The sequence below is a fragment of the Pseudomonas protegens CHA0 genome (assembly GCF_000397205.1).
In the GTDB taxonomy this organism is placed as follows: Bacteria; Pseudomonadota; Gammaproteobacteria; order Pseudomonadales; family Pseudomonadaceae; genus Aquipseudomonas; species Aquipseudomonas protegens.
In genome coordinates this window covers 2385353-2443023 of sequence record NC_021237.1, presented here as the reverse complement: position 1 = coordinate 2443023, position 57671 = coordinate 2385353, and the positions used below count along the sequence as shown (strand labels likewise).

24 protein-coding genes (2 of these 24 running past the window's edge) are annotated in these 57671 nt (G+C 66.9%); 10 read left to right on the top strand and 14 right to left on the bottom strand.

Features of this window, described 5'->3' with window-relative positions; genetic code table 11:
- The 6 genes from PFLCHA0_RS11005 to PFLCHA0_RS10980 all read left to right on the top strand — a co-directional run.
- Positions 1-281 carry the 3' portion of a VOC family protein gene (locus PFLCHA0_RS11005; RefSeq protein ID WP_041117105.1) on the top strand. Its footprint begins 133 nt before the window's first position, so only the last 281 of its 414 coding nucleotides appear in the window; its start codon lies off the left edge, out of view; the stop codon is at positions 279-281.
- Positions 282-813: 532 nt separating this feature from the next.
- Positions 814-2028, top strand: coding sequence for a hypothetical protein (locus PFLCHA0_RS11000; protein WP_015634939.1), 1215 nt, complete (start codon positions 814-816; stop codon positions 2026-2028).
- A gap of 39 nt (positions 2029-2067) precedes the next feature.
- On the top strand, positions 2068-3006 hold the full coding sequence (locus PFLCHA0_RS10995) for a glycosyltransferase family 2 protein (protein WP_197731928.1): 939 nt from the start codon (positions 2068-2070) through the stop codon (positions 3004-3006).
- A 57-nt stretch (positions 3007-3063) separates the two neighbouring features.
- Entirely contained in the window at positions 3064-3474 is a 411-nt protein-coding gene (locus PFLCHA0_RS10990) for a GtrA family protein (protein ID WP_051167105.1), read from the top strand.
- Positions 3475-3522: 48 nt separating this feature from the next.
- Positions 3523-4248, top strand: a complete 726-nt coding sequence (locus PFLCHA0_RS10985) for a GNAT family N-acetyltransferase (protein WP_041117100.1) — start codon at positions 3523-3525, stop codon at positions 4246-4248.
- Positions 4249-4584: 336 nt separating this feature from the next.
- A complete protein-coding gene (locus tag PFLCHA0_RS10980) occupies positions 4585-5373 on the top strand; it encodes a helix-turn-helix transcriptional regulator (RefSeq protein WP_041752100.1) in 789 nt (262 codons plus the stop codon).
- Positions 5374-5433: 60 nt separating this feature from the next.
- Here the strand turns inward: PFLCHA0_RS10980 and PFLCHA0_RS10975 are convergent, their stop codons facing one another.
- The 5 genes from PFLCHA0_RS10975 to ofaA form a co-directional block, all read right to left on the bottom strand.
- Complete coding sequence (locus PFLCHA0_RS10975; RefSeq protein WP_011060450.1) at positions 5434-7392, bottom strand: MacB family efflux pump subunit; 1959 nt, start codon at positions 7390-7392, stop codon at positions 5434-5436.
- A 2-nt stretch (positions 7393-7394) separates the two neighbouring features.
- Complete coding sequence (gene macA / locus PFLCHA0_RS10970) at positions 7395-8546, bottom strand: macrolide transporter subunit MacA (RefSeq protein WP_011060449.1); 1152 nt, start codon at positions 8544-8546, stop codon at positions 7395-7397.
- Positions 8547-8696: 150 nt separating this feature from the next.
- Positions 8697-23402, bottom strand: coding sequence for an orfamide A non-ribosomal peptide synthetase OfaC (gene ofaC / locus PFLCHA0_RS10965; protein ID WP_015634935.1), 14706 nt, complete (start codon positions 23400-23402; stop codon positions 8697-8699).
- Complete coding sequence (gene ofaB / locus PFLCHA0_RS10960; protein WP_015634934.1) at positions 23399-36502, bottom strand: orfamide A non-ribosomal peptide synthetase OfaB; 13104 nt, start codon at positions 36500-36502, stop codon at positions 23399-23401. The genes ofaC and ofaB overlap by 4 nt, the downstream gene beginning before the upstream one ends.
- Positions 36503-36819: 317 nt before the next feature.
- Positions 36820-43185: an orfamide A non-ribosomal peptide synthetase OfaA gene (gene ofaA / locus PFLCHA0_RS10955; protein WP_015634933.1), complete on the bottom strand. Its 6366-nt coding sequence runs from the start codon at positions 43183-43185 to the stop codon at positions 36820-36822.
- 595 nt (positions 43186-43780) lie between these two features.
- Between ofaA and PFLCHA0_RS10950 the strand changes: the two genes are divergently transcribed.
- Both PFLCHA0_RS10950 and PFLCHA0_RS10945 read left to right on the top strand, forming a co-directional pair.
- Positions 43781-44581, top strand: coding sequence for a helix-turn-helix transcriptional regulator (locus PFLCHA0_RS10950; RefSeq protein WP_011060444.1), 801 nt, complete (start codon positions 43781-43783; stop codon positions 44579-44581).
- Between the two features lie 59 nt (positions 44582-44640).
- A complete protein-coding gene (locus tag PFLCHA0_RS10945; protein ID WP_015634931.1) occupies positions 44641-46071 on the top strand; it encodes an efflux transporter outer membrane subunit in 1431 nt (476 codons plus the stop codon).
- Between the two features lie 352 nt (positions 46072-46423).
- Here PFLCHA0_RS10945 and aepX read toward each other — a convergent pair whose 3' ends face one another.
- The 4 genes from aepX to PFLCHA0_RS10925 all read right to left on the bottom strand — a co-directional run bounded on the left by aepX (position 46424) and on the right by PFLCHA0_RS10925 (position 51004).
- Positions 46424-47314 carry a phosphoenolpyruvate mutase gene (gene aepX / locus PFLCHA0_RS10940; RefSeq protein ID WP_011060442.1) on the bottom strand — a complete coding sequence of 297 codons (891 nt, stop codon included), beginning with the start codon at positions 47312-47314 and terminating at the stop codon, positions 46424-46426.
- Between the two features lie 42 nt (positions 47315-47356).
- Positions 47357-48742: a class II fumarate hydratase gene (gene fumC / locus PFLCHA0_RS10935; protein ID WP_011060441.1), complete on the bottom strand. Its 1386-nt coding sequence runs from the start codon at positions 48740-48742 to the stop codon at positions 47357-47359.
- 81 nt (positions 48743-48823) lie between these two features.
- Positions 48824-49654 carry a hypothetical protein gene (locus PFLCHA0_RS10930; protein WP_015634930.1) on the bottom strand — a complete coding sequence of 277 codons (831 nt, stop codon included), beginning with the start codon at positions 49652-49654 and terminating at the stop codon, positions 48824-48826.
- 120 nt (positions 49655-49774) lie between these two features.
- Positions 49775-51004, bottom strand: a complete 1230-nt coding sequence (locus PFLCHA0_RS10925; protein ID WP_015634929.1) for a pyridoxal phosphate-dependent aminotransferase — start codon at positions 51002-51004, stop codon at positions 49775-49777.
- Between the two features lie 166 nt (positions 51005-51170).
- Here PFLCHA0_RS10925 and PFLCHA0_RS10920 point away from each other — a divergent pair, with 166 nt between their 5' ends.
- Positions 51171-52106, top strand: a complete 936-nt coding sequence (locus PFLCHA0_RS10920) for a LysR substrate-binding domain-containing protein (RefSeq protein ID WP_011060438.1) — start codon at positions 51171-51173, stop codon at positions 52104-52106.
- A 71-nt stretch (positions 52107-52177) separates the two neighbouring features.
- On the opposite strand, the gene PFLCHA0_RS10915 is transcribed toward PFLCHA0_RS10920, so the two are convergent.
- The 3 genes from PFLCHA0_RS10915 to PFLCHA0_RS10905 form a co-directional block, all read right to left on the bottom strand.
- Complete coding sequence (locus PFLCHA0_RS10915) at positions 52178-53413, bottom strand: MFS transporter (RefSeq protein ID WP_011060437.1); 1236 nt, start codon at positions 53411-53413, stop codon at positions 52178-52180.
- A 102-nt stretch (positions 53414-53515) separates the two neighbouring features.
- Positions 53516-54340, bottom strand: coding sequence for a hypothetical protein (locus tag PFLCHA0_RS10910; RefSeq protein WP_011060436.1), 825 nt, complete (start codon positions 54338-54340; stop codon positions 53516-53518).
- Positions 54341-54342: 2 nt separating this feature from the next.
- Entirely contained in the window at positions 54343-55569 is a 1227-nt protein-coding gene (locus PFLCHA0_RS10905) for an MFS transporter (RefSeq protein ID WP_011060435.1), read from the bottom strand.
- Positions 55570-55664: 95 nt separating this feature from the next.
- On the opposite strand from PFLCHA0_RS10905, the gene PFLCHA0_RS10900 reads away from it, so the two are divergent.
- Positions 55665-56582: a LysR family transcriptional regulator gene (locus tag PFLCHA0_RS10900; RefSeq protein WP_011060434.1), complete on the top strand. Its 918-nt coding sequence runs from the start codon at positions 55665-55667 to the stop codon at positions 56580-56582.
- Here the strand turns inward: PFLCHA0_RS10900 and PFLCHA0_RS10895 are convergent, their stop codons facing one another.
- Positions 56583-57281: a pentapeptide repeat-containing protein gene (locus PFLCHA0_RS10895; RefSeq protein ID WP_015634928.1), complete on the bottom strand. Its 699-nt coding sequence runs from the start codon at positions 57279-57281 to the stop codon at positions 56583-56585.
- A gap of 100 nt (positions 57282-57381) precedes the next feature.
- Positions 57382-57671 carry the 3' portion of a hypothetical protein gene (locus PFLCHA0_RS10890; RefSeq protein WP_228102256.1) on the bottom strand. The gene runs 631 nt beyond the window's last position, so only the last 290 of its 921 coding nucleotides appear in the window; its start codon lies off the right edge, out of view; the stop codon is at positions 57382-57384.

Here is a 57671-nt window from a genome sequence, read left to right as displayed (position 1 = left end):
CCGACTGTCACGAACGCATCATGCACACCCGCCTGAGCGTCGGCGACCAGGTGCTGATGGGCTCGGACACCACCCCTGAGCTGCCCTACCTGGGCATCCACGGCTGTTCGATCTCGCTGAACATCGACAACGCCGCCGAAGCCGAACGGGTATTCGCCGCCCTGGCCGAACAGGGCAACGTGCAGATGCCCCTGGAAGCCACCTTCTGGGCCGAGCGCTTCGGCATGCTGGTGGACCGCTTTGGTGTGCCATGGATGGTCAATTGCGAGAAGCGCCAGTAACCCTGGCCCACCTGACTACCAACATTGCCCTCCTCCAGGAAGTTCTGGGTGGCTTCCCGGGGAGGTCAATCCGTTGCGGAGGTAGCAGCCAAACCAATTGTCGGAAGCGGATATTCCTGCGACCAATGAGGACGAAGACCAGATCAGTTTGCTGTTTCGCTCCGAAAACAGCACTCGTGGGCCAACAATAGAGGACTCCCTAGAGGGACTGAGGGTATACTCGCCGCCAAATTTACCTCTCGCCCCTTAGCTTGACGGGGACTTGGGCCTATAAGGTCCGGCAGCAGGACGATGCTCTTGAACCTAAAACAGAAAGTAAAACAGGAACAGATTCTGAACACGAAAATCAAAACATCATCGTCGTCAATAAACCATTGACTCAGTGCGACCCAGAATTACTTTATCACTTAAACATATGCAAAAAACATAGACCAACCCAAAGACCAACTCATTCCGGCAAGATTAAATAGAACACCAAAACCACTCCAAGAATAGATTCCTGTAAAAACCAGAATAAAATAGGCGAGAGCGAATGACAGACGACAACATAAGCGAAACATATCCAGCACCAGATAAAAACCGCCAACACCACACTCGCGCCTACTTCATACTACTTGCATTTACTTTCATCACCTTCACCCCCCTTATATATAAGCTCTCAACAATTGGCGGCGACTATGTTGCACACCTGAAATGGGCGAGCGACATGGAAGATAACGGCACTCTCATGCTGCCGCACCCGCTATACCATCTACTCACGATCCTCACTAAAAATATTCTAAGTGTCAATTACGCCATAGCCTCCACCATCATCATAGTTTCCGCCATTTACCTGCTGGCGATCTTAAACTATAAAGTCCTCAGCCGGTACACCTCAGCTAAAACAGCCACGCTTGTGTCAGTATGTTTACTAGTGGCCAGCCCCCTCCAGATCCTTGCGGTATTTGACCATCATTTCTATTTTGGCTATGTGGGGCTTACGATTTATCATAGTCCAACAATGCTCCTGCTCAAGCCACTAGCCCTCATCGCTTTTTGCTACACATTAAAATCTTTCACCGAAACCTCAGGCAACACACTCTCAAGAGGCACGCTACTGGCAATTTCAATTTTTTTCTGCGGAATATCAAAGCCAAATTTCCTTATTATCATTTTGCCAGCACTGATTTTATTTCTCATCGCAACCCAGCAACTGAAAAGCAGCCTGAAAAGCGCATATATTTACTGGGCTTTTTTCCTGCCGACAGTATTCGTGCTCAGTCTTCAGTTTCTGCACACCTACTTCTACCAAAGCCTTTCAATAGAAACCGCAAATGAGGAAAGCCACGTTTTATTTCTTCCTTTTGAAAGCATGGCCCACTACTCAAAATACTTATTCATCAAGCTGATTCTATCTATCGCATTCCCACTTCTTGTACTCTGCTACTACCCTAAAGAGTTCATCAAAGACAAGGCACTGCTTCTCGCATCGCTCTGTCTCTTGATGGGGTTAATTTTGACTTACTTCTTTTCTGAAAGTGGCTACCGGATGTATGCCGGAAATTTTTGGTGGAGCGGTCAGATTGGCCTATACTTGACTTTCCTTTTCTCTGCAGCATTCCTGCTAAAAAACAAAGAAGCTTTTACAACAACAATAAGCAACGTAAAAAAATATAAACGTTGCGTCATCTTGTTTTTCGCACACACTGCATTCGGAGCACTCTACTACTTCCTAGAGCTCTGTTTTCGCTATCAAAAATTCTGGTAAATCCCGAACTCCCCTTTAAACCTATAAATGATAAGCACAGTGGAAAATCCAAAAGAAAAACCTCACATTTCTGTCGTCGTACCTGTTTACAAGGCTGAAAATTCGCTGATGGAGCTTTATGCGCGATTGAAAACATCGCTGGAAGAGATCACACCAAATTTTGAAATCCTGTTGATTGAGGACTGCGGCGGCGATCGCTCCTGGGATTTAATAAAACAGTTGGCAAAGGTCGATCCAAGAGTGCGGGGAATTCAGCTAAGCCGGAACTTCGGCCAGCATTACGGCATCACTGCGGGTCTCGATAGTTCCCGAGGAGATTGGGTTGTGGTCATGGACTGCGACCTACAGGATCGTCCTGAAGAAATTCCCCGGTTATATGCCAAGGCACAGGAAGGGTACGACATTGTCCTGGCTCTACGAGGTTTAAGAAAAGACTCTGCAATAAAGCGCCTAGGCTCGTGGTTTTTTTACAAGACGTTCAGTTATCTTGCCGACTTTGAGTATGACGGGAATAGCGGTAACTTTCGAATAATTTCCCGCCAAGTTACTGACAATCTGTGCCAAATGCGTGAACAGTTGCGTTTTTTTGGCGCCTTGGTCCACTGGATGGGCTTTACCAGCACCGGCATTGATGTCGAGCACTGCGAACGTGGCCACGGCAAAAGCACTTACACTTTCTCCAAACTTTGGAGTCTGGCCATGGATACCATTATCGCCTATTCGGACAAACCACTTAGGCTTGCAGTAAAGCTCGGCTTTACAATGGCCTCACTTTCATTCATCTATGGTATCTACCTTATGATCACCACCTACTTTCATGGCACGGTAGTACAAGGTTGGACCAGCCTCATGGTATCTATTTTCTTCATTGGCGGAATTGTCATCTCCATTCAGGGCGTAGTCGGCATATATATAGGCAAGACATTCGACGAGACTAAAAAGCGTCCGCTTTATATCGTCGGACGAAAAACCTTCTAGTCTGAATACTGGCAGTTCCACTACCCCTTCAACTCCAAAGCCAAATAGAATGCCATAGTGAACACTATCCCTACCCATACCATCATTCAGCTGATTCGCTACGGAATTATTGGCGTAACCAGCAATGCCTTGGCTTACGCTGGTTACTTACTGATCGTGTATGCCGGTTGCGGAGAAAAATTGTCTATGACGCTTATGTATCTGGCAGGAGCCACCTACAGCTATTCTGTCAACTACCGTTGGACTTTCAAAAAAAGCGGGCGAGCTGGCGCACCATTTCGCTACATACAAATGCATGTATCAGGCTATGTGATAAACCTGATATTACTGTATGTATTTTTCGACCAACTCCACTACCCACATGAAATAGTCCAAGCATCGGCCATAATATTATTAGCGGCGTACAGTTTTCTCGCATGCAAGTACTACGTGTTCAGGGAAAACCCTGTCACCCCCTTAAACTCTTAATACTTATCTCTTTGTAAAACAGCAATTAACTTAAACATCGAGAGAGCAATGGATATAGAAAAGCTTGAGTGGGACACCGATTTTTTTCAGACCCCAGTCTATCGAATCAGCAACCCCACACTTTCGAAGGCCCATCTGCAAGAGCAGTTAAGCAAGGCGCTAAAACTAGGTGCCAGCTTAGTTTACTGGCAATCAGAAAAAGAGCTGAGTGAGCTGGACTCACTCCCCATGAAAGGCAGTCTAGTAGATCTTAAGGCTACGTTCATCACCAACCTCGCCACCACCAAGGGCAAGAGATATTCGTCACTGGTGGAAACCTACCATCCATCAATGAAAGTTGAAGAGTTGATCGACCTCGCTGTTCAAAGCGGCGAGTACTCAAGGTTTTCAGTTGACCCTAATATCGACCTGGAAAAATTCCATGAGCTCTACAGCATCTGGGCCAGAAGGTCAGCAGCCAAGGAAATCGCTCTCGAGGTATTTGTGATACGCAGTAACACTAAAATAGTGGCGATGTTGACCGCCGGCACAAAGAACGGCATTGCAGACATAGGGCTACTCGCCGTTGATTCATCAGTTCGCGGACAAGGACATGGTCAAACGCTGGTCAGACACGCTCAACAATGGTTCCAGGACCGAGGTTTCAAGCAATGTCAGGTTGTTACCCAAAAGAACAACCTGTCCGCATGTGGGCTTTACCAGAAATGCGAATTTCAGATTCAGAAGATCGAACCTTTTTATCACTTCTGGAAAAAACCCAGTACTAGCGCCTGAGAATGTGATGAGCAGAACACTATCAGCCTCATTGGCCCAGCTAGGACCAGAGGAATGAGACCATCGATGTATTGTGGTCCAGACCGATTTCAAGCTGCTCCCCCTCTACAGCGATTGATGGTGCGATCCTTCTTTAACCAGCCCCTCAAAAAAGCAAAGTCGATGCTTGAAAAATCGACTATTTGACCATTTTCACCAAACGACCAACAAAACCTTGTACTAGGATACGAGGCGACCCTTTGTCGCCCAGAGCAAACAGGAGGTAAATCAACCCTGACCCAAACTCGTTGCTATAAGGCAGCCCCCCTCCACACCTTCACATTCATGGATGAAATGATGAACTCACAAATACTGTTTCCACACATTGGTAAGGTCATCGCCAGCACCGGCAGCCGCAACTTTCCGCGCATGCTGCACGACCTGATACTCACCCAGCTGGCTGTGGACGCCACCCATATCACCCAACTGCGGGCCGACCCGGAACAGGCCGTCGGCAGAACCGGCAACACCCTGATGCAGACCCGCCACCCTCTGTACAGCGATGCCCATGCCAGCAATGACCCGCTGCTGCTCACCGGCTTTCCCGAACAACCCGGCGAACCGGCCCCGGGCCCGTCGCTGCAACGCCAGCGCGGCCACGCGGACCCGGCACAACTGCACCTGACCGGGCGCAAGGACTCCTACCACTACGTGCTCTCGGTGTACCGCAGCAGCCAGGACCAGAGCTTTTCCCCCCAGGAACGCCTGCTGCTGGAGGACATCTCGCCGTTGCTGCTGCCCATGGTGGAAAAACACATCAGCGCCCTGCAGCCCCGGGGCGATGCCGCCGAGCAGGACAGTGCCGCCATCGAGGGCCTGGCAAGCCTGCGCCTGCGCTTTGCCGCGCGCCTGGAACAGTCCGGGCTGCGCCTGTCCAACCGCGAGCTGGAGGTCTGTGTCGGGCTGCTGGCCGGGCGCACCGCGCCGCAGCTGGCCGAGCAGCTCAAGCTCAAGGTCAATACCGTCGAAAGCTACTTGAAGCGCGCCGCCATCAAGCTCGGCATCAGTGGCCGGCACTCGCTGCTGCGCTGGATGTACTCGCCCGAGGAACAAGCGCCGCACAGCAGCGAAACCCCGACGGCCTGATCCGGCCTTGGCCCTGTAACCCCCGCCGGCCCCAGCGCCGGCGGTTCGGTCTACGGCCTGTCAATCCCGGGCCAGGGCTTCGATGGGATCCAGGCGCGCGGCGTTGCGCGCCGGAACGAAGCCGAAGACGATGCCGATCAGGGTCGAACAGGCGAACGCGGTAATGATCGACCCCATGGAAAACACCATCTCCCACTCCTTGATGAACAGGGTGAACAGGTAGCCGATGGCGAACGACAGGCTGATGCCGATGGCCCCGCCGATCAGGCAGACCATCACCGCCTCCACCAGGAACTGCTGGCGGATATCCGACTGCCGGGCCCCCACCGCCATGCGGATGCCGATCTCCCGGGTCCGCTCGGTGACCGACACCAGCATGATGTTCATCACCCCGATTCCCCCCACCACCAGGGAAATCACCGCGATCAGCGACAGCAGCAGGGCCAGGGAGCGGCTGGTGCGCTGCACCGTCTGCATGATGCTGTCGAGGTTGTTGGTGAAGAAATCCTTGGTGCCGTGGCGCTGCTCCATCAGCTTCTTCACATGCTCCTCCACCACTTTGCTCGGCTGGCCGTCCTTGATCCGCACGCTGATGCTGTCCAGGTGGCGCTGGCCGAGCACCCGCCCGGCGGCGGTCTCGTAGGGCAGCCAGACGTTCAGCAGGTTGCTGGCGGCGAACATGTTCTTGTTCTCCCGGGTCACGCCGATCACCGTGCACGGCAGGTTGCCCACCAGGATCACCTGCCCCAGCGGGTCGACATCCGGGCCGAACAGGCGGTTGCGGGTGTTGTGGTCGATCACCACCACCTGGGCCTGGCGCCGCGCGTCGTTCTCGCTGAAGGAAATGCCGCTGGCCAGCTTGATGTCGCGAACCTGGAAGTACAGGTGGCTGACGCCGTTGACCGTGGCGTTGAGATCGATGTTGCCGTAGCGCAGCAACAGGCTGCGGCCGACCATGGGCGTGGCACTGTCGACGTAGTACAGCTGGTTCAGGGCCGTCACGTCGGCGGGCATCAGGGTCTGGATCGCCGCCGCCCGGCTGTCGCCGAAACTGGCCCCGGGGAAGATGTCGATGGTGTTGCTGCCAATGGCCTGGATGTCCTTGAGCACGTAGCGCTTGGCGCCCTCGCCGATGGCCACGATGGACACCACCGAGGTGATGCCGATGACGATCCCGAGCATGGTCAGCAGGGTGCGCATGCGGTGCGAGACCAGCGCCACCCAGGCCATCACGAAGGCCTCCTTGAACAGCCCCAGGCTGGCCACCAGGCGCCGCGCACCGGCGGGCCGCACGCTGACCGGTGGCTCGCTCGGCGCCTCGTCCGCCGGGCGCGGGTTGGCCCGGTCGCTGACGATCTCGCCGTCGCGCACTTCGATGATGCGCTGGGCGTTGGCCGCCACCTTGGGGTCGTGGGTGACGATGATCACCGTGTGCCCCAGGCCGTGCAGTTCCTGGAGGATGTTCATCACCTCCTTGCCGCTGGCGGTGTCCAGGGCACCGGTGGGTTCGTCGGCGAGTATCACTTCGCCGCCGTTCATCAGCGCCCGGGCGATGCTCACTCGCTGCTGCTGGCCGCCGGAGAGCTGGCTGGGCCGGTGGCCCAGGTGCCCGGACAAACCCAGGCGCGCCAGCAGTTCCCGGGCCCGGCCATGGCGCCTGACTTGCGGGGTACCGGCGTAGATCGCCGGCATCTCGACGTTGTGCATGGCGCTCAGGTGCGGCAGCAAGTGGTAGCGCTGGAAGATGAAGCCGAAGTAGTCGCGGCGCAGTTCCGCCAGGGCCTGGTCGTCGAGGTCGCGGGTTTCCCGGCCGTTGACCTTGTAGCTGCCGGCGGTGGCGTAGTCCAGGCAGCCGAGGATGTTCATCAGGGTCGACTTGCCCGACCCCGAGGCCCCGGTGATCGCCACCATTTCCCCGGCCTGGATGCTCAGGTCGATGTGCTTGAGGGCCAGGAACTCCCGATCCCCGGCGGTGAAGCTGCGGCTGATGCCGGTGAGGTGCAGCAGGGGCTCGCTCATGCTCAGGCCCCTGCCGTGCCGGGCAGCGGATCACCGATCACCACCCGGTCACCCTCCGCCAGGCCGTCCTTGATCTGCACCTTGACGTTGTTGTTGATCCCGGTGCTGACGTTGCGCGCCTGGGCATGGCCCTTGGCGTCCAGCACCCGCACCGCGAAGCTGCCGTCGGCATTGCGCGGGCCCAGGGCCGCCACCGGTACCATCAGCACGTCCTTGGCGGTATCCAGCACGATGCGCACCTGGGCAGTCATGGAAATGCGCAGCCGATGGTCCGGGTTGGGCACGTCGAACAGCGCGTTGTAGAACACCGCGGTGTTCTGCTTGGGGGTGCCGGCGGTCTGGGTTTCGAGAAAGTTCTGCGGCGCCGGCTCAGTGCCCCGCAGTTTGGCGTAGTAGCGTTTTTCCGCCTCGCCGAGGATAGTGAAGTACACCTGTTGGCCGGGGGCGATATGGATCACATCGGCCTCCGAAACCTGGGCCTTGACGGTCATGGTGTCCAGGTCCGCCAGTTTGAGCAGCACCGGCGCCAGCTGGTTGGCGATCACCGTCTGGCCTTCCTGGGTCACCACCCCCACCACATCGCCATCGATCGGCGCGACGATGCGGGTGTAGGCCAGGTTGACCTTGGCGGTGTCGATCTGGATGTGCGCGCTCTTGATCTGCGCGTCCAGGGACAGCAGGTTGGCCCGCTGCACCTCGTAGTTGGATTCGGCGGTCTCGTAATCCTGCTGGGAAATCGAGGCGTCGGACTGCAAGTCACGGTAGCGCTCGTAGATGGCCTTGGTTTCCTTGAGCTGGGCCGCAGTGGCGCGGCGCTTGGCCTGCAGGTTCTCCTCGTCCACCTGGGCCTGGCGCAGGGTGTTCTGCAGCACCAGCGGGTCGATTTCCGCCAGCCACTGGCCCTTTTTCACCTTGTCCCCGACCTTGACCTTGAGCGACTTCAACTGCCCGGAGACCTGGGCCCCGACATCCACCTGCTTGATGCCTTCGAGCAGGCCCGAGGCCAGGACCGCGTTCTCGATATCCCCCCGTTCGACCTTGGCGGTCAGGTACTGCGGCGGCTCCGCCGGCGCCTGCACCGTATAGAAAATCAACCCGGCCACAACCACCAGCAACAGCCCCATACCGATTTTGCGAAACTTCGACTTTTCCATAGATGACCACAAGTCCGTTGAGGGCGGGCTGCACCGGCCAGCGGCGAGCCCCCTTACAGAACACCGTGCTGCCGTAGTGAGCGGTGTTCCAGATGAATGAAACCGGGTGTCCAGGCGCCGGCAGGGCCAGCGCCTGTGTTGCCCCGCGCCCTATGACATGACCTCCCCCTGGGGCAGCGCCAGGCCGTCATGCCACCAGGCCGCCAGGTGGTAGACGTTGGGCGCCTTGAGCAGGCTGAAGTGGTTGCCCGGGCCGTACCACACCTGCAGGTGCGCAGCCTGCCGGCGCCAGCCCTGGACCATCCCCTGCTGCTCCCGGCGGTTGCCGGCGGCGTCCAGGCTCGGGTCATCCGCCAGCACCAGGCGCACCTTGCCCTGGTACGGGCGCCGAGGCTGGTAGCGGGTGCGCAGGGCGCTGGCGAAGGTTCGCGCCGGGCCGTGCATGGCCCGCGGGTCGGCGCGCGGGGACAACAGCCCGACCCGTACCATGCCGGCATGCAGCAGGTGCATCTGCATGCCGTCGTCCTCGGCGGCGAAGCGCTCGGGGTCGATGCCCATGTCCTGGCCTGCAGCCAGTTGCATGGATTCGATCAAGCGCCACAGCGCCGCGGTGGTGGTATAGGGCCGCCCTAGCGCGCCATTGCCTCCGGGGGCCTCACTGTCGATCAGGGTCAGCGACACCACTTCGCGACCGGCGGCCTGCAGGGCCCCGGCCATCTCGAATGCCACCCAGCCGCCGAAGGAATGGCCGATCAGGTGCAGCGGCCCGTCGGGGTACTCGGCGGTGATGGCCTCCAGGTAATGCCGGGCTGCCACTTCGACCTGGCCATGGGGCACCCCGCAGCCGTCCAGGCCCCGGGCCTGCAGGCCGAGGATCGGCCATTCGGCCCCCAGGGCCTCGCTCAGGCCGATAAAGCCGGTGATGCTGTCACCGGCCCCGGGCACGCAGAAGATCGGCGTGTGCCCGGGGCGCCCGCTCTGGATCCGCAGCAAGGGCTGGTGCGGCGCAGCGCTCACCGCGCCCTTGGCCCTGGCCGCCGCCAGGGCCTGGCCCAGGGCGTGCCCCAGGGCCTGGATATGCGGCGCCTTCATCATGCTCAGGTGGTCCCCGGGTACGCTGATGCAGTGCAGTTCGCCCGCCGGCAGGATCTCGCCCCAGCCCAGGGTCGGGCTGCGCCGGGACAGCTCGGTGGGCCGTTCGGCGGCGCAGAACAGATGCACCGGCATGCCCAGGGGATGGACCCGGTAATGGGCCAGGGCATGGCCGTGGGCGACCTCGCGGTCCAGGTAATGGCCGAGCGCTTGCGGCGGCGCCGTGGCCAGTTGCTCGAACAGCAGCCCCTGGTCGCGGCAGCGTTGCAGCAGGTCGGCAAAGTCCAGTGGCTCCAGCAGCGCCTCCAGTTGTTCCAGGTGCGCCAGGGGCTGCACCCCGGCCGCGCCCTGGGCGCTCCAGTAGGCGCGGCACTGCAACAGCAGGTGGCGCTTGTGCGCGTGCTCGCCAGACCAGCGAGCCTTGCCCTGGTCGGTCAGGCGCGGCACGTAGCTGTCGATCAGGCCGAGGAACTCCACCTCCTGGTCCAGGCCCAGCAACTGCTGGGCGATCTCATAGGCCAGGACCCCACCGAAGGACCAGCCGGCCAGGCGATATGGCCCCTGCGGCTGGGCCTTGCGCATCACGTCAACCAAGCGTGTGGCCAGGCATTCCAGGGTGCGCAACTGCGGCTCGCCGACCGCCACGCCGGGCAGGCCGTAGATCGGGAAATCGCCTTCCAGGTGCTGGCCCAGGGCCGGGAAATACACGTCCAGCCCGGTGAACTCATGGACCAGGAACAGCGCCGGGCCACTGCCGCCGGTGCGCACCGGGATCAGCTCGGTGGAGCGCGGCGCGGCCGTGCGCTCGCTCAACAGGCGCGCCATGGCCGCCACCGTGGCGTGCTGGAACAGCTCCGCCAGGGTCACGTCGAACGCCGCCTGTTGCAGGCGGTTGAGCAACTGGATGGCCGAGAGCGAATGCCCGCCCTGTTCGAAGAAGTGGTCGTGGCGCCCTACTTGCTCGAGCTTCAGCACCGCCGCCCAATGCCCGGCCAGGGCCTGCTCCAGCGCGCCCTGGGGCGCGGCATAGGCCTGGGCGAGCTGGGCCGCGCTGCCGGGCGCCGGCAGCGCACGGCGGTCCAGCTTGCCGTTGCGGGTCAGGGGCAAGGCCTGCAAGTGCACATAGGCCAGGGGCACCATGTAGTCCGGCAACTGCTGTTGCAGGTGGCTGCGCAGTTGCTCGGCGTCCGGCGCCGGGGTGTGCTCGTGCAGGGTGTAGTAGGCCACCAGGCGCTTGTCCCCGGGGCTGTCTTCACGCACCACGACCACGCCGTCCCGCAGGCCGGGGAAGCGGGCCAACTGCGCCTGGATTTCCCCGGGTTCGATGCGCAGGCCGCGGATCTTCACTTGCTCGTCATTGCGCCCGATGCATTCCAGAAGACCATTTTCCAGCCAGCGGCCCAGGTCGCCGGTGCGGTACATCAGGGCCGGCGCAGCGGTGCCCTGGGTTTGCTGGTGAAACGGGTCGATGAGGAACTTCTGCGCCGACAGGTCCGGACGGTTGAGGTAGCCCAGGGCCACGCCATCACCCCCGATGTACAGCTCCCCCACCACCCCCACCGGCAGCGGCTGGCCCAGGGCATCGAGCACGTACACCCGGGTGTTGGACAGCGGCCGGCCAATGGGCACGCTGTCGGCATCCGCCGCCAGCTCACCGGGCTCATGGGTCACGGCAAAGGTGGTGGTCTCGGTGGGCCCGTAGCCGTTGACCAGGCGCAAGTGCGGCAGCTCGGCCTGGATCCGCCGGAAGGCCGTGGCATCCGCCCGTTCGCCGCCACAGAGCAGCATGCGCAGCCCCTTGAAGGCCTGGGGAACCAGTTGCACGTACTGGTTGAACAGGCTGGTGGTGAGGAACAGCAGGCTGACCCCGGTGCGTTCCAGCAGCGAGCCGAAGGCGTGCGGGTCCAGCAATGTCGCGTGGTCCACCACCACGACCCGGCCACCGTTGAGCAGCGGCCCCCAGACCTCCAGGGTGCTGGCGTCGAAGGCCGGGTTGGAGGCGAAGGCCACCCGGTCCTCGGGGTTGAAATCGGCATAGCCGTTGTTGATCACCAGCCGGGTGATGGCCCGGTGCGGCACCCGCACGCCCTTGGGCGCTCCAGTGGAACCGGAGGTGTACATGACGTAGGCCACCGCCTCGGACGACAGCGCCAGGTTCGGGTTGTGCCCGGCCAGCCGGTCGAAGCGCAGGCGGTCCAGGTCGACCCGTTGCACCGCGGCTTCCAGCACCCGCTCGCTGTGGCTGAGCAGCACCGGCGCCCCGCTGTCGGCCAGCATGAACCCCAGGCGCTCGGCCGGGGCATTGACGTCCAGCGGTACATAGGCGGCGCCGCACTTGCTCACCGCCAGTTGGCTCACCAGCAGGTCCAGGGAGCGCGGCAGCAGCAGCGCCACGTGATCCCCAGGCTGCACCCCCAGTTGCAGCAGATGCTGGGCCAGCTGGTTGGCCCGGGTGTTGAGCTGGATGTAGCTGAGCTGTTCGGCGCCCTGCACCGCCGCCACCTGCTGCGGCCGGGCCAGCACCTGCTCCTCGAAACACTGGTGCAGGGCCTGCTCGCGCGGGTAGTCGCGCACCGTGTCGTTGAAGCCCTCCAGTACCTGTCGGCGCTCGGCCTGCGGCAGCACCGGCACCTGGCCGATGGCCTGTTCCGGTTGCTGCTCCAGGGCCAGCAGCAGCTGTTCCAGGGTGCCGTGCAGGTAGTCGCAGATGCGCCGGGCATCGATCCCGGCGGCCACGGCGGTGAGCATGAAGCCGTCCCCCAGGTCGTCGATGCTCAGGGTCAGCGGGTAGTTGCTGCGCTCCTGGGCATTGAGCAACTGCATGCCCTCCCAGGCACTGCCGGCCTGCCCCGCCTGGTTTGCCGCCGGGGCACTGTGGCGGTAGTTGAGCAGGCTGCTGAACAACGGTGTACCCGGCTCCACCCCACTGCAACGCTGGACCAGGGCCAGCGGCGCCTGTTCGTGGCCAAGCAGCTGCGCCAGCCGCTCATGGGTGGCCAGCAGGGCCTCGCGCACCGGCAACTCGCCCAGATCGACCCGCAGCGGCAAGGTGTTGATGAACACTCCCAGGGCCCGCTCGGCGCCCTCGCCGCCCTGCATCCGCCCCAGCAGCACGGTGCCGAACACTACCTGCTGCTGCCCCGCCAGGCTGCCCAGCACCCGGCCCCAGGCCAGGTGCATCAGGCTTGCGGCACTGACCCCCAGTTGCCGCGCCTGCAAGCGCAGGCGCCGGCTCAGCAGGCGGTCCAGGGGCTGGCGCGCTTCGCTGAGTTCGGCGCTGCCTCCCGGTACTTCCTGCAGGCCCAGCGGCAGGGTCGGCTGGTCGATATCGCCGAGCATCTGGCGGAAGAACGCCTCATGCTCGGCCTCGCCGATGCCCAGGCGCGCCTGGGCCACGTAGTTGCGGTACGGCACCGCTTCCCCCAGGCGCTGCTGCTGGCCCAGGAGGAAGGCTTGCAGTTCGTGCTGCAGCACCTCCAGGGCCACGTGGTCCATCACCAGGTGATGGAACAGCAGCAGGGCCACCACTCGCTGGTTCACCGGGTCGGCGGCATGCACCAGGCGCAGCAGCGGCGCCTGGGCGATGTCCAGGCGGTAGCGACGGCTGTCGAAGCGCGCCTGCAACTGGCCCAGCACCTCGCCGTCGCCAGGCTCCAGGGCGATCTCTTCGCAGCACAGCGGCGCCTGGCGCCAGACCACTTGCAGCGGCTGCGCCAGGCCTTCCCAGAGCACCGCGCTGCGCAGGATGTCATTGCGTTCGATCACCCCCTGCAAGGCCTGGGCGAAGGCCTGCAGGCGCTCGGTGCTGGCAAAGGCGAACTGCGCCTGCAACACGTAGGGGTCACCCGCTCCAGCCGCCAGATGGTGGAACAGGATGCCGGCCTGCAACGGCGCCAGCGGGTAGATGTCCTGCACATTGGCGGTACCGCCGGGCACCGTGGCCACCACCCGGTCGATGGCGGCCTGGTCCAGTGCCAGCAGCGGTAGCAGGTCCGGGGTGATGCGCGGGCAGTCGCGGTAGATCAGGTTGGCCGGTACCTGCACCTCGCGACCGCGGCCCACGGCAGCGGCCAGGGCCGCCAGGGTCGGCTGGCCGAACAGCACCCGCACATCCGCCGAGAGCCCGGCCCGGCGCATGCGGCCGATCAGGCTCACCGCCAGCAGCGAATGGCCGCCCAGTTCGAAGAAGTGGTCGTGGCGCCCCACCCGCTCGACCTTGAGCAGTTCGGCCCAGAGTTGCGCCAGGAGGATCTCGGTGTCGCCCACCGGGGCCTCGTATTCGCGCACCTGGGCCGCCTCCAGCCCCGGGGCCGGCAGGGCCTTGCGTTCCAGCTTGCCATTGGGGCTCAGGGGCAGCGCCGCCAGGTGCATGAACAGCGCCGGCACCATGAACTCCGGCAAGTGTTCCAGCAGCGCCCGGCGCAGTTGTTCCACCGCCAGGGCCGGCTGCCCGGCAACGGTGGTGTAGTAGGCCACCAGGCGCTGGTCGCCCGGCACATCTTCCCGGGCCAGCACCACCGCTTCCTTGACCCCTTCGAGCTGGGTCAGGCGCGCCTGGATTTCCCCCAGCTCGATGCGCAGGCCGCGGATCTTCACCTGGTCGTCGTTGCGCCCCAGGTACTCGATAGTGCCGTCGGCCAGGTAGCGGGCCAGGTCGCCGGTGCGGTACAGGCGCGCGCCCGGTTCCTGGCTGAACGGGTCCTTGAGGAAGCGTTCGGCGCTCAGTTGTTCGCGATTCAGGTAACCCCGGGCCACCTGCACCCCACCGATGTACAGCTCGCCCACCACGCCCCGGGGCACCGGCTGCATCTGCCCGTCCAGCAGGTAGATGCGGGTATTGGCGATGGGCTTGCCGATGGGGGTGTTGTCCGGGGTCTGTGCCAGCGGGCCGGCGCAATCCCAGGCGGTGACGTCCACCGCCGCTTCCGTGGGGCCGTAGAGGTTGTGCAGCGCCACCTGCGGCAACTGCTGCTTGAAGCGCCGCACCAGGCTGCCCGGCAGCGCCTCGCCGCTGCACATCACCTGGCGCAGGCCGGCGCATTCGCGGGTGTCGCCATAGGCCAGGAATACATCGAGCATCGAGGGCACGAAGTGCAAGGTGCTGATGCCCTGCTCGCGGATCACCTGGCGCAGGTAGGCCGGGTCCTTGTGCCCATCGGGGCGCGCCATCACCAGCCGTGCGCCGGTGAACAACGGCCAGAAGAACTCCCAGACCGAGACGTCGAAACTGAACGGGGTCTTCTGCAATACCGCGTCCTCGGCAGTGAGACGGTACTGCTCCTGCATCCACAGCAGGCGGTTGACCACGGCCCGGTGCTCGTTCATCGCGCCCTTGGGCCGGCCGGTGGAACCGGAGGTGTAGATCACATAGGCCAGGTGGCTCGGGGTCAGGCCGTTGAGCCGCGGGTTGACCCGGGGCTGGCGGTGCCATTGCGGCTGGTCGAGATCCACCAGGGGCAGCGCCAGGTTGCCCAGCAGCGGCCGGGTCGCGCTATCGGCCAGCAGCGCCTGGGGCGCGCTGTCGTCGAGCATGTAGGCAATGCGTTCGGCGGGGTAGCCCGGGTCGATGGGCACGTAGGCGCCGCCGGCCTTGAGGATGCCCAGCAGGCCCACCACCATGGGCAGCCCGCGCTCGACGCAGATCGCCACCCGGCTGTCGGGGCCGACGCCCAGGTGCAGCAGGTGCCCGGCCAGCTGGTTGGCCTGCTGGTTGAGCTCGCGGTAGCTCAACTGCTGCTCGCCGGCCTGCACGGCGATGGCCTCGGGGTTGCGCAGCACCTGGGTCTCGAACAGCCCGTGCAGGGTCTGTTCCAGGGGGTAGTCGCGGGCGGTGGCATTGAAGCCGTGCAGCAGCTGTTCGCGCTCGGCGGCATCCAGCAGCGGCACCTGTGCCAGCAGCATCTGTTCATCGGCCACCATGGCCTGCAGCACCCGCTGCAGGTAGCCGGCATACCGCAGCATGGTGGTTTCATCGAACAGCGCCGTGGCGTATTCCAGGCTGCCTTCGATGCGGTCCTGCACCTCCCCCAGGCTCAGGGACAGGTCGAACTTGGCGAAGTGGCTGGCCTCGTGGATGCCCTCCAGTTGCAGGTCCCCCAGCTCCAGCTGCGGGCCGTCGCCGTTCTGCCAGGTGAACAGGGTCTGGAACAGCGGGCTGTGGGACAGGCTGCGCAACGGCCGCAGGATCTCCACCACCTGCTCGAACGGCAGGTGCTGGTGAGCCTGGGCCTCCAGGGTGCGGGCGCGGACCTGGGCCAGCAGCGCCTGGACCCGGGGCGCCGCCTCCAGGTCCAGGCGCAGGGCCAGGGTGTTGACGAACAGCCCGATCAACCCTTCCACCTCGGCGCGCATGCGGTTGGCCACCGGGGTGCCGATCACCACCTCGGCCTGCCCCGAGAGCCGCCCCAGCAGCAGCGCCCAGGCGCCCATCAGGGTCATGTACAAGGTGGTGCCATGGCGCTGGCTCAGGGCTCGCAGGCCGGCGGTCAATTGCGCATCCAGGCGCACCTCGACGCTGCTGCCGGCGTAGTCCTGCTGGGCCGGCCGTGGCCGGTCGGTGGGCAGCATGAGCAACGGCGGCGCCCCCTCCAGGGCCTGGCGCCAGTACTGCGCCTGCTGCTCCAGCACCGCGCCACTGAGCCAGTGCCGCTGCCAGTGGGCAAAGTCGCTGTACTGCACCGCCAGCGGCGCCAGGGGGTCGGGCAGGCCACGACTGAAGGCCTGGTACAGCGCCACCAGTTCCCGGGTCAGCACGCCCATGGACCAGCCGTCGCTGACGATATGGTGCAGGGTCAGCAACAGCACATGGTGGTCGTCCGCCAGGCTGACCAGGCGCCCGCGGATCAGCGGCCCGCGTTGCAGGTCGAACGGCGCCGAGGCCTCGCCCTGCACCAGGGCCTGCAAGGCGTCGCTGGCCTGGGGGTGGCCCCGCAGGTTTTCCAGCAGCAGCTCCAGCCCGGATTCGGCCGGGGCGATCAGCACCTGGGCTTCGTCACCGTACTGGGCAAAGCGGCTGCGCAGGGTTTCATGGCGCGCGACGATGCGCTCCAGGGCCTGCTGCAGGGCCGCGCCGTCCAGTGGCCCGCGCAGGCGCAGGCCGATGGGAATGTTGTAGGCGGTGTTGGCCCCTTCCATCTGCGCCAGGAACCACAGGCGCTGCTGGGCGAAGGACAGCGCCAGCGGCTGGTTGCGCGGCGCCGGCAGCAGGTCCGGCAGGCTGCTGCGCTCGGCCCGGGCCAGGGCCGCGGCCACGGCGCACAGTTCGGCATTGGCGAACAGCTCGCCCAGGGCCAGCTCCACCCCCAGGCGCTGCCGCACCTGGGACAGCATGCGCATGGCCAGCAGCGAATGGCCGCCCAGTTCGAAGAAGTGATCGTGGCGCCCTACCCGCTCGACCTGCAGCAGCTCGCTCCAGATCTGCGCCAGGACGATCTCGCTGTCGCCCTCGGGGGCCACATAGTCCCGGCTCAGCAGCGCCTCCAGCGGCGGTTGCGGCAACGCCCGGCGGTCGAGCTTGCCGTTGGCGGTCAGGGGCAAGGCAGCGAGGTGCACATAGGCCGCCGGCACCATGTACTCCGGCAGTTGCTCCAGCAGGCGCCTGCGCAGCTCGGCCGGGCTCGGCTCGGCGCCGGGGGTTGCACTGAAATAGGCCACCAGCCGGGTCTGCCCCGGCTGGTCTTCCCGGGCCAGCAGCACCGCCTCGCGGATGCCCGGAAGGCGGTTGAGGCAGGTCTCGATCTCCCCCAGCTCGATGCGCACGCCACGCACCTTCACCTGGTCGTCGTTGCGCCCCAGGTAGTCGATGCGCCCGTCCGCCCGCCAGCGCGCCAGGTCGCCGCTGCGGTACATGCGTGCGCCCGGCACGGTGCTGAAGGGGTCTTCAAGAAAGCGTTCGGCCGTCAGCTCCGGGCGGTTGAGGTAACCCCGGGCCACCCCGGCGCCGCCCACATACAGCTCACCGGCGACGCCGATGGGCACCGGCCGCTGCTGCGGGTCCAGCAGGTAGATCCGTGCATTGGCGATGGGCCGGCCGATGTCCAGGGGCCCGCCGGCCAGCAGCCGCCCGGAGCTGGCCACCACCGTGGTTTCGGTGGGGCCGTAGTTGTTGACCACGGCAAAGCTCGGCTCCTGGCTGAACTGGCGCAGGCGGTCGCCGCCGATCAGCAGGGTGCGCAAGGTCGGGTGGCCCAGGCCCTGGCTGAAGGCGTATTCGGCCACCGGGGTCGGCAAAAAGCTCAGGTCCAGGGGCTGGGCCTGCCACCAGTGCAGCAGTTGGTCGAGGTCCTGGTGGCCGATACCGGCCGGCGGCAGGTGCAGGGTGGCGCCGCCGCACAGCGTCGGCCAGAGTTCCCAGGCCATGGCGTCGAAGCCGAAACCGGCGACGCTGGAGGCATGTCGCCCCGGCCCCAGGTCGAAGGCCTGGCAATGCCAGTCCAGCAGGTTTTCCAGGCTGGCATGCTCCACCATCACGCCCTTGGGCAGGCCGGTGGAACCGGAGGTGTAGATCACATAGGCCAGGTGCGCGCAGCTCATGCCCGGCACCTGAAGGTTGCCCTCGGGGCGGGCCTGCCACTCGGGCTGGTCGAGGTCCACCCGAACCATGGCCGGTTGGCCCACCAGGGCCCGGGTGCTGCCCTGCACCAGCAGCGCCAGCGGCGCGCTGTCCTGCAGCAGGTAGGCGATGCGTTCCGCGGGGTGACCCGGGTCGATGGGCACATAGGCACCACCGGCCTTGAGAATCCCCAGCAGGCCGATCACCATCCCCGGCCCGCGCTCGACGCAGATCGCCACCCGCTGATCCGGGCCCACCCCCAGCTCCCGCAAGTGCCAGGCCAGTTGGTTGGCCCGGGCATTCAACTGACCATAGCTCAGGCGCTGCGCGCCCATCTGCAGGGCCGTGGACTCGGGCTGCCGAGCGGCAAAGGCCTCGAAGCGCTGGGCCAGGGTCCGGCCCCGTAGGTAGTCCACGGCACTGGCGTTGAAATCCTCCAGCAGTTGCCGGCGCTCGGTCTCATCCAGCCACTGCACCTGGGCCAGGCATTGCTGATCGTCGGCCACCATGGCCCGCAGCACCTGCACCAGGTAGGCGGCATAGCGCTGCACCGTGGCCTCATCGAACAGCGCGGTGGCGTAGTCCAGGGTTCCGCGGATCTGCCCCTGGCTTTCTCCCAGGCTCAGGGTCAGGTCGAACTTGGCCACCGCGCTGGCCCCGGCCACACCTTCGAGTTTCAGGTCCCCCAGTTGCAGGTCCTGGGCGAAGTTGTCGACCCAGGTCAGCACCACCTGGAACAGCGGGCTGTGGGACAGGCTGCGCTGGGGCCGGACGATTTCCACCACCTGCTCGAACGGCAGGTCCTGGTGCCCCTGGGCCTCCAGGCTGCGGGCGCGGACCTGGGCCAGCAGCCCGCTCACGCTCTGCCCCGGGTCCAGGTCCAGGCGCAGGGCCAGGGTGTTGACGAAGAGCCCGATCAGCCCTTCCACCTCGGCGCGCATGCGGTTGGCCACCGGGCTGCCGATCAGCAGATCGTCCTGCCCCGAAAGGCGGCTCAGCAGCAGCCCCCAGCCGGCCAGCAGGGTCATGTAGAGGGTGCAGCCATGGCGCTGGCTCAGGGCCTTGAGCTGGTCGCTCAGGGCCCGGTCCAGCAGCAGCTCGATGCTGCCACCGCTGAAATCCTGCTGCTGCGGCCGCGGCCGGTCGGTGGGCAGCATCAGCAGGCTGGGCGCGCCGGCCAGGGCCTGGCGCCAGTAGTCGCTCTGCTGCTGCAGCACCTCGCCGCTGAGCCAGCGCCGTTGCCACAGGGCAAAGTCGCTGTACTGCACCGCCAGCGGCGCCAAGGGATCGGGCCGGCCCTGGCTGAAGGCCTCGTACAGGGCCACCAGCTCCCGGGTCAGCACGCCCATGGACCAACCATCGGCAACGATGTGGTGCAGGGTCAGGAGCAGCACATGGTGATCGTCCGCCAGGGCCAGCAGGCGCGCGCGGATCACCGGCCCCTGCTCCAGGTCGAAGGCCTGGGCGGCTTCGGCACGCACCCGCCCGGCCAGGGTCAGCGGCGCCTGGCGCAGGTCTTCCTCGTGCAGGTCCAGAGCGCTGTCCAGGGGCCCGATCAGCACCTGGGGCTGGTCCTCGACGCGCACGAAACGGCTGCGCAAGGTAGCGTGGCGGCTGACGATGGCCTGCAGCGCCTGGCGCAGCGCCGAGCGATCGAGCTGCCCGCGCAGGCCCAGGCCGATGGGAATGTTGTAGGCGCTGGCGGCACCGTCCATCTGCGCCAGGAACCACAGGCGCTGCTGGGCGAAGGACAGCGGCAGGTCGTGATCCTGCACCGCCGGGAAGATCTCCGGCAGATGGCTGCGCCCGGCGCGCTCCAGCACCGCGGCCACCGCGCTCAGCTCGGCATTGGCGAACAGCTCGCCCAGGGCCAGTTCCACCCCCAGGCGCTGGCGTACCTGGGACACCATGCGCATGGCCAGCAGCGAATGGCCGCCCAGCTCGAAAAAGTGATCCTGGCGCCCGACCCGCGGCAGGTGCAGCACCTCCTGCCAGATCGCGGCCAGGGTGGTTTCGGTGGCGCCTTGCGGGGCCTGGTATTCACGGCCAAACAGCGCCGCCTGATCCGGCGCCGGCAGGGCCTTGCGGTCGAGCTTGCCGTTGGCGGTCAGGGGCAAGGCGTCGAGCCGTACATAAGCCACCGGCACCATGTAGTCAGGCAACTGCGCCAGCAGGTGGGCGCGCAACTGCGCCACGTCCAGGGCGACATCCTGCTGCTGGGTGAAATAGGCCACCAGCCGCGGGTTGCCCGGCTGATCCTCGCGGGCCAGCAGCACCGCTTCCTGGATACCGGGGAACTGGCAAAGACGGGTCTCGATTTCCCCCAGCTCGATGCGCACGCCGCGGATCTTCACCTGATCGTCGTTGCGCCCCAGGTAGTCGATGCGCCCGTCCGCCAGCCAGCGCGCCAGGTCGCCGCTGCGGTACATGCGCGCCCCAGGCTGGTCGCTGAAGGGATCGTCGAGAAAGCGTTCGGCGGTCAATTGCGGGCGGTTGAGGTACCCCCGGGCCACCCCGGCGCCGCCCACATACAGCTCACCGGCGACGCCGATGGGCACCGGGCGCTGCTGGGAATCCAGCAGGTAAATGCGCGCGTTGGCCACCGGCCGACCGATGTCCAGCTCGCCACCGGCGTGGATCGGCCCGGAACTGGCCACCACCGTGGCTTCGGTGGGGCCGTAGTTGTTGACCAGGGCAAAGCCCTGGTCGTGGCTGAACTGGCGCAGGCGGTCGCCGCCGATCAGCAGGGTGCGCAGGCTCGGGTGGCCCTGCTCCTGGCTGAAGGTGTACTCGGCCACCGGGGTCGGCAGGAAGCTCACGTCCAGGGGCTGGGCACGCCACCAGGCGAGCAACGCATCCAGGTCCTCGCTGCCGTCCTGGGCCGGTGCCAGGTGCAGGGTCGCGCCCACACACAGCGCCGGCCAGACCTCCCAGGCCATGGCATCGAAACCGAAGCCGGCCAGGCACGAGGCCTGGCTGCCGGGACGCAGGTCGAAGGCCTGGCAGTGCCAGTCCACCAGGTTGCCCAGGGTCCGGTGCTCCACCATCACCCCCTTGGGCAGGCCGGTGGAGCCGGAGGTGTAGATCACATAGGCCAGGTTGGCCGCGCTCAGCCCCGGTACCTGGGTATTGTCCGCCGTCTGATCGAGCCACAACCGCTGGTTGAGTTCGATCACCGGCACCGCCAGGGCCGGCAGGCGCCCCAGCAGCTCGGCCTGGGTCAGCACCGCCCGCGGGCCGCAGTCCTGGAGCAGGTAGTTCAGACGCTCGGCCGGGTGGGCCGGGTCGATGGGCACATAGCAGGCCCCGGCCTTGAGAATCGCCAATAGGCCCACCACCGTTTCCAGGCTGCGCCGGGCAACTATGGCCACCCGGTCATCGGGCTGCACCCCCAGCCCGCGCAGTTGCCGGGCCAGGACATTGGCCTGTCGGTTGAGCTCGGCATAGCTCAGCGAGCGGCCCTGGTAGCAGGCCGCCAGGGCGTCTGGGGTGCGCTGCGCCTGGGCCTCGATGCGGCCATGGATAGCCTGCCCCGGGGGGTAGTCCACCGCGCTGCGGTTGAAGCCTTCCAGCACCTGCTCGCGCTCCGCCACCGGCAGGATCGGCAACTGCTCCAGGGCCAGTTGCGGCGTCTGCTCCAGGGCCTGGGCCAGGTTCTCCAGGGTGCACAGCAGGTAGCCGAGGATGCGCCGCGGGTCGACCTGGGTGCTGGCCAGCAGGGTCAGGCTGAAATCCTGCCCGAGGTCGTCGACGCTCAGGGTCAGGGGGTAGTTGGTGCGCTCCTCGGAGCTCAGGGTGCTGATCCCGGCCCAGGCGGCCTGGGCCGCGGCACTGGCCCCGGCAGCACTGTGCCGGTAGTTGAGCAAGGCGCTGAACAGCGGGGTCGGTGCGCTCACGCCGCTGCAACGCTGGGCCAGGGCCAGGGCCGCGTGTTCGTGGCGCAGCAAGGTGGTGAGCCGGGCGTGGGTGGCCTTGAGGGCCTCGCCCAGGCCCTGGCTGTCCACATCCAGGCGAAACGGCAAGGTGTTGATGAAGATCCCCAGGGCCCGCTCGGTGGCTTCGGCGCCTTGCAGGCGGCCCATCAGCACAGTGCCGAACACCACCTTGTGCTTGCCCGCCAGGGTGCCCAGCACCCGGCCCCAGGCCAGGTGGAACAGGCTGGCCGCGCTGACCCCGGCCAGCCGGGCCCGGGTCCGCAGGCGCTGGCTCAACTCGGTTGGCAGGGCCTGGGTGCATTCCTCGATGGCCCGGCCATCGCCCTGCACATCCTGCAGGCCGTAAGGCAGGGTCGGCTCGTCGATATCGCCGAGCATCTGGCGGAAGAACGCTTCGTGCTCCTGTTCGCTGATGCCCAGCCGCGCCTGGGCCACGTAGTTGCGAAACGGCATGGCCGGCCCCAGGCGCTCGGCCTGCCCGGAGAGGAAGGCCTGCATCTCGTGGCGCACCACATCCAGGGCGCTGTGGTCCAGGGCCATGTGGTGGAACAGCAGCATGGCGACGATGCGCTGCCCGGCTTCATCCCGGGCATGCACCAGGCGCAGCAGCGGCGCCTGGCTGACGTCCAGGCGATAGTGGCGGGCGTCGAAACGCGCATGCAACTGGGCCAGAACCTCACCGGCCGCAGGGTCGGTCTCGACCTCTTGCAGCTCCAGCCCGGCCTCGCGCCAGACCACCTGCATCGGCTGCTCCAGGCCATCCCAGAGCACCGCGGTGCGCAGGATGTCGTGCCGCGCAATGACCCCGCGCAGGGCCTCGGCAAAGGCTTCCAGGCGTTCCTCGCTGGCGAAGGCGAACTGCGCCTGCATCACATAGGGGTCGCCCTGCTGCGCACTGACGTGGTGGTAGAGAATGCCCTCCTGCAGGGGCGCCAGGGGATAGATGTCCTGCACGTTGGCGACCCCGCCCGGGACGCTGGCGACAATGCGCTCGATGGCCTCCTGGTCGAGGTTGGCCAGGGGCAGCATCGCCGGGGTGATGCGGCTGATGCCCGGGGTGATGCCATTGGCCGGCACCTGCACCTGCCCGGCCTTGCTCGGCGAATACTGGCCGGCGCGGATCAGCTCGATCAGCTCCGGCTTGTGCTCGCGCAAGCGGGCCAGCAGCTGCGGTTCGCTCAGGGCCTGCTTGTTGCCCTGGACCACCAACTGGTCGTCCTTGAGCACCAGTTGCACATCCTTTTCCTTCAGTGTCGCCAACAGTTCGATCACGCTCACAGGACGATCTCCATTCGTTCGGTCATGGCCGCGTAGGCCGCCAGGGTCGGCTGTTCGAACAACGCCCGGACATCGGCTTCCATGCCTAGCTCACGCATGCGGCTGATCAGGCTGACCGCCAGCAGTGAGTGCCCACCCAGTTCAAAGAAATGATCGTGACGCCCCACCCGCTCGACATTGAGCAGTTCGGCCCACAGCCGCGCCAGGGCGATTTCGGTGTCGCCCACCGGGGCCTCGTACTCGCGCACCTGGGCCGCCTCCAGCCCCGGGGCCGGCAGTTCCTTGCGCGCCAGCTTGCCGTTGGCGCTCAGGGGCAGCGCCGCCAGGTGCACGAACAGCGCCGGCACCATGAACTCCGGCAGGTGCTGCAGCAGTTGCGTGCGCAGGTGCTCGACGGGCAGGCGCCGGGCGCTGTCGTGGGTGGTGTAGTAGGCCACCAGGCGCTGGTCGCCAGGCACATCCTCGCGGGCCAGTACCACCGCCTCCTTGACCTCCTCCAGCTGGGTCAGGCGCGCCTGGATCTCCCCCAGTTCGATGCGCAGGCCGCGGATCTTCACCTGGTCGTCGTTGCGCCCCAGGTACTCGATAGTGCCGTCGGCCTGATAGCGCCCGAGGTCGCCGGTGCGGTACAGGCGCGCCCCCGGTTCCTGGCTGAACGGGTCCTTGAGGAAACGTTCGGCGCTCAACTGCTCGCGGTTCAGGTAACCCCGGGCCACCTGCACCCCGCCGATGTACAGCTCGCCCACCACCCCCAGGGGCACCGGTTGCATCTGCGCGTCCAGCAGGTAGATGCAGGTATTGGCGATGGGCTTGCCGATGGGCGTGTGGTCCGGGGTATCGGCCAGCGGGCCGCTGCAATCCCAGGCAGTGACGTCCACCGCGGCCTCCGTGGGGCCGTAGAGGTTGTGCAATGCCACCTGTGGCAGTTGCTGCTTGAAGCGCCGCACCAGGCTGCCCGGCAATGCCTCGCCGCTGCACATCACCTGGCGCAGGCCCAGGTCCTCGGCGCCCTCGCCCTGGGCCAGGAACACATCGAGCATCGAGGGCACGAAGTGCAAGGTGCTGATGCCCTGCTCGCGGATCACCTGGCGCAGGTAGGCCGGGTCCTTGTGCCCGTCGGGGCGCGCCATCACCAGGCGCGCGCCGGTGAACAGCGGCCAGAAGAACTCCCAGACCGAGACGTCGAAACTGAACGGGGTCTTCTGCAACACCGCGTCCTCGGTGCCAAGGCGGTACTGCGCCTGCATCCACAACAGGCGGTTGACCACGGCCCGGTGCTCGTTCATCGCGCCCTTGGGCTGGCCGGTGGAACCGGAGGTATAGATCACATAGGCCAGGTGCCCCGGGGTCAGCCCCTCTACTTGCGGGTTGCCCGGCGCCGGCCCGCTCCAGGCCAGCTGGTCGAGGTCCACCAGGGGCCGCGCCAGTTCGCCGAGCAATGCCCGGGTCGCGCCCTGGGCCAGCACCGCCAGGGGCGCGCTGTCGTCGAGCATGTAGGCGATGCGTTCGGCGGGGTAGCCCGGGTCGATGGGCACATAGGCGCCGCCGGCCTTGAGGATCGCCAGCAGGCCGACCACCATTTCCAGCCCGCGCTCGACACAGATCGCCACCCGGCTGTCGGGGCCGACGCCCAGTTGCAGCAGGTGCCCGGCCAGCTGGTTGGCGCGCCGGTTGAGTTCGCCGTAGCTCAGCTGCTGCTCGCCGGCCTGCACCGCAGTGGCCTCGGGGCTGCGCCGTACCTGGGCCTCGAACAGCCCGTGCAGGGTCTGCTCCAGGGGGTAATCCACGGCCGTGGCGTTGAACCCTTGCAGCAGGTGCTGACGCTCCTGCGGCGGCAGGATCGGCACCTCGCGCAGGGGCCGCTGCGGCGCCGTCTCCAGGTTCTCCACCAGGGCCAGCAGGGCCTGCTGCATGTAGCCGCAGATACGCTCGGCACCGATCCGCGCCAGGGTCATGGCGGTGAGACGGAACCCCTGGCCCAGGTCGTCGACGTTGAGGCTCAGGGGGTAGTTGGTGCGCTCCTCGCTATGCAGGGTCTCGATGCCCTGCCAGGCCTGTTGCACGGCCTGGCTCGGCACCCCGTCGCTGCCGTGGCGGTAGTTGAGCATGGCACTGAACAGCGGCAGCGGCGCGGCCACCCCGCTGCAACGCTGGGCCAGGGCCAGGGAGGCGTGTTCATGACCCAGCAAGGCACTGAGCCGGGCGTGGGTGTCCTTGACCGCGGCACGGCTGCCACGCGCATCCAGGTCGACCCGCAGCGGCAAGGTGTTGATGAACATGCCCAGGGCCCGGTCGGCGCCCTGCCCGGCGCTCAGGCGCCCCAGCAGCACGGTGCCGAACACCACCCGGTCCTGGCCCGAGGTGACGCTCAGGACCCGGGCCCAGGCCAGGTGGAACAGGCTCGCCGCACTCACCCCCAGCAACCGGGCCTGGGTTCGCAGGCGCGCACTCAGTGACGGCTCCAGGGCCTGCTGGCGCTCTTCAATGGCATCGCCATCGCCCTGCACGTCCTGCAGGCCGAACGGCAGGGTCGGCTCATCGATATCGCCGAGCATCTCGCGAAAGAATGCCTCGTGCTCTTCACGGCTCACACCCAGGCGCGCCTGGGCCACGTAGTTGCGATAGGGAATCGCCGTGCCCGCGGGCGACTGCCCCAGCAGGCAGGCCTGGATTTCCTCGCGCACCACCTCCAGGGCGGTGTGGTCCAGGGCCATGTGATGGAACAGCAGGATGGCGACGATGCGCTGGCGGGCCGGGTCCTGGGCATACACCAGGCGCATCAGCGGCGCCCGGGTCAGGTCCAGGCGCAGGTGCCGGGCATCGAAGCGCGCCTGCAGTTGCTCCAGGACCTCGCCCTGGGCGGGGTTCGCTTGCACCTCTTGCACCTGCACCCCTGCCTGGCGCCAGACCACTTGCAGCGGCTGCTTCAGGCCTTCCCAGAGCACCGCGGTGCGCAGGATGTCGTGGCGCTCGACCACCCGCTGCAGGGCTGCGGCGAAATCATCCAGGCGTTGCCGGCTGGCGAAGGCCAGCTGCGATTGCAGCAGGTAGGGGTCGCCCTGCCGGGCACTCAGGTGGTGATAGAGAATGCCCTCCTGCAACGGCGCCAGGGGGTAGATGTCCTGCACGTTGGCCACGCCGCCGGGCACGCTGGCCACCACTCGGTCGATGGCTTCCTGCTCCAGTTCCACCAGCGGCAGCAGGTCCGGGGTGATGCGCGGGCAATCCGCGGTGATCCGGTTGGCCGGGACCGCGACCTCGCGGCCACTGCCCACCGCAGCCGCCAGCGCAGCCAGGGTCGGCTGGCCGAACAGCACCCGCACGTCGGCGTCCAGGCCGATCTGGCGCATGCGTTCGATCAGGCTCACCGCCAGCAGCGAATGCCCGCCCAGTTCGAAGAAGTGATCATGGCGCCCCACCGCCTCCACCTGCAGCACCTCGCTCCAGATCCGCGCCAGGGCCTGTTCCACCTCGCCTTCGGGGGCCACGAATTCCCGGTTCAGCCAGGCCTCTTCCCCCGGCGGTGGCAGGGCCTTGCGGTCGAGCTTGCCGTTGGCGGTCAGGGGCATGGCCGGCAGGCGCACATAGGCCACCGGCAGCATGTAGTCCGGCAGCCGGCCTTGCAGGTGGTCGCGCAGGTCTTCGGCGGCGGCTTGCACGCCCTCGGTACGGGAAGTGAAATAGGCCAGCAGGCGCCCCTCGCGGACCAGCACCAGGGCTTCCTTGAGGGCCGGATGGGTGAGCAGCGCCGCCTCGATTTCCCCAGGTTCGATGCGCATGCCGCGCACCTTCACCTGGTCGTCGTTGCGCCCCAGGTAGTCGAGGTTGCCGTCGGCGCGCCAGCGGGCCAGGTCACCGGTGCGGTACATGCGTGCCTCGGGCTCGGCGCTGAAGGGGTCGTTGAGAAAGCGTTCAGCGGTCATTTGCGGGCGGTTGAGGTAACCCCGGGCCACCCCGGCCCCGGCCACATACAGCTCGCCACTGACCCCCTGGGGCACCGGGCGCTGCAGTTCGTCCAGCAGGTAGAGCCGCGCATTGGCCACGGGCCGGCCGATATGCAGGGCGCTACCGGCCTCGATCCGCCCGGAGCTGGCCACCACCGTGGCTTCGGTGGGGCCGTAGTTGTTGATCACTGCAAAACCCGGGTCGGCGGCGAACTGGCGCAGGCGGTCGCCACCGATCAGCAAGGTGTCCAGTGTGGGGTGGCCGAGCCCCTGGCTGAAGGCGTATTCGGCCACCGGGGTCGGCAGGAAGCTGACATCCAGGGGCTGGGCGCGCCACCAGTGCAGCAGCGCTTCGATATCCTGGCTGCCCACATCGGCGGGCGGCAGGTGCAGGGTCGCGCCGCTGCACAGGGTCGGCCAGACCTCCCAGGCCATGGCGTCGAAGCCCAGGCCGGCGACGCTGGAGCTGTGCCGCCCCGGGCCCAGGTCGAAACTCGCGCAGTGCCAGTGCACCAGGTTTTCCAGGCTCTGGTGCTCCACCATCACGCCCTTGGGCAGGCCAGTGGAACCGGAGGTGTAGATCACATAGGCCAGGTGCGCCGGGGTCAGGTGCGGCAGCAGCGGGTTGCCCAGCTCGGCCTCCTGCCAGGCAACCCCATCGAGATCGATCGACACCACCGCAAGGCTGCCCGGCAGCTCGCGGGTGGCGCTTTGCACCAGCACTGCCAGCGGCGCGCTGTCCTGCAGCAGGTAGGCAATGCGTTCGGCCGGCAGGCTCGGGTCGATGGGCACATAGGCCGCCCCGGCCTTGAGGACCGCCAGCATGCCCCGCAACAAGTGCGGCCCGCGTTGCAGGCACAGGGCCACGCGATCGTCTGGGTGCACGCCCAACTCCAGCAGTTGCCGGGCCAGCTGATTGGCCTGCTGGTTGAGCTGGCGGTAGCTCAGGCGCAACGGCCCCTGTACCAGCGCCACAGCGTCGGGAGCCTGTGCCGCTCGCGCCTCGAACATCCCGTGCAGGGTCTGCCCGCGGGGGTAGTCGGCGGTGCTGGCATTGCAGCCCTCCAGCAGTTGCTCGCGCTCTTGTGGCGGCAGCACCGAGCACTGTTCGAGGGCCGCCTGCGGGTTGTGTTCCAGGGCCTGGGCCAGTTGCTCCAGGGCACTTTGCATATAAGCGCCGACACGCTGCGCACCGATTCCGGCCTGGGCCAGCAGCGCCAGGCTGAAGCCTTCGCCCAGGTCATCGACGCTGAGGCTCAGCGGGTAGTTGCTGCGCTCCTCGCCCCCCAGCAGTTCGACGCCCTGCCAGATATCCAGGCCGTCCGGCGCCGCCGTGTTCGGCACGCTGTGGCGGTAGTTGAGCAAGGTGTTGAACAGTGGCGCGCCGGCCGCCACCGCGCTGCTGCGCTGGGCCAGGGCCAGGGAGGCGTGCTCATGGCCGAGCAAGGCGCTGAGCCGGGCGTGGGTGGCCTTGACCGCGGCATGCACGCTGCCCTGCACATCGACCCGCAGCGGCAGGGTATTGATGAACACCCCCAGGGCGCGGTCGGCGCCCGCGCCGCCCTGCATGCGGCCCATCAGCACGGTGCCGAACACCACCTGGCGACGGTTGGCCAACTGCCCCAGCACCAGGCCCCAGGCCAGGTGCATCAGGGCCGCGGCGCTCACCCCCAGGTGCCGCGCCTGTTGCCGCAGGCGCCGGCTCAGGGCCTCGGGCAGCACCAGCTCGGCCTCTTCGATACCCAGGCCGTCACCCTGTACATCCTCTACGCCGAAGGCCAGGGTCGGCTCGTCGATGTCCCCGAGCATGTCGCGAAAGAACGCCTCGTGTTCCGCCTGCCCGGCACCCAGGCGTGCCTGGGCCACATAGTTGCGGTACGGCACCGGTGTGCCCAGGTGCTGCGCGCGGTCGAACAGCAGGTCGCGCATTTCCTCGCCGATCACCTCCATGGCGGTGTGATCCAGGGCCAGGTGGTGGAACAGCAGGATCGCCGGCACCCGCTGCTGCCCGGGCTCTCGCGCATAGACCAGGCGGATCAGCGGCGCCTGGGCCAGGTCCAGGCGCCAGTGACGGGCGTCGAAGCGCTGCTGCAACTGCGCCAGCAGGTCACCCTCGGCCGGGTCCAGGTGCTGTTCCTCGACCCGGAGCTCGGCATGGCGCCAGACCACTTGCAGCGGTTGCGGCAGGCCTTCCCAGAGCACCGCAGTGCGCAGGATGTCATGGCGCGTGATGACCTGCTGCAGGGCCCCGGCGAAACGCTGCAGGCGCTCCAGGCTGTCGAAGGCCAGGCGCGATTGCAGCAGGTAGGGGTCGCCCTGCCCGGCGCTCAGGTGGTGATAGAGAATGCCCTCCTGCAACGGCGCCAGGGGGTAGATGTCCTGCACATTGGCCACGCCGCCCGGCACGCTGGCCAGCACCCGGTCGATGGCCTCCTGGTCCAGTTCCACCAGGGGCAGCAGGTCCGGGGTGATGCGCGGGCAATCAGCGCTGATGAGGTTGGCCGGCACCTGCACTTCCCGGCCGCTGCCCACGGCATCGGCCAGGGCGGCCAGGGTCGGCTGGCTGAACAGCACCCGCACATCGGCGCTCAGGCCGATCTGGCGCATGCGCTCGATCAGGCTCACCGCCAGCAGCGAGTGCCCGCCCAGTTCGAAGAAGTGGTCGTGGCGCCCCACCTGCTCCACCTTGAGCAGCTCGCTCCAGATCCGCGCCAAGGCGATTTCCACCTCGCCCCGGGGGGCGACGAATTCACGGCTGAGCAAGGCCGACGGGGCCGGCGCCGGCAGCGCCTTGCGGTCCAGCTTGCCGTTGTTGGTCAGGGGCAAGGCCTGCAACTGCACGTAGGCCAGGGGCACCATGTAGTCCGGCAGTTGCTGCTGCAGGGCCGCGCGCAGGGCTTCGGCCGGCAGCGGCGCGGCGTCCGCCTGCAGGGTGTAGTAGGCCACCAGGCGCTTGTCCCCGGGCTCGTCTTCCCGGGCCAGGACCACGGCCTCCTTGACCCCGGCGCAGGCAGTGAGGCGCGCCTCGATTTCCCCCAGTTCGATGCGCAGGCCACGGATCTTCACCTGATCGTCGTTGCGCCCCAGGCATTCGAGCAGGCCGTTGCCCAGCCAGCGGCCAATGTCCCCGGTGCGGTACAGCAAGGCCCCGGGCTGTTCGCTGAAAGGGTCGCGGATAAATTTCTCGGCGTTGAGTTCGGGGCGGTTGAGATAACCCAGGGCCACGCCGTCGCCGCCGATCACGATCTCCCCCGGGGCACCGATGGGCAGCGGCCGCTGCTGGGCGTCCAGGACATACACCCGGGTGTTGCCGATCGGCCGGCCGATGGGCACGTGCTCGGCGTCATCGGCCAGGGCGGTGACTTCATGGGTGGTGGCGTAGGTGGTGGTTTCGGTGGGGCCGTAGCAGTGCACCAGGCGCAGCCGCGGCGCCAGCGCCAGCAGGCGGCGAAAGGCCGCCGGGTCGGCACGCTCGCCGCCGCAGAGGAGAATCCGCAGGCCCTTGAGGGCCTCGGGAATCAGTTGCACGTACTGGTTGAACAGCGCCGTGGTGACAAACAGCACCGTGGCCCCGGCCGTGCTCAGGGCCCGGCCGAAACGCGCAGGTTCCAGCAGGGTGTAGTGATCGATCACCAGCACCCGGCCGCCATTGAGCAAGGCGCCCCAGACATCCATGGTGCTGGCGTCGAAGGCCGGGTTGGAGGCGAACGCCACCCGGTCCTCGGGGTTGAAGTCGGCATAGCCGTTGTTGAGCACCAGGCGGCTGATGGCCCGGTGCGGCACCTGCACGCCCTTGGGCACGCCGGTGGAGCCGGAGGTGTACATGATGTAGGCCACGGTCTCGGACGACTGCGCCAGGTCCGGGTTGTGCCCGGGCAATGGCGCCAGTTGCAGGCGGTCCAGGTCGACCCTTCTGGCCGGGCACGCAAGCACCTGGTCGCTGCGGCTGAGCAGCAGCACGCTGGCGCTGTCTTCCACCATGAAGGCCTGGCGCTGGGCCGGGGCGTTGATATCCAGGGGCACATAGGCCGCGGCGCATTTGCAGACGGCCAGTTGGCTCACCAGCAGGTCCAGGGACCGGGGCAACAGGATCGCCACCCGGTCGCCGGGCTGCAGCCCGAGCTCCAGCAGGTGCCGGGCCAACTGGTTGGCCCGGGTATTGAGCTCGCCGTAGCTGAGCTGCGCCTGGCCTTCGACCGCCGCCACCCGCTGCGGGTGGGCCTGGGCCTGGGCCTCGAACAGCCGGTGCACGGTGTGCTGGCGCGGGTAGTCGCGGGTGCTGGCATTGAACTCCAGCAATACCTGGCGGCGCTCGGCCGCCGGCAGTACCGGGATGTTCTCCAGGGCCAGGGCCGGGGTCTGCTCCAAGGCCTGGGCGAGGTGTTCCAGCACGCACTGCAGGTAGCCACAGACCCGATCGCCGTCCACCTGCGCCACGGCCTGCACGGTCAGGCGCAGGCCCTGGGCGTCATCGTCGATATTCAGCGCCAGGGGGTAATTGCTGCGCTCCCGGGAGTCGAGCACGCGGATCCCCTCCCAGCTCGCCGGCCCCTGCTGCGCGGCGTCGGCAGCGCTGTGGCGGTAGTTGAGCAGGCTGTTGAACAGGGGCAGCGATGCCGGCACGCCGCTGCAGCGCTGGGCCAGGGCCAGGGAGGCGTGCTCGTGGCCCAGCAATCGGGCCAGCCGGGCGTGGGTGGCGCGCAAGGCCTCGGCCACACCCTGCTCCCCGACACTGACCCGCAACGGCAAGGTGTTGATGAACATGCCCAGGGCCCGGTCGGCACCGGCGCCGCCCTGCATCCTTCCCAGCAGCACGGTGCCGAACACCACGTCATCGCGGCCCGCCAGTTGCCCCAGCACCCGGCCCCAGGCCAGGTGCAGCAGGCTGGCCAGGCTCACTCCCAGGTGCCGCGCCTGCTCTCGCAGGCGCCGGCACAGCGCCGGGTCGAGGCGCAGTTGACGCTCCCGGATGCCGCTGCCGTCGCGCTGCACGTCCTGCAGGCCGAAGGCCAGGGTCGGCTCGTCGATGTCCGCCAGCATCTCGCGGAAGAACGCCTGGTGCTGCTCCTCGCCATGGCCCAGGCGCGCCTGGGCCACATAGTTGCGGTACGGTGCCGGCGCCGGCAACTGCGCGGCGGCGCCCTGCAGCACCGCGCTGATCTCCTCCACCAACACCTCCAGGGAGCTGTGGTCCAGGGCCAGGTGGTGGAACAACAGCAGGCCCAGCCAGCGCTGCTGCCCCGGGTCCGCGGCGCAGGCCAGTTGCAGCAGCGGCGCCCGGCTCAGGTCCAGGCGGTAGCGACGGGGGTCGAAACGCGCCTGCAGCTGCTCCAGCACCGGGCCCTGGGCCGGGTCCGTCTCGACCACCTGAATGTCCAGGGGCGCCTGGCGCCAGACCACCTGCACCGGCTGTTCCAGGCCTTCCCAGGCCATGCTGCTGCGCAGGATGTCGTGGCGCGCGATGACCTGCTGCAAGGCCAGGGTGAAGGTTTGCAGGGCGTCTTCGCCGGCAAATTCGAACTGCACCTGGAGCACATAGGGATCGCCCTCGGCGCTGCTCAGGTGGTGATAGAGGATCCCCGCCTGCAAGGGCGCCAGGGCATAGATGTCCTGGACGTTGGCGGCGCCGCCGGGCACCCGCGCCAGCAGCCGGTCGATGGCGGCCTGATCGAGGTCCGCCAGGGGCAGCAGGTCCGGGGTGATGTGGCGGCAATCGGCGGCGATGCGGTTGGCCGGCACCTGCACCTCGCGCTGCCCGCCCACGGTCGCCGCCAGGGCGGCCAGGGTCGGCTGGCCGAACAGCACCCGCACATCGGCGCACAGGTCCACCTGGCGCATGCGCTCCATCAGCTTGACCGCCAGCAGCGAGTGCCCGCCCAGCTCGAAGAAGTTGTCCTGGCGCCCGACCTGCGGCAAGCCCAGCAGCTCTTGCCAGATCGTCGCGATGGCCTGTTCCACCTCGCCCTGGGGCGCTGCATATTCACGCCGGGCCAGGGCCTGGCTGTCCGGCGCCGGCAGGGCCTTGCGGTCGAGCTTGCCGTTGGGGGTCAGGGGCCAGGCCTGCAACGTCACGAAGGCGCTGGGCAGCATGTGCTCGGCCAGGCTCTGTTGCAGTTGCTCGCGCAGTTGCGCAGCGCTGGCAGCGGCCCCCGGCCGGGGGATCACATAGGCCACCAGGCGCTTGTCCCCCGGGGTGTCTTCCCGGGCGATCACTACCGCTTCGCGCACGCCGTCGCAGGCCGCCAGGCGGGCCTCGATCTCCCCCAGCTCGATGCGAAAGCCGCGGATCTTCACCTGGTCATCGTTGCGCCCCAGGTACTCCAGGCTGCCGTCGCTGCGCCAGCGCGCCAGGTCGCCGGTCTTGTACAGCCGCGCCCCCGGCTCGTGGCTGAAGGGGTCGGCGATAAAGCGCTCGGCGGTCAGCTGATCGCGGTTGAGGTAGCCCCGGGCAACCCCGGCGCCGCCCACATACAACTCACCCACCACGCCGCTGGGCAGCGGCTCGCGGTGGGCATCGAGCACATACAGTTGCAGGTCGGGAATGCGCCGGCCGATGGGGCTGCTGCCCACCAGCTGGGCATCCGCCGCCTGCAACGGGCGATAGGTCACGTGCACCGTGGTTTCGGTGATGCCGTACATGTTCACCAGCTGGGTGCCGACGTTTTCCAGGTGGGCATACCAGGGCTTGAGCATCCCCGGTTCCAGGGCCTCGCCGCCGAAGATCACCTGGCGCAGGGAGTGCTTGAGGGGGCTCTGGTCCTGGGCCGCGATCAGCGAACGGAAGGCGCTGGGGGTCTGGTTGAGGATGCTCACCCGGGCTTCGCAGAGCAGCCGGTAGCAGTCATCCGGCGAACGGCTGACGGCCTGGGGCACCACCAGCAACTGGCCGCCATGCACCAGCGCCCCCCAGATCTCCCACACCGAGAAATCGAAGGCGAAGGAATGGAACAGCGCCCACACGTCCCGCCAGTTGAAGTCGAACCAGTCGCGGGTGGCGCTGAACAGCCGGGCCACGTTGCGGTGCTCCACCATCACCCCCTTGGGCAGGCCGGTGGAGCCCGAGGTGTAAATCACATAGGCCAGGTGGGCCGGGGTCAGCCCCGGCACTTCGGGGTCCTCCTGGGCTTCATGGGCCAGGGTGCGGCTGTCGAGGTCGATCAGCGGCACCCGCAGGTCGGCCACCAGGGACTGGGTGCCGGCCTGCACCAGCAGCGCCACCGGGTCGCTGTCCTGCAGGGTGTAGGCGATGCGCTCGCGGGGGTAGGCCGGGTCGATGGGCACGTAGGCGCCGCCGGCCTTGAGGATGCCCAGCAGGCCGACGATCATTTCCACGCCGCGCTCGACACAGATCGCCACCCGCTGGTCCGGGCGTACACCCAGCGCCAGCAAACGGTGGGCCACCTGGTTGGCGCGCCGGTTGAGCTCGCCGTAGCTCAGCCGCAGCTCGCCGAACAGCAGCGCCGGGGCCTCGGGCTGGACCCGGGCCTGGGCTTCCACCTGCTGGTGGATCAGCGGGCTGTCCGGGTAGTGCCCCAGCGGCGTGTTCAGGCCCTGCAACAGGTAGCGGCGCTCGCTGGCCGGGAGCATCTCCAGGCTGTACAGCGGTGCCTGCGGAGTGCTCTGCAAGGCCAGGGCCAGGCTCTCCAGGGCGGTCAGCAGGTAGCCGGCGATGCGCTCGGCGCCCAGTTGCCGATCCACCAGGGCGGTGATGCAAAAATCCTCTCCCAGGTCATCGATGTTGATGGTCAGCGGGTAGTTGGTGCGTTCTTCGGCGCCCAGCACCTGGATGCCCGGGGCCACCTCCTGCACCTGGGCGCCATCGGCGGCGTGGCTGTGGCGGTAGTTGAGCATGGCGCTGAACAGCGGCGTCGGCGCACTGACCCCGCTGCAGCGCTGGGCCAGGGCCAGGGACGCATGCTCATGGGCGAGCAAGGCACTGAGCCGCTGATGGGTGGCCAGGACCCCGGCGCGCACGCCCTGGGCGCCGACATCCACCCGCAGCGGCAAGGTGTTGATGAACATGCCCAGGGCCCGCTCGCCGCCTTCGCCGGCCTCCATGCGGCCCAGCAGCACGGTGCCGAACACCACCGCTTCGCGCCCCGACAGCTGGCCCAGCACCCGGGCCAGGGCCAGGTGCATCAGGCTGGCGCTGCTCACCCCCAGTTGCCGGGCCTGGGCCCGCAGGCGCTGGCTGAGCTCGCGGTCCAGGGTCAGCCGGGCCTCTTCGATCACCCGCCCGGCGCCCTGCACATCCCCCAGGCCGCACGGCAGGGTCGGCTCGTCGACATCGCCGAGCATCTCGCGAAAGAAGCGCTCGTGGGCCGCCTCGCTGCGGCTTGCCAGGGCCTGGGCCAGATGGTTGCGAAACGGTACCGGGGCCGGCAGGCGCTCGCTGTGCCCTTGCAGGCGGGCGTGGATTTCCTGGCGTACCAGGTCCAGCGCGGAGTGATCCAGGGCCAGGTGATGGAACAGCAGCAGCGCCACCTGGCGCTGGTTGGCCGGGTCCTCGGCGTGCACCAGGCGCAGCAGCGGCGCCTGACGCAGGTCCAGGCGAAAGTGCCGGGAGTCGTAGCGGGCCTGCAGCTGGCCGAGCACATCGCCGTCGGCCGGGTCCAGCGCCACGGCCTCGATCACCAGCGGCGCCTGGCGCCAGACCACCTGCAACGGCTCATCCAGGCTTTCCCAGGCGATGGCGGTACGCAGGATGTCGTGGCGGTCGATGACCCATTGCAAGGCTTCGACGAAGGCTTGCCGTCGCTCGGCACTGGCAAAGGCGAAGCGCGCCTGCAGCACATAGGGGTCGCCCTGGGCGGCGGACAAATGGTGATAGAGCATGCCCTCCTGCAGCGGCGCCAGGGGGTAGATGTCCTGCACGTTGGCGGCGCCACCAGGCACTGCGGCGACGATACGCTCGATGGCGGGCGGGTCCAGCTGCACCAGGGGCAGCATGTCCGGGGTGATCCTGAAGGCCGGGCTCAGCCAGCTGCCGCCCTGGCCGTCGAGCAGTTCCAGGAGCCGGGCCTTGTGCTGCACTAGGCTGTCCCAGAGCCCGTCGTCCAGCGCCTCGTCATCGCCCTGGACGAGCAGGTCCTCCTGTTCCCGTTGAAGACGGATCGCCAGGGTCGAAAGCACTGCCATCAATTCGCTGAACTGCATCTTGTAACCTGCCTGAGAATTCGGAAACGGTTGAAGAGAACGTCCTTGTTTCAGATGCAACCTTTCACCGGCGCCCCGCTGCCCGGACGGGCGACAAGCGCCGCTGCCAGGCACCGCGCGGGGCTGTCGCGCCGTTGCGCAAAAAGCACCAGGGACAGTGAGCCCGCCAGGCTTGCTGGCAGCTCGCAGACGCTAAAACATCCGCCGCAGCGGGGCTGACATGGGAAGCCGGGACATGGCGCGGGGCCTGTCCCGCTGAGGTACCACGGCCCGCGCCGGCCCTGGGGCCGGCGCGGGGAAAAGCACTTGCAGCGGCCTCAGAGACGCCGCTGGCGCTTGAGCTGGGGGATGGTGGTGGCGGGGATTTCCAGGCGCTGCAACTGGCCCAGGGTATGGGCCGCCAGCGCCGCCAGGGTCGGCTGGCTGAACAACAGGCGGGCATCGGCGTGCAGGCCTTCCTGGCGCATCCGCGCCACCAGGCTGACCGCCAGCAGGGAATGCCCGCCCAGTTCGAAGAAGTGGTCGTGGCGCCCTACCCGCTCCACTTGCAGCACCTCGGCCCAGAGCCGCGCCAGGGTGGTTTCAAGCGGCCCCTGGGGCGGCTCGAAATCGCGGCTCAGCACCGCTTCCAGGCCCGGCTCCGGCAGTGCATCGCGCGCCAGCTTGCCGTTGGCGCTCAGGGGCAGCGCCGCCAGTTGCACATAGGCTGCCGGCACCATGTACTCCGGCAGACGCTCCAGGACATGGGCCCGCAGCGCCTCGATCCCAGGCGCCGCCACCCCGGGGTGCAGGCTGAAATAGGCCACCAGGCGCTCGCCACGCATCAGCACCGCCACCTCGCGCAGGGCCGGGTGGCTGGCCAGCCGCGCCTCGATTTCCCCCAGCTCCAGGCGCAGGCCCCGCAGCTTGACCTGGAAGTCGTTGCGTCCGAGGAACTCCAGGTCGCCGTCAGCGTTGTAGCGCACCCGGTCACCGCTGCGGTACAGCCGGTCGCCGGCGACGAAGGGGCTGTCGATAAAGCGCTCGGCCTGCAACTGCGGCAAGCCCAGGTAACCCCGGGCAACCCCGACCCCGCCAATGTGCAGCTGGCCGCTGACGCCCTGGGGCACCGGCTGGTCATGGGCATCCAGCACATACAGCCGGGTGTTGGTGATGGCCTTGCCGATGGGCAGTTGTACCTGCGGCACCGCTGCCCCTGGCTCCAGGGTCCAGGCGCTGCTGTCCACGGTGGCCTCGGTGGGGCCGTAGACGTTGTGCAAACGGGCTCCGGGCAGGCGCTGGCGGAACAGCCGGGCAATCGCCTCGGTCAGCTCGCCGCCGCCGCAGAACACATCGGTCAGGCTGTGGCACTGGCCGGCCTCTTCCAGTTGCAGAAATTGCAGGAGCATGGCCGGCACGAACTTGATCATGCTCACCTGCTCCTCGCGCACCAATTGCGCCAGATACAACGGATCGCGCTGGCCGTCGGGCCGCGCCAGCAACAGGCGCATGCCCGTGACCAGGGGCCAGAACAGCTCCCAGACCGAGCCGTCGAAACTGAACGGTGCCTTTTGCAGCAGGGTGCCCCGGGCCCGCTCGCCACACAGCTGCGAACTCCAGTGCATCAGGTTGCCCAGGCCGCGGTGCTCCACCATCACCCCCTTGGGTGTACCGGTGGAACCCGAGGTGTAGATCACGTAGGCCAGGTGCGAAACCGTCAGCCCTGCCACCACGGGATCATGCTGCGGCGCCTGCTCCCAGGTACTGCGGTCGAAGTCGATCAGCGACAGGGGCAGCGGGCCCAGCAGCTCGCGGGTCGGCTGGTGCACCAGCACCGCCAGTGGCTGGCTGTCCTGCACCAGGTAGCGCAGGCGCTCCAGCGGGTAGTCCGGGTCCAGGGGCACATAGGCACCGCCGGCCTTGAGGATGCCCAACAGGCCGATCAGCAGTTCCGGGCTGCGCTGCACGCAGAGCCCGACTCGCACATCCGGCCCCACACCCTGCTCGCGCAGGTAATGGGCCAGCTGGTTAGCGCGCTGGTTGAGCTGCCGGTAGCTCAGTTGCCGCGCGCCGGCCTGCAGTGCAATGGCCTCGGGCGTGCGCCGCACCTGGGCCTCGAACAGGGCATGCAGGGTCAGCTCCCGCGGGTATTGCGAACGGGTGGCATTGAGCGTTTGCAGCAGGTAGCGCGACTCCACCGGCGGCAGGATCGACAGGCTGTGCAACGGCGTCTGCGGCGCCTGTTCCAGGGCCAGCACCAGCGCTTCGAGAGCGGTGTTCAGGTAGCCCAGCAGGCGTTGCGCGCCGATCCGCCACGGGGCCCGGCAGCCCAGGCGGAAACCCGGTTCCAGGTCGTCCACCGCCAGCATCAGCGGGTAGCTGAGCACCTCTTCGCTGCTCAGCAACTCGACCCCAGGCAAACCCTGCAACAGGTCGCCGCCGAGGTTGTGGCGATAGTTGAGCAAGGCATTGAACAGCGGGGTCGGCGCCGCCACCGCGCTGCAGCGCTGGGCCAGGGACAGCGGCGCCTGCTCGTGGGCGAGCAAGGCACTGAGGCGCTGCTGGGCCTGGCCCAGCCCCTCGGCCACCGTCAGCCCCGCCAGCTCCAGGCGCAGTGGCAAGGTGTTGATGAACATGCCCAGGGCCCGATCGGCCCCCGCCCCGGCTTGCAGGCGGCCCAGCAATACACTGCCGAAGAGCACGTCCTCACGGCCGCTGGTACGCCCCAGTACCAGGGCCCAGGCCAGGTGAAACAGGCTGGCGGCGCTGACCCCGAGCTGGCGCACCTGGGTTCGCAGGCGCTGGCCAAGCTCGGCTTCCAGCAGGCCGCTGGCGTGTTGCAGGTCCAGATGTTCCCCGGGCCGTTCCTGTAGTTCGAAGGCCAGGGTCGGCTCGTCCACCGTGCCCAGGCCGGCCTCGAAGAACGCCTTGTGGGCGGCCTGCCCCTGGCGCGTGCGAGCCACGTAGTCACGGTAGGCATAGGCCGGCGCCAGGCTGGCTTGCCAGCCTTGCACATGGGCGGCGATTTCCGCCAGCAGCACCGCGGTACTGGTGGCGTCGTTGACCAGGTGATGGAAGCGCAGCAGGCCGATCCAGCGCCCATTGGCCCGGTCCTCGGCCCAGGCCAGGGCCAGCATCGGCGCCTGGCGGATATCCAGCGGGTTGTGCTGCGGGTCGAAGTGCTCGCGCAGTCGCTCCGCTACATGGCCGCCGGGCCCGGCCTGCCATTCTTGAACCGTCAGCCGGGCCTGGCGCCAGACCACCTGCAGCGGCTGCTCCAGCACGTCCCAGACCAGGCTGGTGCGCAGGATGTCGTGGCGCTCGATCACTGCCTGCAGCGCCAGGGCGAAGGCGTCCAGGTCCTCGCGCCGGGCGAAGGCGAACAGCGCGTGCTGCTGGTAGGGATCGCGGGCGGCGGTCATGTGGTGATAGAGCAGGCCCTCCTGCAACGGCGCCAGGGGGTAGATGTCCTGCACATTGGCAGCGCCGCCGGGGATGCAGGCCACCACCCGGTCGATGCTGTCCTGGTCCAGCTCCACCAAGGGCAGCATCGCCGGGGTGATGCGCTGGCAGTCGGGCGGAATGCGGTTGGCCGGGACCTCGACGACCTGCCCGGTGCTCACCGCCGCAGCGAGACTGGCCAGGGTCGGCTGGCCGAACAGCACCCGCACATCGGCCTGCAGGCCGGCCTGGGCCATGCGCTGGATCAGTTGCAGGGCCAGCAGCGAATGTCCGCCCAGTTCGAAGAAGTGATCGTGGCGGCCCACCTGCTCCACCTGCAGCAGCTCGCTCCAGAGCCCGGCCAGGGTGATTTCCAGCGGGCCCTGGGGCGCCTCGTAGGCGCGGCTGATCAGGTCCTCGGGCCCCGGCGCCGGCAGCGCCCGGCGGTCCAGCTTGCCGTTGCCGGTCAGCGGCCAGGCGTCGAGCGGTACGTAGGCCATGGGCAACATGTACTCCGGCAACTGCTGGCGCAGAAATTCCCGCAGTTGCAGGGCCGTGACCGCCTGGCGCGGAATGAACCAGGCCAGCAACTGGCCGTCCCGGGCCTGGACCAGCGCCTCGCGCACTGCCGGGTGATCCCCCAGGCGGGTCTCGATTTCCCCCAGCTCGATGCGCAGGCCGCGGATCTTCACCTGATCGTCGTTGCGCCCCAGGTATTCCAGGCTGCCGTCCTCCCGCCAGCGAGCCAGGTCGCCGCTGCGGTACATGCGCGCGCCGGGACGGTCGCTGAAGGGGTCCGCAAGGAAGCGTCCGGCGTTCATCCCATCGCGGTTGAGGTAACCCCGGGCCACCCCGCCACCGCCCACATAGAGCTCGCCGGGCACGCCGATGGGCAGCAGTTGCTGCTGTTCATCCAGCAGGTAGATCCGGGTATTGGCGATGGGCCGGCCGATATGCAGGGCCTGCCCGGCCTCGATGGCCCCGGAAGTGGCGACCACCGTGGCCTCGGTGGGGCCGTAGTTGTTGATCACGGCAAACCCGGGGTCAGCAGGCAACTGGCGCAGGCGGTCGCCGCCGATCAGCAAGGTGCGCAGGGTCGGGTGGCCCAGTTGCTGGCTGAGGGCGTACTCGGCCACCGGGGTCGGCAGAAAGCTCACCTCCAGCGGCTGGGCGCGCCACCAGGCCAGCAGGCGGTCCAGCTCCTCGGGGCCGTCGCTGACCGGCGCCAGGTGCAGGGTCGCCCCGGCGCACAGGGCCGGCCAGACTTCCCAGGCCATGGCATCGAAGCCGAAACCGGCAAGGCATGAGGTGTGGCTGCCAGCCTGGAGGTCGAAAGCCCGGCCATGCCAGTCCACCAGGTTCGACAGGCTCTGGTGCTCCACCATCACGCCCTTGGGCTGGCCGGTGGAGCCGGAGGTGTAGATCACGTAGGCCAGGTGCTCGGCGGTCAGCCCGGCGGCCTCGGCAATCTCGCCCGGGCCGTCCAGCCACTGGCCGTTGTCGAGGTCGATCAGCGGCACGTTCAGCGTCGGCAGGCACTGGCGCAGGGCGCCCTGGGTCAACACCGCCCGCGGCGCGCTGTCGTGCAGCAGGAAGGCCAGGCGCTCAGCCGGATGGGCCGGGTCCAGGGGTACATAGCCCGCGCCGGCCTTGAGAATCGCCAGCAGCCCCACCAGGGTTTCCGGGCTGCGCCGGGCGACGATGGCCACCCGCGCATCCGGCCCCACTCCCAGCTCGCGCAGGTGCAGGGCCAGGGCGTTGGCCCGGCGGTCGAGCTGTTCATAGCTGAGGGCCTGGCCCTGGGCGACCAGGGCAATGGCCTGGGGCGTGCGCCGGGCCCAGGCTGCGACCCGGGCGTGAATCCGCTGTTCGGCGGCGGCTGGCTGTTCGTTGGCGTTCCAGGCCTGCAAGCGGCGCAGCTCGGCGGCAGGCAGCAGGGAGAAGCGGGCCACCGGCAGTTGCACATTGTCCAGCCCCTGCTCCAGCACATGCAGCAGGCGCGCGGCCAGGGCCTCGATTTCCTCGGGCTGGAAATACGCCGAGTCGTAGACGTAGTGCATCCAGGCGCTGTCATCGAAGCTGTTGCTGCGCAGGTGGATGGCCAGGGGCGTGGGCTCGTGGCGGTTGGAGACTTTCACCGACGAGGCCGCCGCCTCGCCGTAGCGGTAGTCCAGGTCTTCCAGTTCGTAGGACAGCGACAGCTCGAACAGCTGCGCGCGGTCTTCGCGCAGCAGGCCGAGGGCGCGGTTGAGTTCGCTCAGGGGAAAGCGCTGATGGCGGAAGTCCTGTTTCAGTACATCGCGCACCGCCCCCACCAGGGCCTCGAAGCTCAGTTCGCGGCCGAAGTCCATGCGCACCGCGCTGACTTGGGTGAAGGAACCCAGGGTCACCTTGAAGGCCGCATTGGGGCGGTTCAGCACCGGCATGCCCAGGACCCATTCGTCCCGTTGCAGGGTGCGGGTGAAGTACACATGCAGCGCCGCCAGCAGCACATGAAAGGCCGAGGCCCCGGTGCTCTTGCCCAGGGCCTTCATGCGTTCGTGCAAGGCCGCGGGGAACGCCTGGACCAGGGTCGCCCCCGGGGTCGCGGCGTCGGCGGCGGGCCGGTAGCGCGGGCGCAGCACCGGCTCCGGCAGGCTCTGGTACTTGTCCAGCCAGTAGTCGCGGTCCCGCGCATAGCGGCTGGACTGGTGGTAGCGGGCGTCGTCCTCGATGAAGTCGACAAAGGACGGCGCCGTGGCCTGGGGCTCCTCGCCGCTGGCCAGGGCGCTGTAGAGCCCGCCCAGGGACTGGGACAGCTGGGCGAACCCCCAGCCGTCGAGGATCAGGTGATGGGCCTCGACTTCCATCAGGTGATGCTCGGGGCCCACCCGGAACAGCGAGAAGCGGCACAGCCGTTCGCCGTCGAGCTTGAACGCCTGCTGCATCTGCCGGCGGATCTGCGCCTGGGCCGCCGCCAGCGGATCGGCCGCCGCGGACAGGTCATGGAACACCAGCTCCACCGGCCACTGCCGGTCGAAGTGCTGCAAGGGCAGGCCGTCGACGCTGCCCTCCAGGGACAGCACCGTGCGCAGCACGTCGTGCTTGTCCACCAGCAGCTCCACGGTGCGCTGCATCAGCTCGGGCCGGAACGGCCCCTTGAGCACGGCATAGCCGCCGATGTTGTACAGCGGCGAGTCGCCCCGGCTCAGTTGGTCGAGCCAGATATCGCGCTGCCCGGCGGTCAGCGGCAGGCCCCGGGCCTGTACCGGACCGGCGTTCATGCGCGCCCCCGGGCGGGGTGCCCGGCCCATGGCGGGCAGTGGCTGGCTGGGGTGACTGGCGCGACGAAAGCGCCCACGGCTGCGGCGGAAAAATGCGTCATAAGATCCTTCTCATGTGATGGGCCCGGGCACCGGCGTCCGCGGATTTAAGCATCGGCCCCAGGGCCTGTATGTCACCCGAAACCCGGACAGTTCCGGCCCCGGTCGGCCACCTCGGGCAGCACCGCGCCGGGCTGTTGCAGCAGCTCTGCTGATCAGCTGAATCGGCTGTAGGAAATTGGCTACGCGTGAACGACGCTCATGGCCTGACGGAGGGCTTTTGCGTTCCACCGCAGGCTTGCCCCTCGGGCAACCTTGACGCCGGGAAACACCCCGCCGGCGGGCGCGACGGGACCGTCGCAAGGGCTTGACCCAGAGCCTTGGCGAGGCCCTGGCAGGGCCATGATGTCCCGGTTTCCCCCTACAGACGCCAGGCAAAGCCATAGGCTTAAATCAACGCCCGAGAACTGGATCAGGTTCATCGGGAATCTGCCACGGCATGCCGCGGCAAGCGCGCGTCGATCAGCGATTTGTCTCGATCAAGGATGATAAGGATATGAGTCTGACCAGCAGTATTGCGAACCTGGAAACCCCGCACTTCTACTTCGAACTGGGGCAGTTGATTTCCAGCTCCGGCCACCCGCAGTTCGCCAGCGAAATGCTGCAACTGGTGGACAAGCTGGTGCCACTGACCCAACTGGTACTCAGCGAATGGACCCTGGACGAACGCCAGGCCAGCCCCCTGGCCATTACCCTGCTGGGCCGCGCCGGGCTGCACAAGGACCTGCCACTGCCGGAGCCGCCGCGACGCCATGACCCGCTGCTGCAGCAGATGCTGGAAATGGACGACTCGCTGCTGATTCAAATGAATGCCCAGGCCCGCAGCGGCCCTTCCCGCACCACCGCGCACCAATGCCACCTGGTCTCGCGCAAAGCCAATCGCCGCTGTGTCATCGCCCTCTACCGGGCTCCCGACCAGGGCGGCTTTTCCCTGTCCGAACTGTCGTTTCTCAAGAGCCTGTCGCAGACCCTGCTGCCGTTGCTGGAACGCCACGCCCAGCTGCACCGGCAACAGGCCCTGAAGAACCTGCGCAGCTGGAGTGCCAAGCCCGCCGATGCCTTGCAGCAGACACCGCTGCAACGGGAGTTCGATGAGCGCCTGTCCCTGGGTGACATCACCCTCTCGGCGCGGGAAAAGGAAGTCTGCCTGGGGTTGCTGACCGGCGGCACCGTGCCGGAAATGGCCCAGCGCCTGAGCGTCAAGAACAGCTCGGTGGAAACCTACCTCAAGCGCGCCGCCGCCAAGCTCGGGGTCAGCGGCCGTCACGGGCTGGCCAAGTGGATGGTCGGCGCCTGAAACCGCCCGCACGCCCCTGGCTGTCCGCCATCAGGATGTGCTTGTCACGAGGCTGATCAATGCGTAACTCCCCACTGACCCTGGCGGCCCTGGCCCTGGCCCTCGGCGGCTGCTCCCTGGCCCCGGACTACCAGCGCCCGACCGCTCCCGTGGCGCCCCAGTACCCACAGGGCGCAGCCTTCGCCCCCGCTGCCGGCAACCCGGGGGCCGACTGGCAGGGACTGTTCCAGGACCCGTTGCTGCAGCAATTGATTCACAGCGCCCTGCAGAACAACCGCGACCTGCGGGTGGCGGCGCTGAATGTCGCGGCCTACCAGGCCCAGTACCGCATCCAGCGTGCCGACCTGTTCCCGGCGGTGAGCGCCGGCGCCTCGGGCAAGCGCCAGCGCCTGCCGGAACAGATGACCGGCAGCAAGGCACTGATCAGCTCCAGCTACTCCGCCAACCTGGGCATCAGTGCCTATGAGCTGGACTTCTTCGGGCGCATCCGCAGCCTCAGCCAGCAGGCGCTGATGACCTATCTGTCCAGCGAAGAGGCACGGCGCAGCGCGCAGTTGAGCCTGGTGGCCAATGTCGCCACGGCCTACCTGAGCTGGTGTGCCGACCAGGAGCTGCTGGAGCTGACCCGCAAGACCCTGGCCGCGGACGAACAGAGCCTGCGCCTGACCGCCCGCAATGGCAGCGCCGGCAAGATCTCGGCCCTGGACGTGGCCCAGGCCCGCACCAGCGTCGACAGTGCCCGCGCCAGCCTGGCCCGCTACCAGCGCCAGGTGGCCCAGGACCTGAACAACCTGACGCTGCTGGTGGGGGCACCGCTGCCCGACGCCCTGCCCCGGCGCGGGCTGGCCGAGGGCATGCTGGCCCAGGTGCCCGCGGGCCTGCCCTCGGACCTGCTGCAGCGGCGCCCGGACATTCTCCAGGCCGAGTACCAGTTGCAGGCCGCCAACGCCAATATAGGCGCGGCCCGTGCAGCGTTCTTCCCCAGCGTCAGCCTGACCGCCAACGCCGGCAGCGCCAGCAAGGAGCTGTCCGGGCTGTTCAAGGGCGGTGCCGGGGCCTGGACCTTCCAGCCGCAGATCAACCTGCCGATCTTCAATGCCGGCAGCCTGCGGGCCAGCCTGGATTACGCCCGGCTGCAGAAGGACATCAGCGTCGCCCAGTATGAAAAGGCCATCCAGACCGCCTTCCAGGAAGTCGCCGACGGCCTGGCCGCGCGCCAGACCTTCCAGCAGCAACTGAGTGCCCAGCACAGCCTGGTGCAGGCCAGCCAGGACTACTACAACCTGGCCGAGCACCGCTACCGCATCGGCGTCGACAGCAACCTGGTGTTCCTCGATGCCCAGCGCTCGCTGTTCAGCGCCCAGCAAGGGCTGATCAATGACCGCCTGGCGCAGTTGCTGGCCGAGGTAAATCTGTTCCGGGCCCTGGGTGGTGCCTGGGAGGATGGCGCGCAGGCACCGAGCCTGGCCCGCGCCCAGACCTTGCCCTGAGCCACTGGCGATGGCCGGGTATCAGGGGGCTGGGGCGATGAGAGGTTGGGGGGATGTGGGGACCGGGGCCATGAGTGCCCCACGCTGTAGAACCAACCCGGTCAGCCTGGGCAGTAGGCGAAACATGGACCGGGCAGGCAGGTACAGCCGTGTTGCAGCCCGCCCTGACCAACCACCGCCATTCAGCGTGTTGCCTGTGGTAGCTGGCCGGGCGAACGGGGAGCGAGTCTAGACAGCGCCCCCCACAGCGTCTGTAGGAAAATTCTGAATTCAGAACGTTCCGAATCTCGGAGTGGAATCGGATAAAGCACGCCCGTTCCACGGCCCTGCGAAGGGGGTTGGCCGCGAGTGCCTAACGGGTGCCCGGCACCAGGTCGAGGATCTCGTCGATGCCCAGGCACCGCGGCTCCACCTCCAGGGTCCGGCCATGCTCGAGAATCCCCACCGCCACATCACGCATGGCCATGTAGGCACTGCGCAGCATGTGGTTGGCGTAGATCACCGCGTTGAAGCCCGCCCCCTCCAGCTCGTCGAAACTCAAGTGAGCGTAGCTGGTGGGCACACAGATCAGCGGCACACGCGGGCAGTGGCGGCGGAACAACCGGGCGAACTCGAGGATCTCCAGGCCGTCCTTCTTGCGGCTGTGGATCATGATCCCGTCGGCGCCGGCCGCGACATAGGCCAGGCAGCGCTCGATGGCATCGTCCATGCCCTTGTCGAGGATCAGGCTTTCACAACGGGCGATGATCAGCAGATCCTCGTGGCTGCGGTTGGCGCAGCCCACGCGGATCTTTTCGCAGAACTCCTCGATGGAGTCCTGGAGCTGGCTCACCGCGTTGCCGAACAGCGAGTTCTTCTTCAGCCCGCACTTGTCCTCGATCACCACCGCCGAGACCCCGGCCCGGTCCAGCATCTTCACGTGGATGGCGAAGTGCTCGGCCTTGCCCCCGGTATCGCCGTCGAAAATCATCGGCAACGAACACACATCGAAGATCTCGCGGATGCCGTGCAAGCGGTTGCTCGGCGAGAGGATCTCGATGTCCGGCAGGCCCTTGTGGGTCGAGTCGGTAAGGGAGCTGGACCAGATGGCGTCGTAGACCAGGCTCGGTCCGCTGCCCCGCTCCAGCCTGGATTGCTCCGCCAGCAGAGCGGAGATCGGGCTGTGGGCTTCGAGCACGCGAAGGCAGCGCTTGCGGCGCAGCAACTGGCTCAGGTTGGTTCGGCGAATATCAGCTTCCTGCATGGGATTCACACGCCTCTTGTGGTTGGGGAACACCGGGTTCGCTCAGGGGTGGGTCATGTCCAGGGCCACCACGTAGCGGTCGAAATCCGCCGCCGAGACATAGCCCAGCTGCTGGGCCACTTCCCGCAGCGACTTGCCCTCGTGGTGGGCGGTCTTGGCGATGATCGCGGCCTTGTCATAGCCGATGTGGCGGTTGAGGGCGGTCACCAGCATCAGGTTCTTCTCGATATTGGCCTCGATGCGCGCCCGGTTCGGCTCGATGCCCACCGCGCAGTGGTCGTTGAAGGCCCGGCAGGACTCGGCCAGCAAGGTGATGCTTTCCAGCACGTTGTGCACCATCACCGGCTTGTAGACGTTGAGCTGGAAATTGCCCTGGCTGCCGGCGAAGGCCACGGTGGCGTCGTTGCCGAAGACCTGGGTACAGACCATGGTCAGCGCCTCGCACTGGGTCGGGTTGACCTTGCCCGGCATGATCGAGGAGCCCGGCTCGTTCTCTGGAATGTCGATCTCGCCGATGCCGCAGCGCGGCCCGCTGGCCAGCCAGCGCACGTCGTTGGCGATCTTCATCAGGGCCATGGCCAGGGTGCGGATCGCCGCCGAGGTGTTGATCAGCGCGTCATGGGCCGACAGGGCGAAGAACTTGTTGGCGCAGGACTTGAACGGGTAGCCGGTGAGCTCGGCGATGATTCGTGCGCACTCGTCGCCGAACTGCGGGTGGGAGTTGAGCCCGGTGCCCACCGCCGTGCCGCCGATGGCCAGGTCGTAGAGGCCGGTGAGGTTGTGCTGGATGGCCGCCAGGGCATAGTCGATCTGCTCGACCCAGCCACCGATCTCCTGGCCCAGGGTGATGGGGGTGGCGTCCTGCAAGTGGGTGCGTCCGACCTTGACCACATCGCGGTACTGCTCGGCCTTCTCGAACAGCGTGTCGCGCAGCACCGAGACGCCCGGCAGCAGGGTTTCGAAGATCTCCGTCACCACCACCATGTACATCGCCGTGGGGAAGGTGTCGTTGGACGACTGGCCACGGTTGACGTGGTCGTTGGGGTGGATCGGCTTCTTGCTGCCCAGCTCGCCGCCGAGCATCTCGATGGCCCGGTTGGCGATCACTTCGTTGGCGTTCATGTTGGACTGGGTGCCGGAACCGGTCTGGAACACCACCAGCGGGAAATGCTCGTCCAGTTGCCCGCTGATCACCTCATCCGCCGCCTTGACGATGGGCAGCGCAATGGCTTCCGGCAGCTCGCCGAGCTTGAGGTTGGCCAGGGCCGCGGCCTTCTTCAGGATGCCCATGCTGCGGATCATCGGCGCCCCCCACTGGAAGCGTGCACGGCCAATGGGGAAGTTGTGGATGGAGCGTTCGGTCTGGGCTCCCCAGTACTTGTTGGACGGTACCGAAATGGAACCCATCGAGTCGGATTCAAGACGCATGTGGGTAGTTCTCCAATAAATGAATGAGGGTCCGGCCTGCGGTGCCGGGCAGGCGCCCTGCCCGGCCTGGTTGGCAGGCGCTTATTCCTTGAGTACGGAGGCCATCTTCTCCAGGTGCTGGCAGGCGCGCAGCACGTACTCATCGGACAGCGCTGCGATGCGCCGGTAGTTGACCTGCTGGCCGGTGGCCTGGGTGTAGAGCTTCAGGGCGTCGGTGGCGTGGCGGAAATGCCGGGCCTCGACGGCGCCGCAGTGAACGCTGAGGAAGCCGGCGATGCGGTTGGCTTCCCCGGCGGGGTAACCGCAGGATTCGCGCAGCCAGTTCTTCCACAGTGGCGTCATCAGGTTGTACTCGCCGGTGTTGAACAGCTCGGTCAGGGCCATCATCTCCAGGGCTTCCACCAGGTTCGGGGCCAGCGGGCGCTTCTCGCCGACCCAGGTGGAGAACTCCTTGGTGATGGGGTTCAGGTACTTGTCCTGCAGGCGCCAGTTGTCCGAGCCGCAGATGGCCGAGGCCATGCGGTGGTAGAGCTTGGAATGGTGGGGATGGCCGTGCATCTCACCCAGGCCGACGTCCTCGACGATGATCTCGCCGCAGTGCCGGGCCGCCTCCAGCAGCTTGAGCTTGTTGTCATCACCGGGCAGGTCCTCGGACTCCTGCAGCAGCCGCACGATGATGCTGGACACCGCATGGGCCGCGCCATCCGGGCTGCGCCAGCCGCAGAAAAAGGTGCACAGCGAGTCCTCGGACCACTTGCGCGAGGTCATGCGCTGGTAGGTCAGGCAGTAGCCGTCCAGCTTGTCGGGGTGGTTTTCAAAGCCCGTCAGCAGGGCCTCCACCAGGTTGCGGTCCTCGACATCCACCAGGGCCTGGTGCACGTAGCCGATGAACTCCTTGCGGGAACTCTCCATGTTTTTCTCCTGTAATTGTTCTTCACTTCACGGACAACAAGATGAACGACGCCGGCCCGGGCCACGGCGGGCTCGGGAACGGGCTTGATCCCCCTGGGGGCTGGGCTGCCGGGAGCCGCTTCAGTCGATGACGATCGCCGAGATGAACTGGGCGAAACGGCCCAGGCCCTCGATCAGTTCCTCATATTCCACGGCGTAGGAAATGCGGATGCAGTGGGGGTCGCCACAACCGGAGCCGGGCACCACCGCGATGTGCGCCTCGGTCAGCAGCAGGTCGGCCAGGTGATCCACATCGCGCACCGCTTCGCCGTGGTAGTAGCCGCCGAGCCGGGAAGAGACATCGATATACAGGTAGAAGGCGCCTTCCGGCGGCGCATAGCTCACCCCTTCCAGACGGTCGAGGTAGGTGCGTGCGGCGTGCAGCTGGCGTTGCAGGAACGGGTTGACCAGGTCGGCAAAGTGCGACGAATCGGCGTTCAGGGTATTGAGCGCGGCGTACTGGGACAGGCTGCTGGGGTTTGAGGTGGTGTGCCCCTGCAGGTTGTGCATGGCCGCGATCACCGGCGCCGGGGCGCAGGCGTAGCCGACCCGCCAGCCGGTCACCGCCTGGCTCTTGGAGAAGGAATCGATCAGCACCGTCTGCCCTTTCAATGCCGGGCACAGCGCCAGGATGTTGTGGTGCTCGTGGCCTTGGCGCACCAGGCCGCGATAGCACTCGTCAAACATCACCCACAGTTGCCGCTCCTGGGCCATCTGGGCGATGGCCAGCAGTTGCTCGCGTTCATAGACGGTGCCGGTGGGATTGTTGGGGGTGTTGATGACGATCATCCGGGTGCGCTCGGTGAGCGCGCCACGCACCGCGTCCACCGTCAGCCGGTAGTGGTCGGCGCGGGTCTGGACGCACACCGGAGTGGCGCCGGCCAGGCGGATCTGGGTGGGAAAGGTTTCCCAGTACGGAGTTGGCACTATCACCTCGTCCCCGGGATTAAGCAGCACCATGCAGGCGTTGTAGAGCGCCTGCTTGGCCCCGGCGGTGACCGCCACTTCATTGGCGGCGAACGCAGCCCCGGTGCGCTGGCTGACCCGTTGCGCGAGCTTCTCGCGCAGGGCCGGCAGGCCGATGGGCGGGGTGTAGCGATTGCGCGCATTGGCGATGGCTTCGATGGCCCCGGCGCGCATGTCCTCGCAGGCATCGAAGGACAATTCGCCGGCGGCGAAATTGATCACCTTGATCCCGCTTTCCTTCAGGGCGTTGGCTTTGCTGCGCATGCTCGAGGTGCCTGGAGCACTGAGGCCCAGCGCACGCTGGGACAAGGAAAAACGGACGGCCGTGGCTTCGCTGCTTGTCATTTTTGTACCTGCGAAAACAATCGGAAAACAGAGTGAACCGAGCCTGTACCCATGCGCCTGCGGCAACTTGGAAAGCTGGTCTAGGCTGGTCGTCTTACATTCTGATGACAGTCGCAAATAGCGGCCAATACTGTTTGCGTCGTGATTGATACTGGAAAAACAAGAAATGCTAGAGCTCCGTCGTCTGCGTTATTTCGTCACCGTTGCCGATGAATTGCACTTCGGCCGCGCCGCCCTGCGCCTGCGGATCGCCCAACCGCCGCTGACCCGGCATATCGCCGCCCTGGAGGCGCGCCTGGGCATCCGCCTGTTCGAACGCTCGACCCGCACCGTGTGCCTGACCCCGGAGGGTGAACTGTTCCTGCAGCAGGCCCGGGGGGTGATCAGTGCCGTCGGCGAGGCCGAGGCCACCGCGCGCAAGATCGCCCATGGCGCCATCGGCCGTATCGTCATCGGCTATGCCAGCTCGATTCCCCTGTCCAACGCTTTCTCCGAGATGATCCGCAACACCAGCCGCAGCCTGCCGGAGGTGGAGCTGGCGTTTCGCGAGGTGTCCACCGCCAGCCAGCGCCAGCAGTTGATCGATGGCAGCCTGGATATCGGCTTTGGCTGGGGGGCGCCCAACTTGCCGGCCCACGGTTTGCAGTCGCTGGTGAGTTCGCGCGATTCCCTGGTGGTGGCGGTGCCGTCGCGCAGCGCCTTCGCCGGCAGGAGCAGCCTGGGGTTTTGCGAACTGGCGGGGGAATCCTTCGTGACCTTTCCCAGCGCCTACGGATCGGCCCTGAACACCGCCCTGGAGGACCTCTGCGCCCACAGCGGGATCATCCCGCGCCTGGGGCCCACGGCGTCGCAGATGACCACCCTGGTGTCCCTGGTGGCGGCGGAGCGCGGGGTGGCCGTGGTGCCCGACTACACCGCGACCCTGCAGCGTCCCGGGGTGGTCTATGTGCCGCTGGCCGAGCCCTATGTGCTGGAACAGACGGTCAGTTGGCGCACGCCCCTGGGGTCGCGCTGCCTGGAGCGCTTCGTCGAACTGGCCAGGACCCTGGCAGCGCCGCTGCCGGCCCCTGCCGCGGGGCCCGAATGGCGCCTGCGCGGCTAGCGCTCCACCAGCAAGCAGCAGGCCCGGACAATCCCGCGCCGGGCCTGCGCTGTCAGGGCATTGGCGGGACCTCAGCCGGGGCTGGGCAAGGACCGGGCGTCGGCGTCCAGGCCACGCTGCACGTACCAGGACAGCGGCAGGGTCAGCAGCAGGGTCGCGGCCAGGGCCATCACCGCCAGGGGAATGCCGGTGACGTCGCCGAGGCTGCCGAACAGCACCGGCGCCAGTGCCCCGCCGCCGATGGTGCCGGTGTAGAACAGCGAGAACGCCTGCTCGCGCTTGCCCGCCCCCGCCAGGTCCGGCACCGCGCCATAGAGCACCGACGAGGTGCCGTTCAGCGCCAGCCCCAGCAGCGGCAGCATCACCATCAACCCCACATAGGGCAGGAATACCGCCAGCACGATCAGGCTGGCGGTGGTGAACTCGGTGATCCACACGGTCTTCATCATGCCGATGCGCGCCCCGAGGTAGCCGCACAGCAGCTTGCCGAAAGCGCCACCGACGAACAGCAGGGTCAGGGCCAGGCCGATACCGGCGGTGCCGGCGCCCTTGGCCTTGAGCAGGAACGGCAGGAAGGTCAGGAAACCCATGCGTACCGCACTGTCCAGGGTGCCGGTGAGGATCAGTGCCCGCAGGCCGCCGACCGAGCCCTGGCCCTTGACCGTCTTCGGCGCCTTTTCCTGCATGGCCAGGGTCGCCGCCCGGGACGGGATCAGCCACCACAGCGCCAGCGCAGCGGCCAACCCCAGGAGGCCGATCAGGGTCACGCTGGCACGCCAGCTGATCACGGTCAGCAGCAGCCCCACCAACCCGGGAATCAGGGTCTTGCCGATGTCCCCGGCGAAGTTGTACTGGGACAGCGCTTCCTTGACCCCGCCGCCAGCCTCGTGGGTATCGGTGATGATCGAGGACGCCAGCGGGTGCTGGGTACTGGCCCCCAGGCCGCCCAGCAGCAGCGCCAGAAGCAGCACCCCCAACCCCCCGGCCTGCCCCGCCAGCAGGTAGGCCAGCCCGGCCAGGGCAGTGCCACCCACCAGCAGGCGCTCGCGCCCCCAGCGCTTGGCTCCACGGCTGGCCAGCAACTGGAAGCCGGCCATCATCCCGGAATAGGCGCCGCGCAGCAGGCCGATCTGGGCGTAGCTCATGGCGAACTGCGCCTGCCAGATCGGCAGCAGTACATAGATCACGTCAGTCAGGCCGTCATGCACCGCGTGGGCGCCGCAACCGGCCACCAGGGAACGGCGACGCACCGACACATCGGACGCCGGCAATGCCTCCGGGGAGGCGTGATGTTTCAGGTCATTCATTGTCGAGGCAGGCTGCAAAATGAAAAGGAAGGGTCAATCAGCAACAGGATAGGCGAGCCTGGGTCAGCCACAAGCCCCGTTGCCGGGGCCGGGCCGGAGCCATCAACGCAACAGCTGGGCACAGTCGCGCATTACCCGAGCCTTGCGCTGCAGGTATTCGGCGAAGATTTCCCGCGCGGCCTGCGGGTCGACCCGCACCTGCATGGCATCGACGAACTCGTTGACCGCCGCCACCGCATGGGCGAAGTGATTGCTCTCGGTGCCGCCGGTGTGCACCGTGACCCAGGCCACGGTGGTGCGCGCCTTCTCTGCCGGCACCCCCATGTCGCGGACGAACCACTGCTTGTACAGCGGGTGGATGAACTCCACTTCGCCGTGGGTGTAGACCTCGTGGATCAGGGTGGTCAGCAGCCCCTGCAGCAGGTCGCGGTCACGCAGGCGGCGAAAATCCGTCCAGTCCTTGAAGCCCTGGGCCGAGGGCAAGCAGTTTTCCTTGAGCAGCCACTGGTCATCGCCGCAGATCGGCGTGGCCATGTTGTAGAACAGGTCCGAATGCAGGGTATTGCCCAGCGCGCCCAGGTCTTCATCGGTGATCCGCTGCAGGCTGCCGCAGGCCCGGTACAGGCCGTCGGCAGCTTCCGAGCCCTGCCCGGAGCGGGCCAGCAAGGTGATGCGGTTGGCCAGCCCGGACACACTGGTGGCGGAGTTGTTGGTCTTCGACCAGCTGGCGAAGAACTTGCGCAGCACCGCCGGCTCGTGGCGACGGGAGGTGAGCTTCTCGAAGGCATGCTCGATGTCCACCAGGGCGCCCTCTTCGCTCCAGAACGCCTCGAACAGCGCATGCTTCAAGACACTGGCCGGCATGTCGTTCAACACAGGTTCGACAATCTTCAGCAACTGGCTCTGCCGGGTCAGTACGTTATTCATGGTCACCTCACGTATTCCTTGTTGGATGATGAATCTATCGGGTTGGACGGTTCGCGAGCCGCGACCGGGGTTTGGGGTTCGAGGGGCTTCCAGCCGCCCCAGGCAATCAGCAGCGACAGCAGTTGGAACAGCACGATCAGCGCCACGCAGCCCTGCCAGCCCCAGTGGCTCCAGAGCAGGGCCGGGACCACGGCGCCAAAACTGCCGCCCAGGTAGTAGCAGGTCAGGTACAGGCCCACGGCGCCGGCCTTGTTGTGGCGGGCGGTGGCGGTGGTAAAGGAGTTGGCGGCGGCCTGGGCCAGGAACACTCCGGTGGAACTCAGGGCCAGGCCCAGCACGATCAGCCACAGCGACGGCAGCAGGGTCAGGGCCGAACCGCAGACCCCGAGCAACGCCGCGGCCACCAGCAGCTCGGCCTGGGGCCGCGACTTGCTCAGGCGCCCGGCGATGGGGATCACCACCAGGGCCAGCAGGAACACGCTGTAGATCGCGCCCAGGGCAGCAGCCCCCAGGTCGAACGGCGCCTGGCTCAGATAGAGCCCGGCGTAGGTAAAGGTGGCCACTTGCGAGAACAGCACGCAGAAGCCCACGCCGTAGGCTGCCAGCAAGGGCCGCCGGCACAGCTCGCGCAGGGCACTGAGGCCGCCGGATGCCCGGGGCGCGGTCAGGGGCGGGTTGGCCGGCAGCAGCAAATGAATGGCCACCCCGATCAGCAGGCTCAGGCCCGCGAGCAAGGCAAAGGCTTCGCGCCAGCCCACGTATTCGGTCATGAAACCGGTGACAAAACGCCCGGCAAAGCCGCCCAGCACGGTGCCGGCGACATACAGACTGGTGACTTCGGTCACGGTGCCGCCGCTCCAGCGGTCGCCGATATAGGCCACGCTGGTGGCGAACACCACCGGGATCAGCATGCCCTCCACCAGGCGCCAGACCAGCAGTTGGGTAAAGCTGCCGGCATAGGCCGCCAGCCCCGCCGGCACCGCCAGCAACAGCGCGGCCACCACAATCACCCGGCGCTGATCGAAACGCCCGGTAAAGCGGCTGACAAAGGGCGCAGTGAGGGCCACCGCCAGGGTGGTGACGGTGATGCTCCAGCCGGCTTCCCGGATGCTCACCTGAAAGCTCTGGGCAAATTCCTGGAGAATGCCCTGGGTCGCATACAGGTTGAGAAATGCCGCACAACCACACAGAAACAGGGCGATGCGCGCACAATGCTGACGCGAATTCATGAAACCTCTCGTTTTATGACCAAAGGCCTTTATAAAATACGTCGCCAAGCCAAGACCAATACCGAATTCCGACCGATCAATACCCAGGGAACAGGATGCTCGATCTACGCAAGTTGCGTTATTTTCTGACGGTCGCCGAAGAGCTGCATTTTGGTCGCGCCGCCCTGCGCCTGCACCTGGCGCAACCGCCGCTGACCCGGCAGATTTCGGCCCTGGAAACCGAACTGGGGTTTCGCCTGTTCGACCGCACCAGCCGCACCGTGACCCTCACCGCCCAGGGCCGGCATTTCCTGCCGTACGCCCGGGCCGTGCTGGAACAGGTGGACCTGGCCCAGGTCATGGCCGGCAAGCTGGCTGCAGGTTGCGCCGGGCAACTGGCCCTGGGCTACGCCAGTTCCATCGCCCTCTCGGACCTGTTCAGCCAGGCGATCCAGGCCTTCGCCCAGCGCTTCCCGGACGTGCAATTGACCCTGGTGGAAGGTGCTTCGGTCAGCCAGTGGTCGCAGATTGTCGACGGGCGCATCGACATCGGCATGAGCCGCATGCAACCGCCGAGCGAGCAGAGCGATATCCAGTCCCTGTCCCTGGGGGACGAACCGCTGGTGGCGGCGATCTCCAGCGACAGCCCCCTGGCCGCGCAGGCACAAGTGACTCTGGCCGAGCTTAGCGAGCATCCGCTGATCCTGTTTCCCGCCGACTACGGCTCGGGGCTCAACGAAGCCATCGAACAACTCTACCGACGCAACGGCCTGCCATTGCGCCCGGGCCCCAGCGGCCGGCAGATCACCTCGATCATCGCCCTGGTCGCCGCCGGCCAGGGCATTGCCCTGGTGCCCCGCTGCACCCAGACCCTGGCGAAAAAAGGCGTGACTTACCGCCCCCTCGCCGACCCCAGCGCCACCGCCCAGTTGCTGGTACTGACCCGCAAGCAGGGCCGCAGCCAGTTGGTGGAAGCCTTCATGGGGGTGCTCGACGAATTGCTGCAGGCCCAACCCGCAGCGGCCGGGCTCTAGTCAGAGCACGGTCAGGCCCAGCCCGGCCAGGAGCATGCCGGCCTGGCTGCGGGAAATGATCGCCCCCTTGAACAGCTTGGCATCCACCAGGCGCAGCCCATGCAGGCTGGCTTCGCGCAGGTCGGCGTCATCGAAGCGGGCATTGTTGACCCGGGCCATGGACAGGCTGCCGCCGTCGACAAACACCGCCTTGCGAAAGTCGCAGTAGGTCAGGTGGGCTTCGCTGAAATCGATGTTGTGCAACTGCGACTTGTAGAACGAGATACCCGAGAGCATGGCGCTGTTGAGCAGGCAGTCGGAAAAGCTCAGGCCCAGGGCCGACACGTCGCCGAAGTGGGCGCCGGTGAGCTTGCAGCCATCAAAGCTTGCATGGGCCACCTTGCTGCGCTGCCATTGCGTGTTGTTCAGGTCACAGCGTTCGAAACGGGCATCGGTAAGCACTGCAGAACGCAGGTTGGCCTGGCCGCCGCGGCAGCTGTTCCAGCGGGTATTGATCAGGTTGGCCGCGGTGAGATCGGCGCCGGTCAGCAGGCAGCGTTCGAACCAGGCGCCGGGCAGGCTGATGCGGGACAGGTCCTGGCCCCTCAGGTCCAGCCCTGCGCAGCGCAGCGGCAGCGGCTGCCCGGCGGCCAGCTCGGCCAGGGAGCGGTCCTGCAGCGCCTCGGCGTCGATAGTGAAGTAAGCGTCATGAGCCTGCATGCCCTCTCCCGAGACTGGATACGAAGGGCCGCATCTTCTGGGCGTCGGCCAGGGAGGTCAATCTTGATCTTTGCCGCGCGCTGTGAGCAATGCGCGCCCCCTAGCGGCACGCGACCTTGGCCAGTGCGCCGGCCTGGGCGATGGCCAGGTCATTGCCGTTGGCATCGATACCGACAAAGGTGCTGATGTAGGAATACACCTGCTGATAGGCCTTGCCGTCGTACCGGTAGAAGGTGTCGTTGTGCTCTCCGGCACTGACCCGTGCACTGGTCATCAGGTCGGGCATGCCGTTGCAGGAAGTCGCCAGTACGCCCAGGGGGCCATCCTCGACGGCGAACAGCGGCTCGGCGTGTGCCTTGCCGGCACGATAAAGCCATTGGCTTGAGTTGA

Bases quoted from the DNA above. Each gene is read 5' to 3' on its own strand.
- PFLCHA0_RS10945 (WP_015634931.1), top strand. From the start codon at position 44,641: ATGCGTAACTCCCCACTGACCCTGGCGGCCCTGGCCCTGGCCCTCGGC.
- PFLCHA0_RS10900 (WP_011060434.1), top strand. From the start codon at position 55,665: ATGCTCGATCTACGCAAGTTGCGTTATTTTCTGACGGTCGCCGAAGAG.
- PFLCHA0_RS10895 (WP_015634928.1), bottom strand. From the start codon at position 57,281: ATGCAGGCTCATGACGCTTACTTCACTATCGACGCCGAGGCGCTGCAG.
- PFLCHA0_RS11000 (WP_015634939.1), top strand. From the start codon at position 814: ATGACAGACGACAACATAAGCGAAACATATCCAGCACCAGATAAAAAC.
- fumC (WP_011060441.1), bottom strand. From the start codon at position 48,742: ATGCGTCTTGAATCCGACTCGATGGGTTCCATTTCGGTACCGTCCAAC.
- ofaA (WP_015634933.1), bottom strand. From the start codon at position 43,185: ATGAACGCCGGTCCGGTACAGGCCCGGGGCCTGCCGCTGACCGCCGGG.
- PFLCHA0_RS10925 (WP_015634929.1), bottom strand. From the start codon at position 51,004: ATGACAAGCAGCGAAGCCACGGCCGTCCGTTTTTCCTTGTCCCAGCGT.
- ofaB (WP_015634934.1), bottom strand. From the start codon at position 36,502: ATGCAGTTCAGCGAATTGATGGCAGTGCTTTCGACCCTGGCGATCCGT.
- PFLCHA0_RS10950 (WP_011060444.1), top strand. From the start codon at position 43,781: ATGAGTCTGACCAGCAGTATTGCGAACCTGGAAACCCCGCACTTCTAC.
- PFLCHA0_RS10920 (WP_011060438.1), top strand. From the start codon at position 51,171: ATGCTAGAGCTCCGTCGTCTGCGTTATTTCGTCACCGTTGCCGATGAA.
- PFLCHA0_RS10985 (WP_041117100.1), top strand. From the start codon at position 3,523: ATGGATATAGAAAAGCTTGAGTGGGACACCGATTTTTTTCAGACCCCA.
- PFLCHA0_RS10980 (WP_041752100.1), top strand. From the start codon at position 4,585: ATGAACTCACAAATACTGTTTCCACACATTGGTAAGGTCATCGCCAGC.
- PFLCHA0_RS10975 (WP_011060450.1), bottom strand. From the start codon at position 7,392: ATGAGCGAGCCCCTGCTGCACCTCACCGGCATCAGCCGCAGCTTCACC.
- aepX (WP_011060442.1), bottom strand. From the start codon at position 47,314: ATGCAGGAAGCTGATATTCGCCGAACCAACCTGAGCCAGTTGCTGCGC.
- macA (WP_011060449.1), bottom strand. From the start codon at position 8,546: ATGGAAAAGTCGAAGTTTCGCAAAATCGGTATGGGGCTGTTGCTGGTG.
- PFLCHA0_RS10910 (WP_011060436.1), bottom strand. From the start codon at position 54,340: ATGAATAACGTACTGACCCGGCAGAGCCAGTTGCTGAAGATTGTCGAA.
- PFLCHA0_RS10915 (WP_011060437.1), bottom strand. From the start codon at position 53,413: ATGAATGACCTGAAACATCACGCCTCCCCGGAGGCATTGCCGGCGTCC.
- PFLCHA0_RS10930 (WP_015634930.1), bottom strand. From the start codon at position 49,654: ATGGAGAGTTCCCGCAAGGAGTTCATCGGCTACGTGCACCAGGCCCTG.
- PFLCHA0_RS10905 (WP_011060435.1), bottom strand. From the start codon at position 55,569: ATGAATTCGCGTCAGCATTGTGCGCGCATCGCCCTGTTTCTGTGTGGT.